Consider the following 57,671-nt stretch of genomic DNA (forward strand, 5'->3'; position numbering starts at 1 on the left):
AGCGGACCTGATGAATGGCCGACCCAGGAAAACACTGGACTGGTGCACACCGCATGAGGTCTACAGTGGTTGGCTGGCCAAGCTCGAAGAGCCAACTCAATCAATCCAATAAACTACCTTCGTGTTGCACTTGGATTTGAGCGCGCCCCTTATGGAATATGCGCGAGAAGCTACTGATTTTGTAGCAGACTTATACCCCAACTACACCGCATCGCAAACGCACTGCCAGTTGGGCAACGGATAGCGCCAAGCCGTAAGGAATCCCTGAAGCCTCTCGTCATTTCCTGACACGAAAACCAGCGCATTCTGATAGGCGTCGCAAGCGCCAACGCCTATGGTTGCGCGTGCAAATGCAGTCAGGCGCGCAGGCGTAAGGCGGTATATATGATCCAAGCAGCATAGCCACAGCAATGCTCTCAGCCATAGGCCACAGACTTCGGTTGCCACGCTCCATACTGGTACTCCTGTGCGGCTTTTTGCTGACCGGTTTGCTGGGGTATGTGGTCATTCGTGATGCCGTGGATCGCACGGTGGAGCACCAGGCGCTGAGCATCGCAGAAATCGTCGCAAGCCAGGCCAAGACGGCGCGCTCCGTATATGCCAAGGAAATCGCGGAAAAATTGCGCAAGGATGGTTTTGGCCCCAGCGTGGATTCCGCCACGCTGCCAGGGCATGTTCCCATTCCCGCCCAATTCCTGAAACTGGTGAGCCAGGCGGCGGCCCAGGATGCGGGCACGCTCTACACCTACAAACCCGTCAGCAAGTGGAATCTGGAGCCCACGCAGGGGCTGTCGGACGACTTTTTGCGCTGGGCCTGGCCACAACTCGAAAAGCAAGATGCGCCCCACCCCGACAGCGCCATCAGCTGGAAGGCGGTGCCGCGATTTGACGTGGTGGACGGCCACAAAGTTTTACGCTATCTGACGGCCGACCCGGCATCGCAGATGACCTGTGTGGCCTGCCACAACACGTACGAGCAAACATCCGGAATCATGGCCATGCGCGCCGTAACTGGCACCCCGTTGGGTAAACAGTGGAAACAGCACCAATTGCTGGGCGGCCTGTCGGTCACCATTCCGCTGGAAACTGCGGAGTTGCGAGCGGACACCCAGGTCACCCAAGCCACGCAGTTTCTGTTCGGCATCCTGCTCGCCAGTTTTGTGTCTTTGGCGTGGTTCAACTGGCGGCTGGCCCAGCAGCAGCGCAACCTGCTGCAAGCCGAGGACGAACTGGCCCGCTCCGAACGGGAAACCGAGGCCGCCCACGCCCTGTTACAAGCCAAGCAGGGCGTTGAGCAGGCATTGGCCGAACTATCGTCCTACACGCAGGCAATTGACCAACATGCCCTGGTGTCGGTCACGGACCGCAAGGGGACGATCCTGCATGTCAACGACCGATTCGTGGCCGTCAGCGGCTACGGCGTCAACGAATTACTGGGACAAGACCACCGCATCCTCAACTCCGGCAACCACGATGCGGCATTCTTCGTCAAGCTGTGGGCCACGATTGACCGCGGCGACATCTGGCGCGGCGTGGTCTGCAACCGCGCCAAGTCCGGCAGCCTTTACTGGGTAGACTCTGCCATCGTGCCCATGCGGGATGCGTCGGGCCAGGTGACACGCTACATCTCTATCCGCATCGACATCAGCGAACGCAAGTTGGTCGAGCATGAGATGCTGCACATGGCCACGCACGACACGCTGACCGGCCTGGCCAACCGCTCCAAGCTGCTGGACCGCATGGACCAAGCGCTGGCCAGCGCGCGGCGAACCGGTGAGAGGGCGGCCGTGTTGTTCATCGATCTGGACCAGTTCAAGAGCATCAACGACACGCTGGGCCACAGTGTGGGTGATCTCTTGCTGGTGGAAGTCGCGGGGCGCCTGAAGGCGTGTATCCGCGCAGAGGACACCGTGGCGCGCCAGGGCGACGATGAGTTCATTGTGTTCATGCCCAGAATCCACGCGCGGCAAGACGCCGCCGCACTGGCCCAGAAACTGCTGCGGCAATTGGCCATGCCGTTCCAGATTGGTGAACACCTGCTTCGCATCGGCTCCAGCATTGGCATCGCCGTATTTCCAGATGATGGCGCGGACGTGGACACCCTGCTCAAGCACAGCGACGCCGCCATGTACCAGGTAAAGGCCGGTGGGCGCAACAACTACCAGTTTCATTCCCGGCCTCCCGCTGCCTAGCCGAGGCGGCTTGGGCGCCGCGTTGATATGCCAAATTGGCCTCTAGCCCCCGTACTACTTGCGCGAGCAGCTATCAAAATAGTAGTGATTTATGTGCGCAGCTTGCGGTACAGCGTCTGCCGGCTGATGCCCAGCTGGCGGGCGGCCAGGGACACATTGCCACGCGCAGCCTCCAGCGCCTGCTGGATGGCGGCATGGCCCAAGGCCTGCAGGCTCTGCGGGGCCTGCGCGACAGCGGGCTCCACGGGTGCGATCTTCACAGCATCACCCACCTGCAGCGCTTCCACCAAGTCGTCGGGCATGTGCGCCCAGTCCAGCGTGTCTTCCCCGTCCATCAGCATGGCGCAGGCGGTGCGCAGCACGCTGGCGTACTGGCGCAGGTTGCCAGGCCAGGCAAAGGCGCTCAGGCGGGCCAGCAGTTCGGGGGCCAGCTGCACCTCTCGCTCCGGGCTCAGGTCGACCAGCAGGCGCTCGGTCAGCGCGCCAAAGTCGCTTCGCTCGCGCAGCGCCGGCAGCTGCACGGTGAGGCCGTTGATGCGGTAGTACAGGTCTTGGCGGAACGTGCCTCGCTCGGCCGCCTCGGCCAGCTTGCTATGGGTGGCGCAGATCAGTGCGAAGTCCACCGCCACCGCCTTGCCCGCACCCACCGGCGTAACCGTGCGCTCCTGCAGCACGCGCAGCAGCCGGGTCTGCATGGGCAATGGCATGTCGCCAATCTCGTCCAGAAACAGCGTGCCGCCCTCGGCCTCGCGCAGGCGGCCCAGGCTGCCCTCTTTGCGCGCGCCCGTAAAGGCGCCGGCCACATAGCCAAACAGTTCGGACTCGATCAGGCTCTCGGGAATCGCACCGCAGTTGATGGCGACAAAGGGCGCCCCACGGCGCGGGCCGCTGGCGTGCAGGGCGCGCGCAAACAGCTCTTTGCCCACGCCGGACTCGCCCTGGATGAGCACGGGGATGGGCTTGGCCACCACGCGGCGCGCCTTGTCGGCGGCGCTGCGCCAGCGGGCGTCGCCCGTGTCCAGCGCAGCCAGTGCATCGCTGACGCTGGCATTCGCCACAGGCAGTGACAGACTGGTCACCGGCAGCGCCGCGGCGTCTACCTGCACTTGGGCAAACAGCACGGCGCCGTTATGCAAGCGCAGCTGCTGCACCTGCTGGGGGCGGCGTTTGTGGCGCGACAGCAAGTCGTCCAGCCGCACATCGAGCACACGCTCCAGCAGCGTGGCGCCAATGTCGCCCGCATTCAGGCGCAGCAACGCCAGCCCCACGCGGTTGGCGCCCACCAACCAGCCGTCGTCTGACAGCGCGACGATGCCTTCGGCCACGCTGCCTATGCCCTCGGGCTGGGTGTGCAGGTGCAGGCGGATGTTGCGTTTGCAGGTGGCCACCATGAGCCGGTTCTCGATCATGCGGGCGGCCGTGCTGGCCAGGCCCAGCGTGTGGCCGTGGCCATGGCGGTGGTCGCCCGAGATGTCGAGCACGCCCATGAGTTCTCCGGTAGCCGACAGGATGGGCGAGGCCGCGCAGGTGAGAAAACCGTTGCGCTCCAGAAAGTGTTCGGAGCCGTGGATCTCCACTGCACTGCATTCGGCCAATGCAGTGCCGATGGCATTGGTGCCGCGGTGCGCTTCGTGCCAAGAGGCACCACTGGTCAGCGCCACGCGCTCGGCCTTGCCCACAAAGCTGACATCGCCCAGGGTGTGCATGAGCATGCCGTGCTGATCGGCCAGCACCACCACGCTCTGGCTGTGACGCACCTGCTCGAACACATATTCCATCACCGGGCGCGAGTGGGCCAGCAGGGCGTGGCTATTGGCCAGCGCCTGACGCAGGTTGCCACTGCCGGCATGGTCCGTGGCCGCACGGCCAGTGGGCGCCAAGCCCGCGGCCAGGCTGCGGTGCCAGGAGCGCACCAGGCGCTCGTCCAACACGCCCACGGGGCATTGGCCGGTTTCCAGCAGTTGCTGGCGGGCCTGTCGCAAGGCCAGCACGGGGGAGGTTTGTCGCACGTTGTCTCCTGCGTAGGGTCATGATCGCCCCGCTTGGCACAGTATGGGCGTGGGCGGTGGGTGAGGCAATGGCGCACACCCCTGCGCACGTCCAACTGTTCCATTTTGTGACACCTGTCACTGTGGCGAATCGTGACAGGCAGGGCTTGCGGACAGTTTGCGCTAGATCAGGGTTCTCAAAAAAACCAATGAAATCAAGGCGATGAGCAAGGCGGCCCAGATGGCACGCCTCTTGAGATAGCTCTGCACCTGCCGGATCGACCGATGCGGGGAACCATAGCAATCACAAGAGGACGACAACCATGGCTATTTACGCAGCACCCGGCGCCGCCGGCGCCAAGATCACTTACAAGACCCAGTACAACAACTTCATCGGCGGCAAGTTCGTGCCTCCGGTCAAGGGCCAGTACTTCGACGTCATCACCCCGGTCAGCGGCAAGGTCTACACCCAGGCCGCCCGATCGACTGCTGAAGACATTGAACTGGCGCTGGACGCCGCCCACGCAGCAAGCGACGCCTGGGGCAAGACCGATGCCGCCACGCGCAGCAACATACTGCTGAAAATTGCCGACCGCATTGAGCAAAACCTGGAGCTTCTGGCCTATGCCGAGACCGTGGACAACGGCAAGGCCATCCGCGAAACGCTGAACGCCGACATCCCGCTCACCGTGGACCACTTCCGCTACTTTGCGGGTTGCGTGCGGGCGCAAGAAGGCGCCCTGTCCAACATCGACGAGAACACCGTGGCGTACCACATCCAGGAACCCCTGGGCGTGGTGGGCCAGATCATTCCGTGGAACTTCCCCATCCTGATGGCGGCGTGGAAACTGGCGCCCGCCATTGGCGCCGGCAACTGCGTGGTGCTCAAACCCGCAGAAAGCACCCCCATCTCCATTTTGATTTTGGCCGAGCTGATTGCCGACCTGCTGCCACCCGGCGTGCTCAACATCGTGAACGGCTTTGGCCGCGAGGCCGGCATGCCGCTGGCCACCAGCAAACGCATCGCCAAGATCGCCTTCACCGGCTCCACCACCACGGGCCGCGTGATTGCGCAGGCAGCCGCCAACAACCTGATTCCCGCCACGCTGGAGCTGGGCGGCAAGAGCCCCAATGTATTCTTTGCCGACATCATGGACAAGGACGATGCGTTCCTGGACAAGGCCATCGAGGGCATGGTGCTGTTTGCGTTCAACCAGGGCGAAGTCTGCACCTGCCCATCGCGCGCATTGATTCAAGAATCGATCTACGACAAGTTCATGGAACGCGTGTTGAAACGCGTGGCCGCGATCCAGCAAAAGAACCCGCTGGACACCGACAGCATGATGGGCGCACAGGCCAGCAAAGAGCAGTTGACCAAGATCCTGAGCTACCTGGACCTGGGCAAGCAGGAAGGTGCCGAAGTACTCATTGGCGGCGGCCAGGCCCACCTGGGCGGTGACCTGGAAGGCGGCTACTACGTGCAGCCCACGCTGTTCAAGGGCCACAACAAAATGCGCATCTTCCAGGAAGAAATCTTCGGCCCCGTGCTGGCCGTGACCACCTTCAAGGACGAAGCCGAAGCGCTAGCGATTGCCAACGACACGCTGTACGGCCTGGGCGCCGGTGTGTGGAGCCGCAACGGCAACGTGGCCTACCGCATGGGCCGCGCCATCAAGGCAGGCCGCGTGTGGACCAACTGCTACCACGCCTACCCTGCACACGCAGCGTTTGGCGGCTACAAGGAATCCGGCATAGGCCGTGAGACGCACAAGATGATGCTGGACCACTACCAGCAGACCAAGAACCTGTTGGTGAGCTACAGCGAGAACAAGCTGGGCTTCTTCTGATGGTCGACAAGGTCGTCGCTACACCGGCCGCATTGGAGCTCGTCGCGTTTCTGCAAAGCAAACACGGCGAGCAGCTGATGTTTCACCAGAGTGGCGGCTGCTGCGACAACAGTGCCGCCAACTGCTACCTGCCGGGTGAGATCACCATGGGTGCGGGCGATGTGTACCTGGGCGATATTGGCGGCTGCCCGTTCTACATCGGCCTGGCGCAGTACCAGTACTGGAAGCACACGCAGCTCATCATCGATGTGATCGAAGGGCATGGCGGCACCTTCTCACTGGAAGGGCCAGAGGGCAAGGCCTTTCACACGCGGTCCCGCGTGTTCACCGACGCGGAACTGGCCGAGCTGGGCATAGCCAAACCTACTGCATGAACCCCAGGTCGGTCGGGTAATCCGGCCGACCTGCTGCGGTACCAAAGTTCACGATCTTGGGCAGCACGCTGGGCATCTCAGCATCGGTCACCCCAAACCATTTGGCCAGCGTGGCCGCGTACTGGTCAGACGACGTGCGGGGCAACAGGCGGCCCTGGCCCACGTGCCAGGCGTTCTCGGGCAGGTAGTTGCCGCCGCCATCTTTCACATCGCTCACGCTCACCGGCGGCGGCACACCATAGAACGCCTTGCCATTCACGGCACCACCCACCACCAGGTGGTGGCTGCCCCAGCCATGGTCAGAGCCATCCCCGTTGGAGGCCAGCGTGCGACCAAAGTCTGACGCGGTGAACGCAGTCACCTTGTCGGCAATGCCCATCTCCACCGTCGCATCGTAAAACGCCGTCATGGCCTTACTCACGCGGTCCATCAACACCGACTGCAGGCTCACCAGGTTGTCGTGCAGATCAAATCCACCCATAGACACAAAAAACACCTGGCGTCGCGCGCCCAGTTGAGCACGACCGTTGATCAGACGCGCCACCATCTTGAGCTGAGGGCCCAGGCCATCGGTGGGGAATGCGGTGCTGGGTGGCGTGAGCGCCAGTGCGGCGGTAACCGACGACTCAGCATTCAGCGCCCGCGTCGTCACCGCGTTGTATTCGTTCTCCATCTTGTGCACACGGCTGTCGCGCAAAAACGCCTCGATGGTGCTGCGTACCGAGGCTGCCCCGTAGACCGTGGCGTCGGTCGCGGGCTTGATCTTGATCGCACCGCCGGTGCTGACCTGGTACTGCAGAGCGGTATCTCCCGACAAGAACACGGCGTTGCCCGACACCGACATGCAGGTGAAGATGGAACTGGTGTTCAAGCTGTTTTGCAGCACTAGGTCGCCCATGTTGCCGCCCCAGCCCACCTTGGAGCCCTCGGGTGAGGAGGACTGCCAGATGGACTGCTGGTCGTTGTGGGAGAACAGTTGGGGGGGGCGCGGGTACAGGGTGTGGTTGCTGTTGTTGTATTCGGCCCGGGCCAAGGGTGCCACCAGCGGCCCCACATTGAGCTGTACCGCAGCATGGCCGTTGTTGAAGAGGTTGGCCAGGCCCGTCATGGAAGGGTGCAGGGCGTACTGGCGGTTTTGGCCTAGCGCATCTTGCGGCACCACGGTGGGGGCCAGCAGAGTGGGCATCAACGCGGACTTGGCCAGGGCAATGCCCCCCGCAGTCTGCCCGGCGCCACCGCCGCGGATCGAGCTGTACTGGTTGTAGCTTGGGTCGTCATAGGTGATGACGGTGTTGGCGTAGTCGTTACCGCCGTATAAAAAAACGCACACCAGCGCCTTGTAGTCCCCACTGGGTGCGTTGAAAGCTGCGGCCTCGCCAATGGCGGCCAAATTAAGTGCGAACGGCAGCGCGGTGCCGGTCAAGGCCAACTGCCCGGAGCGGCGCAAAAACGCGCGACGGGTATGCAGTGAGGCGTCAAACATGGGTGGCCACCTATTTTTGAATCAGGTATTCGGGATGCGCCATCACCATGAGCACAGCCGCGCATACGCGCCTACGCAGGTTGGTGGCCGTAGTGCTGGTGGAGGCCACGACACCCGCCATGCCGCCGACGATGTTGGTGATGGTGGTCACCGTTGCGGAAGACAGTTGCCCCGCGCACAACAGCAGGTTGAGTCGGTCCACCAGCGCCTTGGGATTACCTGAAGAGGGACTGGTCGCCAGGCTGATTTCAGTGCTGTAGGTGGCCTTGATGTCCGACGAGTAATTCACGCCACTTTCAATCGCGACCATCATGAAGTTGAGGTAACCGCCCACGCTGGTCTCCGTCACCAGTTGAAATTCTGGCGCCACCGTCCCCGCGCTCATACCTACGGCGGGCGGTGCAACGGTGGAGGGTGGTGCATACCCTGGGCGAAAGAAATTGAACACCGAAGGCGAGCGCAACGGACTTTGGCCCAACTGAGTGCCCGCATTGCTTAAATCACCAATCTTCCAGGCGCCGCTGGCCGAGCCCACCCCAAAGGTACGCACCCATTGCACGAGGCGAAGCATGGGTTCACGCAGCTTGCCATATTCCGGATCGCTCAACCCTGACGCATTGCGTGCTTCGGGGTCCACCAGGATGGCCGCAAACACATACGCCAAATCACCACGTACACCTTGACCGTTGTCCGCAAAGACGGCTGCCACGCGGCCCACATAAGCCGCGCTGGGGTTACTGGTGACCAGCCGCTGAATCATCTGCTTGCAGAAAAACGGCGCGGTGTTGGGGTGGTTGAACAACGTGTCCAGCGCTGTGTTCAGCGCCGCTGCAGCCGGGGTATTGGCGGGAATGGTCACCCCCAGAAACGTGGCCGCAAGATTGGAGTGGTTGCTGGCCGTCAACAGCATGGGCAGGCGCGCAAAGGCTGTGTTGCCAATGGTGTCGCCGTTGAGTGTGACATTGACGTTTTGCCGCATGTCCAGGTCATAGCCCGTGAACACACGGGCTAGGTTGCTAACGTCACTGGTGGTGTAGGTTTCTTGCGGTTTCCCTGCACCATCAAGCTTCAAACTGCCATCCGCGTTGAGCAGGTACAGCCCCACACTGAAGAGCTGCATGACTTCACGGGCAAAGTTTTCGTCGGGCTGGCGGCCCGAGGCGTTTTCCTTTTTGTTGCCTTTGGTGTTGAGGTAGAAGCCCATCGCCGGATGCAGGGTGATGGCACCCAGCAGATCCCGAAAATTGCCAAACGCATGCGCACACAGGGTGTCCCAGTAGTGGGCCATGGCGTGGCTGACCCAACCAAACTCCAACCCTGAGAGGGAGACTACAAAGAACTCGGACAGCGCCAGACCCATGCGCTTGCGCATGGGGTCGCTAGACGCCATGAGCTGGCTCCAGGCCATGTAATCGGCAGGATAGCTTTGGTTGTAATAATTGTTAGTGCTGTAAACGTCGCCATAGCCTTGGCTGTTGAGCCAATCCCAGCCAGTGGTGCCGTAGTTCAGCGCCACCTGCCGCTCTATCCACGCGGCGTAGCCATTGGCGCGCACGGATGCGATGTCGGCATCGGTAGCTGCAAATTGCGCTTGCATCAAGAAACGTGAAGCCTGCTCAGCCGTGGGGACCACGGCCCGCGTAGCGCTGGCAAAGCCAGCGGATTGCAGTGCTACCACACGCCCGCCAATGGCAGGGGCCGAAGCAGAGCCACCAGACGATGAGTCGCCACCACCGCCACCACAAGCTGACAGCGCCGCGGATGCAAGCGCCGTTGCAGCAATGGAAACGGCGCGCGGATCCGCCTGGACAGGATGCGTGTCTGCAGCGGCAGCGAGGTCTCCAACGATGGAGTGCATAGCGGGGTCACCCAACGGTGCGTAGCTTGTAAGTAGGGCCCGAGGCTAGGGCCATCCCGCCGGATTGCCCAGCGCTCTTACAAACATTTACCGAGGGTGCGCTTGACGACATGGGCCCGCCCCATGCGGTATTCAGCGCGTGGCAGCTTGCAATATTTCGCGGGTGCGCAGCGCTTCCTGGCGGGCCGCAGATGCGAAGTCCGCACCGCTGGCGGCATACAAAATGGCACGCGAAGAGTTCACCACGATGGGCGCAGTGGTCTCACCGTTTGCCGCTTTCCATCCCGCCTTGACGGTGGCCACGGCATCGCCGCCCTGCGCGCCCACACCAGGAATCAGCAGCGGCAAGGTGGGCGCCAATGCACGCACGCGTTCAATTTCTGCAGGGTAGGTGGCACCCACCACCAGGCCCAATTGACCATTCAAATTCCAGGGGCCTTGGGCCAACGCGGCAATGTGTTCGTACAGGCGCGGCTGGCCGGGCACATCCAGCAGGCGCTGGGGTTGCAGGTCATCACCCCCGGGGTTGGACGTGCGGCACAGCAGGAACGCGCCCTTGCCGTGGTACTTCAAATAGGGCTGCACCGAGTCAAAGCCCATGAAGGGCGAGAGCGTGACCGCGTCGGCGCCATAGCGCTCAAAGGCTTCCTTGGCGTACTGTTCGGCCGTACTGCCAATGTCGCCGCGCTTGGCATCCAGAATGATGGGCACCTGCGGCGCCGTGCGGCGCATGTGCTCCATGAGCTTTTCGAGCTGGTCCTCGGCGCGGTGCGCGGCGAAGTAGGCGATTTGCGGTTTGAAGCTGATGACCAAGTCGGCGGTGGCATCGACGATGGCGGCACAGAAGTCGTAGATCTTGCTGGCATCGCCCTTCAGGTGGGCGGGAAATTTGGCGGGTTCGGGGTCCAGGCCCACGCACAACAGGGAGCCGTTTTGGCGCTCGGCGGTGCGCAACTGGTCAAGAAAGGTCATGGGGCTATTTTACGGAGACCATTTGCCGCCGGGCCGCCCCAAGGCAAATGAGCCCCCTCGGGGGGCAGCGACCCGCGCAGCGGCGGAGCGTGGGGGCCCTACCGGTCATCCCGCACGTCCATGGCCAGGCACAGGTCGGCCCAGGCTTTGGCCTTGTCGGCACTGGCGCGCAGCAGCACTTTGGGGTGGTAGGTCACGATGACGGGGATGCCCTGGTACTGGTACACCGTGCCGCGCAGCTTGCCCAGCGGCTGGGTGGCCAGCGCGCCGTGCTCGGCCAGCAAAACCTGGGTGGCAAAGCGGCCCATGGCCAGGATGACTTTGGGTTGCAGCAGCGCTATTTCTCGCTGCAGGTAGTGTGCGCACTGGACCAGATCGACGGCTTGCGGAATCTGCCCGTGTGGGGGGCGGCACTTCACCACATTGGTGGCGTAGGCACCTTGTGCACCCTCGCCCGCGCGACTGGCACCCACGGCCTTCAGCATGTTGTCCAACAGCGCACCGGGGTTGTCCACAAAAGCCTGGGCCGCACGGTCTTCGTCTTCCTCGGGCGGGTCGCCCACCACCATCCAGTCACGCTGGGCTGTGGCGGGTTGCAGGGTCGCGTTTTTGCGGCCCGCGCACAGGCCGCAGGCCTGGCAGCTGGCAGCTGCATCGGCCAGGGCCTCCCAGCCCAGATCAGCCAGGTCCATGCCCAAGCCATCGCCCGCCACCAAGGGCTGCACCCTAGGCACGGCGCGCACGGGCACCGCCGTGGGCGGGGGCACTTCGGAGCGGCCCGGAGCGGGACGCACGGCAGGCGTGGGTGCAGCGGTGACTACAGGGGCGGCCACACTAGGCGGCTCGGTCTCAAAGGCCGTGCCTGGCAGCCAGACGCGCACGCCCATCTCCAGCAGCATGGCACGTTGGCGGTCGTCAAGGTTCAGGACCATGGTGGACTAGTTCTCATCAAATTCAGAGGGGCAAGCTCATGACCACCGCGTCTTCGCGCTGGCCACCGTCTGCCGGGTAATAGGCCTTGCGCTGGCCCACGCGGCGGTAGCCGTAGCGCTCGTACACATGCAGGGCCCGCAGGTTGCTGACCCGGGCCTCCAGCCACAGCCACTGGGCGCCCTGGCCACGGGCCCAGACCGCCAGACCGTCCAGCATCACCTTGGCCCAGCCCTGGCCCTGAAATTCGGGGGCCACGGTGATGTTGAGCAGGTGCACCTCGTCCACTCCCTTCATCGCGACAAAGTAACCCAGCACATAGCCATCGGCCATGAGCATCTGGGCCTGGTAGCCGCTGTGCAGTGCGTCCAGAAAATTGGTGCGATTCCAGGGGTGGGCGTAGGCGCGCACTTCCACGCGCAGCACTTCGTCGAGGCGATCAGCCAGCAGGGGCTCAAAGGCGGCTTCGGGTGCGCGCGGGAGGGAGGACATGGTGCGTGGGACTCAGACAGCCGCGGCAGCGGCTTTTTCAGCCAAGCGCTCGGCGGTGGTTTTGGCCACCTTGTCGCGGATATAGCTGGGCATGGCGTGGGCCGCATCTACCGCCTGACCTGCCGCCAACAAGGCAGGCGCCAGACGCAACATGGCCGTGGCAGTGGGCAGGGCGTTCACCACGGTTGCGGCCTGCAGCACGGCCGCAGGCAGGCGGTCGGCGTACACGGCAAACACATTGCCTGCCAGCAGCAAGGGGCCCAGCGCTGCGTCCTGCGCGGGCAGCGCCAGGTGCTCGGGGCGCAGCAGTTGCTGGGGCTGCAGCACACGCCAATGGCCATGGGCATAGGCGTAATGGGCGGCATACATCTCGTCCATGCGGGCGTCCAGCAGGGCCAGCACCTGCAGGGCAGGTGCGTCGGGAACAGCGGCCAGACGGGCATCTTCGGCCACGGCCAATAGCGAATCCACCGGCAGCACCGGCAGCTTGGCGCCAAAGGCCAGGCCCTGCACCACCGAACAGGCCGTGCGCAGCCCGGTGAACGAGCCCGGCCCCGCACCAAAGGCGATCGCGTCCAGCGCCTGTAGCGCCAGGCCCGCCTGGGCAAGCAGGTCCAACACGCCAGCAATCAGGTCGGTGGACGCGCGCGCGCCGCCTGGGCCTTGGTACTGCCACACACGGACACCGTCCACCCCATCATTGCGTAAAGCAATTGATAGGAACTCGGTTCCAGTGTCCATGGCGAGCAGGTTCATGGGGTGATTTTACAAAAGGAAAATTGACCTCTAGCGCTTATTTATCAAGCGCCAGCAGCTATGTTTTTTGTAGCAAACAATGATTCGATTGACGCGCCAGTCGTTCAGTGCAATCATTGTGAGTAAACTTACTCAGTATTTTATGAACTTCCAAAGAGCCCAAGTCCAGACGCTACGCAACCGGCTGCAAGAAGTGCCACGCTTCATCACCATTGTGGCGGGCCCTCGACAGGTGGGAAAGACCACGCTGGTTAGGCAAGCCATTGACGACGTGGGGAATCTGTTTGTGTCGGTAGACCCGTCTGGGGAGCCACGGCTGCGGGGTTTTGACTTGGCGGCGGCCTATGACACGATGGAGGTGGACGGTGCGCCCCGCAATGCGGCGTGGTTGATTCGCACTTGGCAATCGGCCCGCGCAGCGTGTGAGGCATTCAAACAAAAGTACCCAGACCAGCCTTTTGTTTTTGTACTGGATGAAATCCAGAAAATCACCCACTGGCCCGACACCGTCAAAGGCCTGTGGGATGCTGACCGGGCCCAAGGCCTGCCGATGCATGTGGTGTTGCTGGGCAGCTCTCCGTTGCTGATTCAAAAAGGCCTGACCGAAAGTTTGACCGGTCGCTATGAGTTGATCCGCGCTACACATTGGTCTTTTGTGGAAATGCACCACGCGTTTGACTTCACGCTCAACGAGTACATCTACTTTGGTGGCTATCCCGGTAGCGCTCCCCTCATCCGGGACGAAGAACGCTGGCGCAACTACGTGCTGGCTAGCCTGGTGCAGCCCAGCATTGAGACCGACGTATTGCAAATGGCGCGGGTCGACAAGCCTGCGTTGCTCAAACAACTGTTCACCCTGGGCGCCATCTACTCCGGTCAAATTCTGGCCTTGGGCAAGGTCAAGGAACAACTGCAAGACGCGGGCAATGAAACTACGCTCGCCGGTTATCTGGATTTGCTGGGCAATGCAGGTCTACTCACCGGCTTGCAGAAATACCACGTGGGTGCGGCACGCAAGCGTGCATCGGCCCCCAAGTTCAACGTGCTCAACACCGCCCTCATGTCTAGCGCCACACCCTATACCTTTGCCCAAGCGCAGGCCGACCGCAGCTATTGGGGCCGCTTGGTGGAGAGCTGCGTGGGCGCCCACCTGTGCAACAGCGCCCGCCCCAATGAGGACATCAGCTACTGGCGCGAAAGCCCGCACGAGGTGGACTTCGTCATCAACGACGCACTGCGCCGCACTGCCATCGAAGTGAAAAGCGGCCCCAGCGTGGGCGCACTGGGCGGCATGGCCGAATTCGCCAGACAACACACAGGGAGCAACACGCTACTGGTGGGCACGGGTGGCGTGAACCTGACGGAGTTTTTTTCATATCCACTCACGCACTGGCTGGAGGCGGCATGAGACTTGCCATTGAGCGGACGGTGCGCGCAAGAAAGCCGGATGGCTCGCTCACCGAGTCCCGGTCCTTGGCGGACTATCAAAGCATGCGCGCCTGGGTGCTGCTGGGCGACCCCGGCGCGGGAAAGACCACGACCTTTAAGCTCCTGGCCGAACAAGAACGTGGTGAATATCTCCAAGCCAGCGACTTTCTAGAGATTACGCCCCGCGACGGCTACCGACACCCGATCTTCATTGACGGCCTAGACGAAGCTGCCGCCCTCGAAGGCCAATCCCCCCTAGGGCGCATCCGCAGCAAACTCAGCGCGCTGGGCACTCCGCCTTTTCGCCTCTCGTGCCGCGAAGCCGACTGGCGCGGCAGCACCGACAGCGATGCCTTGCAAAGACTGATGGGTGAAGGTGAATTTGCCGAGCTGCATCTGACGGAACTCAACGACGAACAGATTCTGCAGTTCGCAGCCCACTGGCTCAAAGCAAGCAAAGCTGACGCCCAAGCCTTTGTGGACCAAGCCCATCAGCACGATATGGACGGCCTACTCACCAACCCACAAACCCTGCGCATGCTGGTGGAAGCAGTAGGCAACTCCGCAGAGGGCTGGCCCAACAGCAAGGCAGAGGTGTACGAAAAAGCCTGCGCCAAACTGGTTCAAGAGCAAAACAAAGTTCACCTTGACGCGCAGCGCCGCAACACCATCCCCGACGCACAACTCTTGAACGCAGCCGGCTACCTGTGCGCAGTGATGCTGCTATCGGGTAGCTCGGTCATAGCATTGCAGCGCCTAAAACAAGAAGCACCGCATGCCATGGTGCTGACCACGCTGCTCACCGGCAGCGCGAACACGCCGGGCACGGATGCCTGCAACAAGGTACCGGAAACCCATCTCTTTTCTAGCGACGACAAAGGGAACTTCACCCCCGTACACCGCACCGTCGCGGAGTATTTGGGCGCCAAGTATTTAGCCGACCGCATCCGCAATCACTTACCAGCCAACCGCGTGCTCGCACTCATCCAAGGCCAAGACGGTGGCGTAGTGCCCGAACTGCGGGGACTGCACGCCTGGCTGGCTGTAGTGACAGACGCAAGCGTGCGGAGCACCTTGATAGACCATGACGCACTTGGGCTGGTGCTACATGGCGATGTGCTTCGATTCAGCGTTTACGAGAAGGTACGCATCCTTCAAGCCTTGCAGCGGGAAGCCCGACGCTACGCACACTTTCGCAACCAGAACTGGGCCAGCAGACCTTTTGGCGCGCTTGCCACGACCGACATGGAAGCCGTGTTCCGGGAATGGCTCGAATCCCCCGACCGCAGCCCCGCACACCAAGCGGTGCTGGACTGCGTGTTGGATGCCATGGAACATGGGCAGGCCATGTCGGCTTTGGCCAAAGATTTGTTAAGAGTCGTCAGCGATGCAACCTACCGCACCGAGATACGACAGAGTGCATTGGGAGTGCTATGCATCACAGACGAAAAGAACCACGATTGGACGATCACAAAAGGACTTCTGAAGCAAGTATGGGACAAGAACATTGAGGACATTGGGGACGTTTTGTTGGGCGCGCTGTTAAAGCACCTTTATCCAAACAACATCTCTACGCAAGAAATTTGGGGTTACTACAAACCCAGCTCACTCAAGCTCGACAACAGCCAATGGGAGTTTTGGAGCTATCTGTCGCGTTACACACCGCGCGACACACTTCCCGAACTAATGGACTCCTTGGTCACAAGCAACATCCGGTTGACATCAGATAGTGAGGAGTATGAGCTATCTGAAATGGTGGGGAACCTGCTTGTAGAGACCATCACTCATTTTGGCGAGACAAGTGATACCGCAAAGGTCTACAACTGGCTGTCTCTTGGCTTGGGCAAGTACGGTGAAAACGGCTTGCAACAGGACAATCGCAAAGCACTGGGCCAATGGTTTGCGAAGCACCCCGCGCATTACAAGGCGCTTTTCGAATTTGGACTTTCAAATTTTGATGGCCCCCCTGGCTCAGCAAGAATGTACGCGGGAACCTTGCGAAACATGTTGTGCAATGCCCCCCAACCCAGCGACGCGCCAAGCTGGTATCTGCTTCTTGCCGAAAGCCGTAATAACGAGATGAGGCAGGTTTTAATCAGCGCGTCTTTTCAAATTGCCATACGAATTGATGGGGAAGACGAGGCAATAGAACACTTGTCGTCATGGGCACAAAACCACCCGAATGATCTCGACTGGATCAATACCACCATCTTGTCGTCGCCCTACCCGCCTGATGAGGTCCAGCAATCCATCAATGAGCAAAACAACACATACAAGACCAAAACAAGCCAACGCCAACAAGAAAGGCGGCTGTTTCTAGCCGCAGAACTCCCCAAGCTCTCCACCAAAGAAGCTCACTTCGGTTTACTCATAGAGATCGGACAGACCTATCTGGGTGCCTTGCGTAATAGCAACCTGAAATCCCCGGAGGAAAGGTTGCTCAAACTTTGTCAAGAAAATACCTACTGGGTGGACTTGGCTCTGGCGGGGCTGCGCCATTGTTTGCATCGAACCGACCTTCCGGACGCAAAGAAAATTCTTGATTTGCATGTAGAGAGTCGGCTTCTTCGTATCTCATCTGCATGCTTGGCAGCGATGCATCTGAGGTTTCAAGAGTCACCGTCAAATGCACTGAACCTACCCCAGAAACTACTTCAAACAATGATTGCATTCTGGCTCACCAGCCCCGACAGGATGCCGCCGACTTGGTTTGCCAAGTTAACCGACGAGCAGCCAGAATTGGTGACTCCCGTTTTGAAAACACTGGTCCAAAAAGAACTTTCCAAAAAGACTGCGCATTTATCCGGGCTGAATGCCTTTATTCACGAAGATGTCCTAAACGCGATTCGGCCCCACCTCGCACCCAGCATCATCGAATCACTGCCAACCAAACTTACGGCAACTCAACGGCCGTATGTGCGATCGCTGATCAAGCGCGTGCTACCCAAACTATCGAATTCAGAGCAACTCACCCTGGTCGCGAAACGTCTTGCCATATCCAACATGGACGTTGCGCAGCGCGTGTATTGGCTAACCGCTGGAGTTCAGGTAGCACCAGCGCTCTACTTGAGCGATCTGAAACAGTACCTTGGAACCAACCAATCTCGTGCTGCATATGCATCCGACCTGCTGAGGGGAGGTTTTCTAGAATCTGATGACACCACAACGCTGAGCCTAGATGCGGCGGCACTTTTTATTGAACATTTGGGTCCAAAATTCACACCACCCGAAGATCCGGAAACCGGAGAAGTTCACACAGTGACCCCTGCCAGGGAAACTATGCGCTATGTGCAGCAACTCATCAATGCCATCGCATCAAGTCCTTCAGACGAAGCACAAGGCTTACTCGAAAACTTGATAGTGCTGCGTGCCCTCAAGCCATGGGAAGAAAGACTCCAACAGGCGCTCTACGAACAAAACATCCTACGCCGTAAAGCCCTCTTCCGTCCCGCATCTGTCACCGAGGTGTGCCATACCCTGGCCAACCTGCAACCTGCCAACGCAGCAGATTTGCATGCGCTTGTGGTGGATCAGTTAAACCTGCTGGCCAAAGAAATCCGCCACGGGAACACCAACGACTACACGCAGTATTGGAACGGCGATAAGCCTCGAATTGAAAACGATTGCCGAGATGCTTTACTTTCAGACCTGAAAAGACTCTTAAAGCCGCTGAACGTCATTGCCGAACCTGAACGCACGCACGCAGACCAAAAGCGCGCGGATATCGAAGTGTTCTTCGGCTCCACTCTTCATATCCCCATCGAGATCAAGCGAGACTCACACAAAGACGCGTGGAAAGCCATTCACGAGCAGCTCATCGCCAAATACAGCCGCGAGCAAGGTAGTGACGGTTATGGGGTTTACATTGTGTTTTGGTTCAATGCAGGAAACCTGCATGTCGCCGGTGACGGCGGCAGCAAACCCAAAACGCCACACGAACTCCAGCAACGGCTTGCAGCCACAGTACCCAGCGACTTGAAGCGCAAGATCACCGTCTTGGTGATCGACTGCGCCAAACCCTAACTTCCCATGATTTACGGAATGCACATCGCCTACCCAACACCCATTCGCCTTGGCGCCATGCTGCTCGCTGTCGCCATCTGTGCAACCACCCACGCCCAAACCCTCCCCCCCGAAGTGGACGCAGCCCTAGCCCGCGCCAAGGTGCCACGCGAGGCGGTGTCCTTTCTGGTGGTGGACGCCCAAAACCCCAGCGCCGCGGCGCGGCTGGCCTACCGTGCCAGCACGCCCATGAACCCGGCCTCGGTCATGAAGCTGGTGACCACCTATGCCGCGCTGGATATGCTGGGCCCCGCCTACAGCTGGGCGACCCCGGTGTACACCGAAGGCACGGTGCAAAACGGCATCCTCAACGGCAACCTCTACGTCAAAGGCCAGGGCGACCCCAAGCTGGTGCTGGAGCGGCTGTGGTTGCTGCTGCGCCGCGTGCAGGGCCTGGGCATCAAGACGATTGCGGGCGACATCGTGCTGGACCGCAGTGCGCTGGAGGTGCCTGAGACCGACCCGGCCAAGTTCGACGGCGAACCCCTGCGCCCTTACAACGCCGCGCCCGATGCGCTGCTGATCAACTTCAAATCGGTGGTGATGACCTTCACGCCGGACCGCACCGGCAATGTGGCCCAGGTGCAGTACGACCCACCCCTGGCCGGCGTGGCGCTGGCCGCCACCGTGCCGATGGGCATGGGCGACTGCGGTGACTACCGCGGCACGCTGAAGGCCGACTTTGCCGACCCCGCGCGCATCCGCTTTCTGGGCAGCTACCCGGCCAGCTGCGGCGAAAAGGTTTGGCCCGTGGCCTATGCCGACGCCAAGAGCTATAGCCCACGCGCCGTGCAAGGCCTGTGGGAAAGCATGGGCGGCAAGGTCATGGGCGCCGTGCGCTTTGGCCTGGTGCCCCCAGCCCTGGCGGCCGGCAAGCCCGCCTTTGTGAGCAACTCGGCCCCGCTGGCCGAGGTGATCCGGGACATCAACAAGTACAGCAACAACGTGATGGCGCAGCAGGTGTTCCTGACCTTGGGCCGCGTAGGCAGCGCTCCCGCTTCCGCATCCACAGAGAGCCAATCCGACCCCACGCTACCCCAAGGCAGTTTTACGGCCAGTCGCGCCGTGGTACAGCGCTGGTGGCGTGAGCGCATCAGTGCGGACGATGTACCGGTGCTAGACAACGGCTCGGGCCTGTCGCGCCAGGAGCGCATCAGCGCCCAAGCACTGGGCCGCATGCTGCAAACCGCGTATGTCTCGCCGGTGATGCCAGAACTGATGTCCTCCCTGCCCATCTCGGGCGTGGACGGTACGCTGCGCAAGGTGAAAGGCGGCGTCAGCGCCCACCTGAAGACCGGCAGCCTAAGCAATGTGGTGGCGCGCGCAGGCTATGTGCTGGCCACCAGCGGCAAACGCTACGTGGTGGTGGCATTTATCAACCACCCTAATGCGGGCGAGGCACGGCCAGCTATCGATGCGTTGGTCAACTTTGTGGCCAACGACCAGTAGGCCACCAAGCCGGCGAACACTCCATGGCCCCCCATTCTTCACCGCGAACCCTGGATGTGCGTGCCGGTCTGGAGACCGCCCTGCACGGGCTGTCAACTTCCATTGGGCCCATCCTGATTCTGGTCGGCCTGCTGGGCAGTGCGGCGTTGCCCGCGGGCTATTGGGCCGCACTGGTGGCGGCCAGCGCAGTGCCCTTGGTGCGCCTGGCACTGGGCGGGCATACCGCCCTGCTACCGGCACCACGCGCCGCATCACTCACCACCTACGCCACCTTGGTCTACCAGCTGTGTGTGGCGTCCGCCGGTGCTGCAGCGCCGGGCACGGCACAAGGCCTCACGCCCGTGCAACTGGCCGCAGGGCTGGCCAGCGGCGCCCTGTTGTACTTCGCGGCGAGTGCCCTCGTGCTGCTGGCCGGTGTGTTGCGGCTGGGTCCGGTGTTCAAGATGATTCCCTCGCCAGTGTCTGCTGGCATTGGCAATGGCACGGCCATGCTGCTGGCCTGGCTGGCGCTGCAGCAGCTCTGGAAGGAGCACGCCTTTGCCTGCGTCACCGCTCTGGGCATGCTGGGCACCTACGTGCTTTGGCTGCGGCTACAAGGCCGCACCGCCTGGGCGCAGGCCCTGCCTGCGGTCGTGGTGGCCGCGGGGGTGGGCATCGCCTTGGCACTGGCGCTGGAGCCGCAGCAAGTACCCACCATGGCCGCGCTGCCCACCGATGCGCATCATCTGATCGCGCTGTGGCAAGGGTTGGAAGGTGGCCTGGCGAATCTGCCCCACCTGTTGCGTATTGCCCTGCCCGGCACTTTGACGCTGGCCTTGGTCATGATTCTGGAGACCTTCACGGCGGCGGCACTCATGGAGGGCCGCTTCCACCTGCGCACCGATGGCAACCGCGAGCTGATGGCTCTGGGCTGTGCCAACATGGTGAGCGCACTGCTGGGCGGCGTGCCTTGTACCACCAGCCCGGTCTTTAGCCTGTCCAACCGCCGTGCCGGTGGGCGGGGCAAGCTGGCGGTGTTCGTCACCTTTCTCGTCGTATTGGCCGCCCTGTGTCTGGCGGCCCCCTGGCTTATCGCGTTGCCCATCGGCTTGGGCGCTGGCCTGTTGCTGCTGCAATGCGGCCCCTTGATCGACCCGGTATTCCGCGGGCAACTGGCCAAGCTGCTAGGCGACCGCACGACACGCGCAGCCCAGGCATCGGATCTGGGTTTCCAAATCACCGCGGTGATTTCGCTCATCGGGTTTTGGGGCGACCTGATCTGGGCCTGTCTGGTGGGCATAGGCCTGTCTAGCCTGGCTGTGCTCAAACGTGTATCCAGCGACCTGACGGCCCAGTGGGTGTACCTGGACAGCCGACGCTCACGCCGCGTGCGTGAGACAGACGCGCTGGCGCAGCTCAGCCAACAGGCCCACGCAGTGGGGATATTGCAGCTCACTGGTCACCTGTTTTTTGGCAACAGCACACGCCTGCAGCAGCTTGCCAGTGAGCTGAATGCGCAGGCCACCTCGGTCGCGCTGGACCTAAGCCAGGTGCATGCCGTGGACCCCAGTGGCGTAGCTGCGGTGCGCAGTTTGGTCCACACCCTGCTGGCCGACCAACGCCACGTTTTCATCTGTGGCCTGCCCAACACCCTGGCGCAGGACCTGCGCACAGGCCTGGAGGCAATCCAGGGCGTGGAATACCACACCGACCTGGACCGCTGCCTGGAGGTCTGCGAGAACCGCGTGCTCGACCAAGCCGGCATCGCCTACGGCAGGCAAACCCAGCCCGTGGCCCACAACCACCTGCTGCAGGAGCTGACGGAGCAGGAAATGCAAGGCATTCTGGCGCTGGGTCAGCGCTGCGAAGTGGCCCAGGGCCACGCCCTGTTCGAACGCGGGTCCACCGCAAACGGCATCTGGCTGATCGTCAGCGGCCAGGTCAGCATCCTGTCGGACCTCCACCACGATGCAGCGCGACTGGCCACCTTGGGGCCGGGCCAGTTCGTGGGTGAGATGGGGCTGATCGATGGCCAAGCGCGCTCCGCCAGTGCTCGGGCTGACAGCGCAGTGAGTGCATGGCTACTGGACCGCGATGCCATTGCTACACTGATGGTGCAGCATCCGGCTGCGGCCCTGAAAATCACGCGCAATATCGCCAGGGAACTGTCCCTGCGGCTGCGCAGCGTTGCACATTAAGGCAAGCCCCGAGCCCACCATGAACTCTCACTACGCTGCACCCGGCAAACGGCATCTGCCCGAGGACGATGCGCTGCGCGCCGTGCTGCACAACGAGGTTCTGCTGCGCCCTCCACCCCGCATGGGCCTGCCGGTGCACTTGCTATGTGTGGTCGTGCGCAATGCGGACGTGGACCTGCAGGCCGAATGCGCCCACCTGGCCTTGTTGCCGGGCCAGAAGGACCTGGATGTCTCCATGCTGCAGGCGCAACAGTTGCGCGTGCAAGTGGGCCCCTGCACGCTGCGTTGGGAACGTCATACCGAGTTCACGCGCTACACGCTGATGCGCGCCTTACCACCGGCCACGCTGATCAACGACGTGCCGCAGCAGTATGTGACGCAGCTGTTTCCTGACGATGCCTGGCTGGAGAACATCCCCGGCACCACACTGGCCGCCATGCACCTGGTCATGCTGTGGGGCGAGCCCCCCCATGCCGTCACGCGGGCCACGGCCTATGGCCACTGGTTTGCCGAAGGCGCTGCCGTGGCTGCCCTGATGGGCACCCCACCCCACTCCTGCGCAGTCACCGACCTGGCGCTGCAGCCCGATGGGTTTGAGCGCCTGCTGGTGGTGGCCACACCGGGCATGAGCGAACCGCGCGCGGGCCGCATTGCCCAGCGCCTGCTAGACATCGAGACCTACCGGATCATGGCGCTACGTGGCTTGCCCGCTGCGCAGCAGCTTCAGCCCCGAATTACCGAGATGGAGCACGAACTGGTCAATCTCAGCGGGCAGTTGCGCTGCATTTTGACCAACAACCAGGAGTTGCTGGACCAGATCACGCCGCTGGCAGCGCGTATAGAGCGCAGCATTGCTGAGCACCGCGCGCTGTTCGATGCCAGCCGGGCCTACGCAGCCATCGTTACCCAGCGGCTGAGCGAGTTGCGTGAGAAACCGGCACCAGAAACCCGCACACTCAGTGAGCTGCTGGACCGCCGACTGGCACCGGCCATCGCCACCATCACGGCCACTGAAAAGCGCTTGGTTGATTTGTCGGTGCGCATCAGCCACACCACGGCCCTGTTACAGACGCGCATTCAGGCCATCGGGGAGGCGCAAAACCGGCATGCCATCGCCACACTGCACAGCACCCAGTTGCTGGTGCAGCGCCTGCAGCGGACGGTGGCTGGGTTGACCATTGCGGCTACGACCTATTTCATCGTCAGTTTGCTCTGGCAAGCAGCCCAGGCTCTCAAGAGTGGCGGGCTGGCATTTGATCCCCAACTCTGGGTAGGGGCACTGATCCCGGTCGCACTGGGCGGCGTCTGGTGGATGGTGCGGCGCGTGAACCAGGCACTGGACACCGACTAGAACCCGCCGGCCCTAGCCCGGTGGAGGCGCAGTTTTCGCCAAGGCATCCAGCCACTGCTGCGCACTGGCGACATCGCTGAATTCGGGCATGGTGGTACCCGGGGGCAGGGCAAAGCCCTCTGGCAAGGTCAGACCAGGCGGCAAGTTCAACCCCGCAACCGGTAGCTCGGGCACCTTGAGCGCGGACAAATCGGGCACCGCCATTTGTGTAGCCAGCTCGGGAAGTTTCACCTCCGGCAGCGCGATGTCTTTTGGCAAGGTCAGTCCATCCACGGCAGGCATGTCCAGCGGTGGAATCTCTGGCATTGCCGGGATTTCGGGCAGGGATGGCACCTCGGGCATGGCCACGCCTGCCACCGCGGGTTCCGCGGCAGCTTGCGGGACGGCGCCGGCCGGGGCTGCGGCACCTGCAGGCACGCCGGTGGCGGCGGTGGCAGGAGACGCGGTGGATGGCGCAGCTGCAGTGCTGGCGGGAGCGCTCGCAGCGCCGGGTGACGCTGCTGCACTTTCTGGCGCCTGCGCGGCGGCGGCTTGGGGTGCTTGACCTGTGGCAGCCGGTGGTGCGGCGGCAGCTGGGGGCGCAGCGGTAGCGGGTGTGGCGGCAGGCGCCGCCGCTGGCGCCGCCGGTGCAGCAGTCTTGGCCGCCTCTTGGGGTGCAGCACCGGCGCCCGCAGGGGCCCCGGCACCAGCGGCAGGAGCCGCGGCCGTGGCACCACCCGCAGCCGGCGCACCGGCTGCCGCCCCAGAACTTCCCGCTGCGGCTGCGGCAGGCGCAGCGCCCGCGGGCGGAGCTGCTGCAGCGGCCGCCGCTGCAGCTTTGGCAGCCTGCGACTGCCCGCCCTGTGCCACTACTGCCGCATCCATCGTGGCCTCCGCCTTCACCGCATCGGCCCGTGCGACCTGCGCTTCTTGCTTGGCGCTCTCCACCTTCTTTTTGGCATCGTCGATCAGCGCCTGCCCCTGGTCGCGCAGCTTCTGTACTTGCGCCTGCGCTGCTTGCGTTTTCTCAGCCATTTGCGTGGACGCTTCCTTGACCTTGTCCTTCAATGCATCCACCGGCGCCGCCACCGAGGCCAGGCTCTCCTGCATCTTGGCCTGCACCGACTCGGCCGCATCGGCCGCCGGCTGCAGCGCAGTCAAGGTGTCATCCTTCATGGTCTTGACCGCCTCCAGCGCCTGGTTCATCTGTGAACAGGGCCCCTCGGTGGCAGCGTTGACCTTGTCGCCCGCAGAGGCAGCCTCGTCCTGGGCCCGTTGCAATGCGTCCTGTACCGGCTGGCCGGACGACCGCAGAGAGTCTGCCTCGGACGTGGCAGAGTCTGCCGCTTCTTTCGCACTGCCGCCGGCGGTCTTCATACCTTCTTGCGCTCCCGACACGGCCTGGCCGGCCTCCTTGAGCTTGCTGCTGACCGAATCCATTGCGGCGGTGGCTTGGGTCTTGACGTCGTCGATGCGCGCCTGCACCCCATCCACCTGGCCTTTGGCGGCGTCCAGCGCGGCCTGGCCCTGTTCGGTGAGCCGGTCTACCGTGCTCTGCGCCTGCGCCCACTGGGTCTCCAACTGTGCCGACATGCGCACTGCATCACCACTGAGTCCTGCAGCGCGGTCGACTGCCACCTTGGCCTGGCGCACCACATTGCGAGCCTGCGCAAACAGCCCGTCCATGACGCCTAGTGCCTTTTGCAACTGCACATGGAACTGCTGGCGCAGGTCCTCCGCCATGTCCATCAACTTGGCAGGCGGCTCATGCACCTTGACCTTGAGCATGTCGATTTGCTGGTGGACCACGCGCATTTGCTGCTTGACCAGGTCCATGGGCGGCTGCATCTGCGCCTGCACCTTGGAGACCGCGTCCAGCAACGGCGTGCGCATCGCATCGATTTTGTCGTGCACCGGCACCACGGCGGTCGCCTTGATCTCCACCACCTTGTCGTGCAGCAGCTGGATCTTCTCCAGAGGCTGCGCCGCGGCCAAAAAGTCGTCACGTGCCTGGCGCACTTGGGTCAACAGGGGATCGGGCTGCAGTTTGACCTGCTCCACCACGGTGTGCATTTGCTCGGAGACCGCATCCATCTGGGTACTGGCTTCCTGCACCGCCGCCTTGACCTGGTCGAGTACGAGGATGACCTGCGCAATGCTTTGACGCACCAGCTCCACCACCTGAGCCAACACCGGCCGCAGCCCTTCCACCTGCACAATGGCCTCGTCCATCAAACCAATGGAGGTATCCCCTGCCGTTTTGACCGTGGTGCGCGCTGTGGCGATGGTGGCCTTGATACCCGGGATCATGCCCTTGACGCCCATGAACAGGGCGCGCGCCGCCACCATGGCCATGGAGCGGCTGATGTACTTGGTGCACACCTCGATGGCCTGGTCGCACAAGCCATTGGCCTGGTCCATCTCCCGTGCAGCCTGGGCCAGGCTGCGGTCTGCCACCACCATGAACTGGCGAATGGTGTCCTGCACCTGGGCAATGGACACTTTGGAGAGGTCAATCTGCTGCTCCACGATGTCAAACTCTTCCGGCAGGTGGTTCAGCAGCACCTCCAGATTGTCGATCTCGCGCACCACATCTTGCAGCGCGTCCTGCAGACCATGGATGGCGTGGTCGACGGCGTCCACCACCTCATCCAGGCTGCGCTTGAGCTTCTCGACGATGTGCTCCAGGCGCTGCAACGCGGACTCGACGGCGTCCAGAATGGCGTCCACCGTTTGCGCCACCGTGTCGATCTGCTCGACCACGGTGTCGATGGCGGACTCCACCTCGCGCACGGGGTGCAACACACCCTCGATGAGTTCATTCACCTTGTCCTTGAGGGTATCGCCCATGCCGCGCAGCAGCTGGAGTTCGGCCTCAATATCGCTCACGGCGGTGTCCACCCGCTCGACGATAGGGTCCAGTGCCCCGCTGACCTCGTCGATCAGGGCATCCACCTTGCCGCGCACGTCCTGCACCATGTCAGCCACCAGTTGCTCGGTCGCATCCGCCTCGGTACGGATGTCGGTGGCCGTGCTGGCAAGGTCGGCATCGGTGATGTCAATCTCCGTCTGCACACTGCCAACCAGCTTCTGTACCTCCACGGCGATCTGGGCCTGAGTGGCCACCAGATCGGCAGGGCGGGTGCTACGCAGTTGCTGTGCGCGCTGCTGCAACGGAGCCAGCTGATCGGCAAAAGCTTTCATGCGTGGCCCCAGCGCACGTGCCTTGTCCATCAGGCCCTTGCCTTCTGCAATCACCGACTCCACGCGCGGTGGCACCGCTGTGACGTCAGGACGGATGTCGGCCACGCGCTGCGGCAGGCCCTGGGCCATGGCTACGATGTCTTGCACATCGGTGGTGACACCCGCCAGGTTTTCTCCGACGGCGAGCAGGCGTTCGCCCATGCCTTTCAACTGGTCCGCCATGTCCTGCGCTTGTGGAGGCAGTGACTGCAAGGCAGTGAGCAGCGGCCCGGACAGGGCTTGAGGATTCAGGGTGTCTTGCAGGCCCTGGATGGCCTGGGCGATACCGGTGACCTTTTCCACCACCAGGTTCACGGTGTTGGTGGCATCTTCAATGCCCCCGACCACTTCTTCTTCGACGGTGGCCTTTGCTTTGAGAACCGCAGCCACCACCTGGTTGGCGCCCTCGGAGATGGCGTCGGTCGCCTTGGTAACAAGCTGCATGGCGGGGTGCCGTCAGAGCGCGTCCAGTGTCTTCTTGACGTTGCCGCCTGCCTCAGTCATGGCTTCCTCGATCTTGGGAATCTGCAGCGGGGCGGGCTCCAGCGATACCCCGGCCTGGTCAACGCCCCCGATGGAGACATCGATTTGCTCCAGCGTCTGGTCGATCTCGGGCAGCACCTGGGCATTCCCCAGTTGCACCTCTTCGAGAATGGGCAACAGAGGCGGCACAGGCGGCTTGTCGGGCAGCGTATTTAGATTCACCGGTGCAGCATCACTGACAGGCGCCGCGGCTTCTTCGGGGGCCTCAGGCCATCCCATCAGCATGTGAGACGGCGCCCCCAAGCCCCCATTCCCCTGCAATGGCGCTTGGGCCGCCAGGAACTCGCGCATGCGTTGAATGACTTCGGCGTCCGAGAGCATGGTCACACCCTATCGCTCAACCCTTGGGCCCTTTGATGCCCAAAAGAGAAAAATAGCGTCCGATGTCGCCTTCCTCGCGCACGATCTCCTGCATCAAATCGCCCAGCGACATGCGGCCCCAGGTGACTGCACGTTTGACCAAATACGGCGTCGGGCTGTGCGGCTCCGTTTTTTGCAAATACTCCGCCACGGCATCGAGCATGCGATAGGCATCTTCACGGCTGTTGATGGGACCCATGGCGTTGTCACTTTCAGGTAAAGGTGGGGATACCGGCAATGGCGCCGCAGGAGCCACTGTTGCCAGCGGCTCCGTCGCCCGTAGCGGCACAACCGGAGCGGCGGGAGCAGGGGCCGGTGTGACCACCGTTGGCGTTTTGGGCTGGGGCTCGCGCCCGGCAATCAGGGTGTCGCACATGCGCAGCATGCGCTGCAACACATCCGGCACCTTGGCGACACTGGGCGCCTGCATGCCCATTTTTTTATTCAGTGCCTGCGTGAAAGCCTCCCATGCGGCCACACTCGCAAGCAGAAGACGGCGGTTGTCAATGAGCAACTGCAATTGGGTACCACTGGCCCCTGCCACGATTTCCGAACGCGTAGGAATGGGGCTATCCACCACGGCAGCGTTCTTGGCCGGCGTGGGCTTCTTGCCTTCGGGCTTGCGGTTTTCCAGCGCCAGCGCCTGGTCCCAATCAAACACATTTACGGCACTGGGCATACGCTCTGGCAGATGCATCAGGGGCACGCGCAGCATCAGCACCCGCGGCAGGTTTTCATTCATCCAGTACAGCGGTGCAATACGGGCTTCGTCATCCTCCGCTTCAATTTGGGGATGCGCCGTATCCCAGTACCCGTCGACAAGCCCTGTGATCAGGGTCACCGCCGCATGGAAGCCCTTGAGCTGATGTTGCTGTATCCAAGCCTCACACAGCCAGGCAGCGACCTGAAAATCCTTGGACCGGCTGCGCAAAATGGCACAAGCGTTGTCCGCCACCGCACTCCAGTCGGCCTTCTTCAGGGGGCGCTCCCATTCGCGCATGGGCAACCGTGGATCCTCTTCCTCGCGTGCGACCCGGATCGCCATGTACTGCGGGTCATACCGCATGGAGGGACCAGCCGGCAATTCGCCCGCGACAGGCACGAGCAAGCCCTCTACGTCGGGCTGAAACTCATCAGAGTCATCCATGTGCAGGCGCTCACTGGCCATTGAATTCAGGAGCCCGGATCGGGAAGGAAACAGGCCAGACCATGGGTGTGCGTTTGCCCACCGGGAACAAGGTCAACCGCAGATAGACCTTGGCACGGGTGTCGGGCTGTGCGCCCTTGCCCGGTTCGGTGCCCGTTCCAATCGGGAACTCCATGCGCAGCAGCTGGGTACGCAGATCGCCCCGGCCGCTTGGGTCCGCCTCGCGCTGGCGCTGCACCATGCGCACCAGCGACCAGGTATCGGTGAAGCGATAGGTCACCGTTTTGCCATCGACGGCCATCGCCGTTTGTTGAGGATCGGGCAGGGCATTGCCAGGAATGTCTTTGGCGAGCCGCAAGTTCAGCGTCACCGGCATACCAGGCTCCCAGCGCATCAAACGGGGGGTATCGCGCAGCTTGATTGTTTGCGGCCCCACATCCAATGACCAGTCAATAACCTTGTTGCCTTCGATCTCTGCAGCCTGGTTGGCCCGGAACTCCACCATCACATCGTAGCCAGGCACCATGCCATCTTCCGGTGGGTACAGGGGTGCCAAGAAGGCGCGCACGCGCTCAAACTGATCCGAAAATTTGCGCACAGACTGGGAATACGGCGCCGTGCGGCTCGCAGTCTGAGGGTCTTTCAACACGCGGGAGAGCTTCTCGGAGGTCTTCAACAACTGGTTGACATCCTCGTAGTCCGCATCGATCGTGTCTTTGACCCCTGGCACCGCAAACGGAGCGCGACCAGCGACCTGCCCATTGAAGGTATTCGCAAACGCGGACCATTGCTCCAACTGCTCGGTGTAGCGCAATTCGTTGCAGCGCTTAAGCAGAGCACCGTAGACCTGGACATAGCGTTCCGCAAAGTAATCTGCAGGCCTGCTACCCGGAGATTTTCCGGCCAGTTTTTCGGTACATGTATTGCGATCAGTTTCTGCACCGACCGTAAGCAGAAATTGCTCGTACACACCGAGGCTGCTGTTGGGGTTTTTGCTGCGGTAGCGCTCCAGCTCGCGATTGATGGCTTGCCAGCGGTTGGCCAATTGGCCATCGGTCGATATCTTGTCCAGTGAAGGCAGATAAATTTCAGCTTGGCGCCCCAAGGTCTCGGCTCGGCTGAATTGCAGCGCCAAGTACTGCTGCAGGGCTTGGGTGTCGGGCACTCCGAAGGCTTGCAGCAAAGGCCCGCGATCGCCGGTCCAGTAGCTGAAGTCACGTCCCCGAATGGCGTACAGATCGGATTGGTTGAGGCTCTTGTCGATCTGGCGCAAGCGGATGCTCGCATCGGCAGACACCAAACGCTGCAAGGTGTCTGCGGTGGTGTTGGCGCCAAGATCGGACAGCAAGGCCTCTACCTTGGTCAGTCGGGCGCGCGCCGCGTCAAACGCATTGGCATCGGTCGCATTGGCAGGGTCCACCCGACCACTCACCGACAGGGCGTCGACGATGCGGTCGTTGATCAACCGTGCAAACTGCGCATTCAGGAATGCCACCACCCCAGGACGATTGGACGGCGGAAACTTCAGCAGGCCTTCGGCCATGAAGCGCTTGTGCATGTCACCCAATGCCAGCGCTTGGTCCAGCTTGGTGACGTCCCACAGCAGAACGCCCTGCGCGGGAATCTCGGGGATGTCACGGTCCCCAGGCTGGGTCATGAAGGGTTGGCCTAACAGACCCGTAATCGCATCACGCAAACCGAGCCGCTGCGCGGAGAGGCCATAGCGCGCATCCTTTTCCTGCCAAACGATGTCGCTTTGCTGCTCCGGATTGGAGCGTGCCGAGAACTCGCTGGAAAACTTCAGAAACTCGTTGACCGAGCGCTGGCGAACCTGCTCAGCCGCCTCGAGCCCCAGAAGCCGTGTGGCCTGTGCAATGCGGTCCAACGCCGCGGCATAGGCCTTGCCCAAATCGAAATTCAATTCGTGCATCCAGCCACCTCGGCCAGTCGCCAGCATATTTTCCTGCTCGCGGACGATGTTCAGAATTTCCTTGTAACCTGCCACCGTCTGGGTGAAGCCAGTGACACGAAAATCGGTCGACAAGAGCCGGTAACTCAAGGCCGCCAACTGCCGCTCCATCACTAGCAGGTCATTGTTGACAAACACGCGCTGGTCCAGTGCGTTCATGCCTTTGACCAGCGAACAGCGCACGGCCTGCTGCATGTGCATCACACTGACGCCGTTGGAACCGCTAGAACCTGAATCACTGCCGCGCAGCAAACGCAGGCTTTGCGACAGGTTGCTAGGCAGCTCAGCACCCAGCGTAAATTTAACCAACAGTCGCAGGTCGTTGGCTTCGTTGGCACCGCCCTTTTGCAGTCGCTTCATCGCCTCCACGGCCTGCTCCAGCCGCTCTACGGACGAGATGTATTGCAACATGGCCGGGAATTCGGCGGTGTCCTCCACCGCCAATACGGCCTTGTGGGTTGGGCCAGCCACAGGCACGGGATTCACACATTCGCCACCAATAATCAGTTCTGCCGTGCTTTCATCCTGGGGCACCCCGGTGAGCTCAGAGGCGCGTGCATAGAGCTCGCGCCGCAAAGTACCGATGGCGATGTCACCAAACTCGCGCTCCACCCGTTCCACCACGCGGCTGTCAAGGTTGTCCCAGAGGGGCCAGGACCCCGGCATAAACACCGAGAACATTTTCTGTGACCCCAGCTCTTCAATGACGCTCAGGAGCGTCAGTGTTCGCGCCTTGTACCAGTCTGGGGCAATGGACTCCCCACTGCGCATCTTCTGAGTCCGGTAGCTTGCATCCGCTTCGATCTGCTGAAGGGTTGTACTGAGGTGGTGGCTGCGACGGTCCAGGTGCAACGTGGCGACAACCAACCCTACGCTCCACCCGCCCAGCACCACAATGGCGGTGAACTGGCCAACACGGGTAAGCATGGGCCGAGCCAGCGGTTGGCGCGAGGGACGCGCCAACCCGTACTCCATGAATATTTTCTTTTCGAACAGATCCCGCAAGAATGCGGGCTCTTGCATGAGCTGGGACACCAGATCTGCAGTGTCCAAAGATTCCAGCACGGGCTCTGCATCCGCCTCCACAAACTGCGCCTCGGCCGTCTGCGCGGATTGACTGCTATCTCCAGTGAAGTAGATGCCCCGAAAGAAGAAGGGCTCATGGTAGGCACTCGGGCGCATGAGCTCATCGGTATAGACCTGCAACTGGTCGCGCAAAGCCTCGATACGGCTGGGTAGCAAGAAGAAGCCACGGGTGTCGGCCAGGGTTTGCTTGCTCGCGAACAGCTCCGCAGACGTATCTGAAATGGTGCGTACCACACCATCGAGTGCTTCGCCCACCCAGGTGTCTTGGTAGGTAGTCGACAGGTCATACGGCGAGGACCAGCCCAGCATGCCCGCACGCATGGGTTCGGGCAAGGTCCGTGCAAAGCTTGAAAAGCCTTCAATCTTTTCACAGCCCGAGATCGCGACATACACGGCAAAGCGCATGGCGAAACGGTTTTGTGCCAGCCACAACCTGCGATGGGCCAGCCGCGCCATCTTGCCCAGTTCCAGTGCTGCGTCAGGACTCGTATCCATCAGCATGGCAGCAGGCACCGTGATCACGACCGAATCAAACGGGCGCTGGGGTCGGTATTTGTGGCACAGGCTGAGAAATTCGTCCCAGGGTTTTTCGGCCGCATTTTCGTCGTCTGGGGATCCCAGGTAGGCCCCCTGCATTTCCACAACAACACCTTTGTCGAAGAAATGCCAAGAAATGCCTTGTGAGGTGGCCGCAGATGCAGCCTCCGAGCTCAGCGCACTGGGCACGCCAGATTGTTCAATCGGCAACCCGCGCTGCTCCAATCCTTCGTTCAGTACCAATACCCAGGGGATCGCGTAGCGCTCCGAGCGTGCCGCTATATTTCCTTCGATCAACTCGACTGCTTGGCGAAACGAATTGCGCAAAGAGTCAAAGCGCAGCTTGGCCAGCTTGGGATCGCTGCCAGGCTTGGCAGAGGCGCTGCGCATTGCAAAGTAAAGCACCAGGCCGAGAACGGCCAAGACGATCAGGGTTAACAGGGCCAGCGAGGCGAGAAACAGGTTGTCCCGCAAGATACTCATTTGGCACCTTCCTGGCTTGTGCTGACGCCGCTTTGCAGCACATCGCGCACTGGCCACGATTGCCAGAGCCACAGCATTTCAGACACCGCCAAAAGCCCAAGCACGCCGACCAAAAAGATGACCGACCAACGGCTCAAGGTTGGCATCTTGCGCGGAGAGAGGTGCGACAAGGTGCTGGCGTAGGCGCGCTCAGACAACACGCGGTCGCGGCCCGACAAATCGGCTTGGCGTTGGTATACAAACTGGAACAGTTCAGCACGGTAACCCGCGAAACGCTCGGTCGCGGCCGAGCCGCGGAACTTGCCCTGAAACCCCAAAGCCAGCGCGAACAGATAGAGTGCCGCGATAGGCCTCAGCGAGGGCTCGCGATTGGACAACAACTCCTCGATCTTTTCAAAGATACGGTCCCCCGCGAAACTCGTCCGGAACAGCGAGGCCTCTAACAAATGGTCGGTCCAGCGATCACGCCCTACCCATTCGGTATTCAGCAAGATCTCGTCTGCCAGAGCCGCCTTGAGATAGCGCGCATCGGCAATGCTCTGCAACTCAGAGCGACTGCCTTCGCGCTTCGATTCCAGGGTCTGAAGTTCGATCAACTGCTCCAGATCCTTGCTCACAGCCGCTGCGGCAGCATCCGGATTGATCTCTCGCATCTCCATCGCGCGGGTTTGCGCTTTAGAAACCTCGGCAAAGAACGCGCGAAATTGCGCGATCAAATGGTCGTCTTCGTGTTTTTCTCGGATCTGACGGGCCATGCGCAAATTGCTCCTGTTTTAGTCTCAGCCTTTGACGAACAGCACCATCTCTTGAGGACGCTGCGCCGTAGCACTTTCGGCAGAGTTGCTAATCACTAATGGCTCTCCGGCCAATATCAACGCCTCGTCGAGTTTGATAGAGAACAAGGTGTAGCCGGCACTGGCACGTACACCCAACTCTTTGGAAGACTCAATGAACAGCCGCTCAGCCCCCAAGACCCGACGTTCGCGCAAGGAGCCATACGTGGACTGTGACCCGACAATGGCGCCCTCCATCCAGGCGATCAATTCGCGCTCTGGCTGACCGCGCAGACCCACAATGAGCTGCGGCGCGATCCATTCACTCTGCAACACGATCTCAAATGCGGCGTGGCGAAATTCAAACTTGAACTCGCGGTAGTCTTGGCTGATTTCGTCCAGCGCCCCCTGCAGGGCCGCCAAAACCGGGGTCAGCGTGGTCAGCGGATCTGCGTGGTCGTATTCTGGCGGCACTGGCGGAAGGCCACCGGGACGCAACAGGCTCAAGGGACCCAAAAGGCTACACAGAGACAGGAACAATTGGTAGGGATGCAAGGCCGGTGTGCGCATCACAGCCTCCACCAGAGGCAAACCTGTCATCAGGTTGCGCAGGCGCTCGCGTTGTTCCAGGTAGGCCAAACGATCCTCGGTCCGCGAGGAAGGCACTGCGGTCTGCTTGGCCACAAAGGCTGCCTTGCCGCGCAATTGCGCCACAAACGTGGAAAGGCGCTCCCAAAGCTCTCCCTCTTTGGGAACCTCCAACAGGGGTGGCAATGCCGTGCCCAATTTGATGACCTCGTTGTCCTTGAAGACGGAGGCCAACCTGAAGCTGGTGTAAAGGCCCGACGGAGTAGCGCCCGCGAGAAGCGATAAATTGGGAAGCAGACGCGGCACGTCGGCTGGCAACGCCTCGGAGACCTCATCCTCAACGGCCACAGTCGATACGGAACGAAAGCGCGAAGGCGAGCCATTGGATCGCATGCTGGGCGAAACGGGCAAAGCAAGATAGACATCCACCGCCGCATTCGACATGGCCGTCGCATGTGGGCTTAAATCCAGCTCCAGAACGCCGTGCTGTACGTCTTGCGCAGAATGCACCACTGCTGTGCCATCTGGCATCACCGCTTCCAACTGAACCACCCTCAAAATACCGGCAGCCAACAAGGCCGTGTCTATTTTGAGTCGTCGTACGCCCCAGGCAAAGGGCACTGCGACTTGCATTTGCCACGCCAGCAGGGCATCTACACGGCCGGACTCTTGCTGAAAGTGCTGCGGCGAGAGCAGCATGCCCTCGTGCCACTGAATCCGCGCGCGCGGCGAACCTGGGTTATTCATCGCCCGCCTCCTGTTGCTGGTCCATGGGATAGGTTTTTATGTCAATCAACATGGCGGCTCCGGGGTTCATTTGGGCGACTGCGCGGTAACTGTGAAATCGCGGGCACCCAGCTGAACCAGCACGGTACCTTGTAGCTGATCTACCCGGATCCGGTGCTCGCCAGGTGTCAAATAGTCGGCGTACATCATGACGCCGGCCACCCGAGCAGATCCGAAGTCGGATGCAGCGATACGCAATGTCTGGCCGGGTGCAACCTCGAAGCTTTTGTAATTGATCGCCTGAGGGAACGTCTTTTCCATCTCGCCTCGCGTCGCAAACCATTTCGCAGCAGGCAGTGTAGCCAACATATTCAAAGAGACATCATCCTTGAGCACAACGATGTCAAGCGCCACAGGACTATTGAGATTAGCGTCATTGGCCGCCGAGATAGTGACACTGTCCCACCCCAACTTGGTCCCTTTTGGCGACGCGAAGTCCATCATCCCTTTGGGAATGATGTAGTCCAACACTCCGCAGGCTGTGAGATGGAGCAATGCAAAAGCTAGGAGGGCGTGCTTCAGGTAGGTAATCATTTTGTGTTCGAAGGATTATCCACTAGCAATTCCCCAGAAAGAACAGCGCCAGACCGTCCAACGGCCGGGCTGCTGGCCCTTTGTCCAACGCCGATCCCAACCACCACAATCAAACTGGCCAGCACTACGCAGCAGATGACCGCAAAGGTGGCACTGATCCGTGTGAACGAGAACTGAACCGGAGCAGCCACCGCCGCATCGTCGCCTTGTTTGGCATCGGTACGCTCAGAGGGAAGCCCTTTGCACACCAAGACAATCAATACGCAACAGCACAGCGTGGAGAGCAGATTGCGTGGCGCCTCACAAATCAGGTCAATCGCCAAAAAAAGCGCCAGCGCAGCCTCGACAGGTAAGTTCAGCAACGACAACACCACACTCCCCGAAGCGACCACCGCAAAGCTGCTGGTCCCGGCCGATGCAAAAGCCGACATCGTGGCCCCCAGACAAATCAGCATCAACCCGGTGCCATCCAACGCGTGTCCATAAATATTGGCGACGAAGACCGCCAGCAGTGCGAAATAGACGGCGGAGCCCGCACGTACAAAAATAGAAGCTGCAGGCACCACCAACTCAACAATGCCTCGGCTATAGCCCAGTTTGGCACTCATGGCACGAATGGTGTCCGGTACGCCAGCGGTAGAGCTGGCCGACGTCAAGCTGATCAAGGCCGGCGTTTTGAGGCAAGACAGCACGGTCAACAAAGGCGCTGCTGAGTTTCGCCATACCAGCACCGTGGCGAAGATGGCAAGTAGCAACGACAGTGCGACAAACGTTGCGATGAAGGAGCTCATGGAACGCAAAACCTGGCCATCCGCACTGGCCGCAAAGTGCGCTGCCAAGCCAAACACCAGAACCGGGATAAGCAGGTTCACCCGGGAAATAATCGTTTCAAAAGTGCGGTAGATTGCTTCAAAAATCCCCATCAGTGCATTGCTCCGGGCTTTGCCCATGGACGCAAAAGCCAATCCGAAAAGAATGGCGCAGATGAGAATTCCAAGCGGCTGGCCCTGTGCCAATGCTCTGAAAAAATTGTCCGGCAGGAAAGCGCCCCACGCATGGACAGCAGAGGTCGCATTCTGAGCATCTGCATCAAACAGCGAGAGTTCGGCGTTGCCTGCAGCCGAACTCAGCACGACAGACCCCAGATAAGCACGGTTTGCCACACTCAGGTTGCCTCCAGGATCAGTCACATAGCCAAAAATCGTTCCGAGCAGTGCCGATGCAAACACCAAGCCCACTGCCAGCACGACAATCATCAAACTTCTGCGCGCAGGTTGCGGCAATGCCAGAGTCTGGCGCAGGCCAAAGAAAGTAGCCACCACCATAAGAGGGATAGCCACCATGTTGATCAAGGCAAGGTAGACCTGTCCCAAAACAAACGCGGGCTCCGCCACGCCCGGCGCGGCACTCCCTGCTGCCGCACCCGCCAACAGGCACAGCAGCAGTATCAGAGGATTGGACGCCAGCGTTTTCAGGAGTCCCATCCCGGCCTGTTCCACCCACGTTCAAGGGCATATGCGACGCTGGCACGCGCCAACTCCAACGAGCTGTCGATCAACGTCAATCCGGCGGTGTCGGCATGCCGACTAGCAATGGGAATCTCGGTGCAGCCCATGATCAGGGTGGTAGCTCCAGCGGCAGCGGCAGCGGCACAGGCCTGCGCCAACGAGGTGCCCGCTACGTCAAAGAGACCTGCCTTGACTTCTCGAATACACACATCAATATCGTGCTGCACGCTCTCGGGGTCGGGCAGAAAATAGTCCAGCCCCTGCGCCTGCAGTGAGCGTTGGTAAAAGCCAGACAGCAACGCCCCCCGCGTCGCGAAGATCGCAACGCGTGTCGCATGCGATCGGGGCACGGCCGCCACGCTGGCCTCGGCAATGTGCAGCAAGGGTGCCTGACTCCGTTCGCGCAACTGCGCAAACCAATGGTGCGAAGAATTGCAAGGGATAGCGATAACACCAACACCCGCATGGTTGAGCAGGTCTATGCCTTCCAGCAACTGTGGAAGCGGGTCACGGCCGCGGCCCAAGATGGCACTGGAACGGTCATGTGTGTGGGGCAAACTGGCAACCAACAAGGGAATGTGGTCTTGGTCACGCGTGGCAGGCGTCAGTCGAACCAATTTCTCCATGAAATCGACCGTAGCCAAAGGGCCCATTCCGCCAAACACACCAATTCGTGACATCCAGCGTGCCCTCTATATCTTTAAGGGTTTCGCACAGACCACGGAAACCGCAGCACTGTTACCGATGACTAAGACGAGCGTTCGGAGCATGTCGCAAATCGGGTCGACGGCTAGAAAGAGGATGAATGCCGCCTCAAAGGGGAGGCCAAGATAGCTGCAAGTCAGGCCGACAAGCGACACCGTCAATAAACCCGTCATGCCTGCGGACGCAAACCCCGCCAGAATGGACGCCGCCATGACAATGGCCAGCTCGGTCGGACCCAGTACGCGGCCATAAAGCTGTGCGATGAAAAGCGTGGCCGCTACATAGTAAATAACAGGCCCCACACGCAGCAACGACACACTCAATGGCACCAGCAATTCGACACGGGAACGGGCAAACCCCAAACGATCCACAAGTCCCTCAATCATGATGGGCATGCAAGTGGCGCTGCTGCGCGTAGCCAATGCCAAAGCAAAAGGACCTCGTAACGCACCCAAGGTCTGGCCGAGGCTGGCATTCGATCGCTTCCAGATGATGAGGGTCGCCAAGGCGAGGGCCAACAGCGAAGCGACCGTGAATGCCAATACGAACTGAGCCATCGCCTGCAGTGGCCCCAACCCGGTCTTGGCCATCTGCGACGCGCTCATGCACAGCAGGATGATGGGCAGGGGGTAGTTCAACCAGCGCATGAGCGTCTGGCATGCGTGATAAATGGTTTCCAGAGAGTAGGTCAGTCCATCCGCAATACGCGACGGTACTTGCCCGACCGCAAAACCAAACATCAAGGCAAACACCAGCGCTTTGAGTGTTTCTCCCCCAGCCAATGCCGCAAAGATGTTAGAGGGGACAATGCTCACCAGCACATCGGCAAAGTTGACAGATTTGGCTGGTGCATCAATGCCCTGCAGACTCATCACGGTGTCACTGGAGTTGAGATCATTGCCAACAATCTTGCCGAAGGTCTGGCGAGTCTGGACAGATAGGTCCTCGCCCGGACGGATCACCAACAGGGTTGCGGCGCCCAAGGCCGCAACCACTATGGAAAACACGACAAACACCGCACCAACGCGCGCCAACAAGCTTCCGGCGCCACCTTCGCGAAACAGCCTTTGCAAACTGAATATCACGGCAGACACCATGAAGGGCAAGGCAATCATTTTGAGCATGTCGACATAAATGTCGCCAACAATGCCCAGGTTACGCGCGACGTCGGGCTGGTAAAGCCCCAACGCGAATCCCGCAGCCAACATGGAAACCACGACCCAGGGGTTGAGTGCGAGTGCGTATAGTTTTTTGGAATCAATCATGGAGAAATTTCCGAGAGCCTTTATTGCGACACTGCCTTGAGAACCTTGTCGATCGTCAATTTCTCCGTTCCCTCAGCGAGGAACTGATTGACGAACGCCAGCAAGGTCGGGTCCTGAATGCCCACAGCAATTCCCAGGCTGTCTTCCAGGTCCTTGAATGTTACGGTGCGCAGCGTCAGCGATACAGTGGGGTCAATCTTCAGAAGGCGTTTGATCTCGAATTCATCGCGATAGGCCGCCATGATTTGACCTTTTTCAAGTGCCTTGAGTACGTCTCCCCAACTTGGGAATTCACGTATCTCGGCATTGGGGAAATTCTTGACGGCATAGTCGGCAAAGGATGATTTGGCGATCACACCAATCGAACCTTTGAAACCGCGGATGACCGTGGGCAATGGCCGATCCCGGGCCAACTCTGCAAACTTGACCCGGTTCAGAATAAACGCATGGTTCAGGCGCAGATACGGATCGGTGAAGCTAATGGTCTGGGCGCGCGCCAAGGTGCGCGAGAGTTTGCTAACCCCCAGATCCGCTTCTTGGCGTGCCACCACGGCCACGACTTCGTTGAAAGTCTGGGCACTGCGATCAAAGCGCACGGTCACCTTGAGTTCTTTGGCGATGGCCTTGGCCAGGTCGACCTCCAGCCCCACCAGCTCGCCGTTGCGCGTATAGAAGAACGGCGGTGAATCCACGCCCAACATCGCCACGATAAGCTCGCCACGGTTAACGATGCGCGCGATGTCCGGCGCTAGCAAGCGACCATCCGCCACCTTGACCAGTGTTGTGGTGGGAAGCACCGGTGCGGATGCAGGCGCCTCCACCACGGCAGCCGGCTTCACAAGCACGGGAGCCGGAGTTGCGCTATGTGCCCCTGCGGTCAGCCATGCACCCGCAAGTATTGCCAAACACTGCACAGCATGGCGCGTTATGGATCGTGGCCCGTGTTGCATGGATACGCTCTTGTCTTTCTTGATCATGTTCATGGTTTTGTTGTGGGGGCCAAGGGTGCCGCCAATTCCGCAACACCCGGAAGTTTTGGTGGTGCTGGCAAGGCTTTAGAAACGTCTGGAACTTGCACGTTGATCGTCTGACCTGCCATCTTCTGCCCGATCTCCATACCAACCAGGAAGAGTAAAACGCAGAGCAGGATGACACACACCACGGCTAGGGTCACCATTCGCGGTGTCATTGAAAATGTGTATTGCATGCGCTAGTAGCCTCGCTTTAGGGAACCATGACGGTCGTCTGTCCTGGCACCAGGATCTGGATCACACCACCCCAATTGCACATTAATTTGGAAGAGTTTTGCAAGCTTGGCATGCCTCCCACCAGTACGGTAGGCGCTCCCGGCGCCCAGGGCGCAGCGGTGACCGGAATACATGGCATGGGTGTCAACACACCGAGCGCCGCTGCCGTCGCAGCGGCCACCATGGGGTTAGCCGGGCAGTTGCACATGCCAAACGGCAGGATGTTGACCATGGGCTTGTTGTCCATGATGTTGGCCGCCGGGGTGCCCGTCAGGACTTTGTTGGCGGGCAGCACCGTCAGCGTACCCGGTGCTGCGCCAAAGCTGCACTGAAGATTGGCGCCCATGGCTACTTGAATCCCCATGTTCAGCCTTTCACCAGTTGTTCGAGCCGCTGCATTATGCCGGGCTTGGCATTGGCACTCTGCATTTCGTCACCGTTCTGATCGAAACTGCGCAGCGCAGATACCGGCTTCCCAGCTTTGTAGTCCTGCATCTCCAGAATCTTTCCATCGGGCCAAAAGCGCGCCATGGTTCCGTCCAGCAAGTTGTCTTTGTAGACAGCCTTCTGCACGGGCTTGCCATCGCGGCTGAAATCCACCGCCTCTCCGTTTTGCACACCACCTCGATAGGCGACCTTGCGCACGACACGCCCCTCACTGAGATAAACCGCCTCGCCTTCGAGCAGCCCCTGCACATACATCTGCCTGGCGGAAACATCCCCCGCCTCGGCGTACATCACGCAGGGGCCATGGAGTGTTCCACGCTGGTAGTTCTGCTCCATGCATAGTCGACCCGCTTGGTAAACACGCGTCAGACCATGCTGCACACCGGCTGAATAACTGGCCTCTTGCAACAGGCGACCCTGCTCATCCCGCGTCGTCAGCCCTCCATCCAGAACCCCCTCGACGTAAGTGGCCTTGACCAGCGTGACTCCGTTGGTACCAAACGCACTGAAGTCACCATGCAAGATACCCGCCCGCAGACCGGATCGCTGCGTCAGTCGCCCCTCAGCGTCGAACTGCTCAATGGTCTCCGTCGTGGCGGTGGAGGAGGTTGCGTCCATATCAGTTGATCTTCACCATGCCACCTTTGAGGGTCAGCATGCCGCCACCATCGACCGTTTGTGTCGCAGACGCTTTGTTGTTGACCATAGCACCTTCGTTGTCCAGCGTGGTACCGGCTTTATTCTTAAGTCCGGTGCCGGCCTGGTTGGTCAGTTCGGTCCCTGCCTTGTTGGTCAGGGCAGTGCCCGCCTCATTGGTGAACGTGGTGCCGGCCTTGCTCGACACACTGCTGGCTGACTTGATGGTGATGGAGCCGGTCACATCAATCAGCAAGTCTCCCGTCACCTTGAGCTCGTATTTACCACTGACCACCTGCTTGAAATCCGCCTTGTTGGTATGTGTTTCGTTGCCGGTGATGGTCAATTCCCGGGTGCCCTTGACGTTGTGGGTCTCCTTGCCGGTCTGAACGTCCACCGTGCGGTCGCCTTTTTCCAGGGTGTGAACTTCGGCGCCCTTGTGCAGCGTGGTGGTCAGGTCGTTTTCGATCTCCACCTTCATGTCTTTCTGGGCGTGGAAATAAAACTCCTCGGAATCCTTTTTGTCTTCCATGCGCATCTCATTGCCGGCAGCGCCTTCTTTCGAGGAGCGCGACTTGATGGTGCTTTGGGTCTGCATAGAAGGCAGGGCCACCGGTGGCGCGTTCTCGGCGTTGTAGACGCTGCCCGTCACCAGCGGGCGGTCCGGGTCACCGTCCACAAAGCTGATCACGACTTCCTGTCCTATCCGAGGCAAGAACAGGCTGCCCCAGCCCTTGCCGGCCCATGACTGCGCAACCCGCACCCAACAAGAACTCTTGTCATCCTTGGCGCCCAACCGGTCCCAGTGGAACTGCACCTTGATACGCCCATGTTCATCCGTCCAGATTTCCTCTCCCGACGGTCCGACCACAAAGGCCGTCTGGCTGCCTGACACCCGTGGCAAGGCGGTGTGCCGCGGAGTGCGGTACGGCACCGTGGCGTCAAACGCTTCAAACGCATTGCAATACTGCGCCGCACTGGCCCAGTGCGTCACCGAACGCAATACCAGTGCCGTGTTCAGCGCGGTACGGGGGTGCTCCGTCAGGTTGAATTTGGTGCCCGCCGTCAGCGGATAGCTGTAGCTGGTGCCACGACAGATCACGCCCTGGTTCTGGCTCGCCTGCGAACGCACCGTAGCGCGCTGAGTGCCGTCCGCAGCGACGGCATGGTTGCCAGGGTAGACAAACTGTTTGCCTTTGCCGAGGGTGCCGTCCACTTCGGCTTTCAGCGCCGTGGTGGGTGTGAGGTAATTGAAATCACCGAACTCGAACTTCTGGGACACCAGCCGGCTCTCCAGCTCTAGCTGGTTAACGATGGTCATGCGCCGGCGGCCATCCTGGTCCGGAAAATACTTCAGGTCGGTGGCATCAGTACACGCCTTGTGCGCGCTAGCGGCATCCGCCAGCACCATGGTGTGCACGCCATCGGCAAATGTGAAGAAGTAGAAGATGCCTTCTTCCTCCATCAACCGTGCGATGAAATCGAAGGCGGTCTCGTCGTACTGGACGCAGTATTCCCGAATGCCGTAGGTGCCGGTGAGCTTGGCGTCAAACACCACAGTGAAGTCCCCCAGCACTTCCTTAATGATGTCGGCCGCTGTCTTCTTCTGGTAGATCTTGCGGTCGCGGCTGAGCGTCAACAGCCACAGGGTGGGCACCATCTCTGCAGTGTAGAAGGAGAATGCATCGTCCCCTCCAGCATGCAGAAAGCGCGAGGCGATGCCGCTGAAGTAGCGTTTCGGCCCTTTGGGCACCTGGAGTTTGACCGTCATGGTCGCGCCGAGGATAGTGGCCGGGTCCAGCGTCGCCTTGGCCGCGCGCATCGTCAGCGAAAATTTGAACGGCTGCGAGACCGCCTCCACGCCATGAAAGGTATCCAGAATCAAGGCATCCGCTCCGAATGGCGTGGTCACGCTCATCACGGAGTTCTGTTGGGTAAAGCCTTCACGCATTGCCTGTCAGTCCTCGGATGTCAGCGCAAAGTCGAACTGAAACTGGTCCGTGCCATCCAGTCGCACAACCACGGCATTGAAATCATCCGCCGTGGCAATGCACTCCAGCACGCGCCGCGACAACTCCGGCAGCAAGGCATGCGACAGGATGTGATCCACATTGCGGGCACCACTGTCAACCTCGGTACAGCGGGCGACGATGGCATCTTCCACCTCTGCCCCCCAGGCCAGCACGGCCTTGTGGTTGCTGGCAAAACGCAGCGCCAGTTTGTCCAGTTTGAGCCGCACGATGGCGCGTATCTGCGCATCCCCCAGCGGGTAATACGGCACCAGGGTCAAGCGGCCCAAAAAGGCCGGCGAGAACTGCCGTAGCAATTCGGGGCGCAGCGCGTCCACCAATGCACTGGCAGACGGCCGCGCGTTGCCCGCGCAGGCCTGGGTAATAACGTCCTGTGCCGCGTTGGATGTCAACAGAATAAGCGTGTTCTTGAAATCAATCTGCACGCCTTCGCCGTCTTCCATCGTACCTTTGTCAAACACCTGGAAGAACAACTCCAGCACATCCGGGTGGGCTTTCTCCATTTCGTCCAGCAACACCACGCTGTACGGCCGGCGCCGCACCGCCTCGGTCAGCACACCGCCCTTCCCATAGCCGACGTAGCCGGGCGGCGCACCCTTGAGGTTGGAGACCGAATGTGCCTCCTGGAACTCCGACATGTTCACGGTCACCATGTTGCGGTCACCGCCGTACATCAGATCAGCAAGCGCATAGGCCGTTTCCGTCTTGCCCACCCCGCTCGGACCTACCAGCATAAAGACGCCTACTGGCTTACCCGGGTCATCCAGGTCCGCGCGAGACGTGCGCACCCGCCGCGCAATGGCATCCAGCGCGGCATCCTGCCCCACCACCCGCTCGGCCAAACGCTCCTTGAGGTGCAGCACGGTGTGCAATTCGTCCGCCAGCACCTTGCCAATCGGGATGCCGGTCCAACCCGACACCACCGCCGCCACCGCCGCAGAATCCACGTAGACGGGGACGAGGGGTTCATCACTGCGGATGGCTTCCAGCCCCTTCTCAAGCCGTACCAGATTGGCGGAGGTCCATCCCGCATCTTCACCACTATCGACTGTGGTGTTCGCATCCGCCTGCTGGGCAAGACGACGACGCAGCACAATGATCTCCGCAACAGCCCTTTTTTCTTCAGCCAACTTCTCGTCTAGCCGTTCCTTGTCCTGCTTGTACCGGGCGATCTCGGCCGTCAGACTCTGAATCGCACTGGCATGGTCTCTGCCCGCAGCGCTCTCGCGCCGGTAGATGCGCAACTGAACTTCGGCATTTGCAATCTCACGTTCCAGATTTTCCAGCTCCGGCGGCAAGCCGCTCTGCCCGACCGCTACGCGGGCGCACGCCGTGTCAAGCACGCTGATGGCCTTGTCCGGCAACTGGCGGCCGGTGATATAGCGATGGGAAAGCTTGACAGCATCACGAACGGCATCGTCCACGATCTCCACGTTATGGTGCTTCTCCAACGTGGCCACCATGCCGCGCAGCATCTCGATCGCGACCTCTTCCGTGGGCTCATCGACTTTGACCACCTGAAACCGCCGCGCCAAGGCTGGGTCACGCTCCACATACTTCTTGTATTCAGCCCAGGTAGTCGCAGCGATGGTGCGCAATTCTCCCCGTGCCAGCGCAGGTTTCAGCAGGTTGGCGGCATCGCCCTGACCTTCCGCTCCACCCGCACCAATCAGCTGGTGGGCTTCGTCAATGAACAGGATGATGGGTTGCGCCGACGCCTTGACTTCGTGGATGACAGACTTCAAGCGATTCTCGAACTCACCCTTGATGCCAGCCCCGGCCTGGAGCAGCGCCAAGTCGAGTGAGCGCACCGACACATTTTGCAGCGCAGCGGGCACCAGCCCTTGCACCACACGCTGCGCAAAACCTTCCACTACGGCGGTTTTGCCAACGCCAGCTTCGCCCGTGAGAATCGGGTTGTTCTGGCGTCGCCGCAGCAACACATCGATGAGCTGGCGAATTTCGGCATCACGGCCACGGATGGGATCAATCTGCCCTTGCCGCGCCCATTCGGTCAGGTCCACGGTGTATTGATCCAGCGAAGGTGTGCTTCCCTGGGCACCCGAGCGACTCGGCATCTGCGCTGGTGCCGCAGAACCAGCCGCGGCCGGCATCGCGCTGCCAGCAGTATTGCCCTGCTGGCTACGGCTGTCCTCGCTGGAGCCACGCAACCATTCGGACAGGCCATTGCGCAAAGATTCACGCGGGATTTGCAATAGTCCAGGCGCCGACTCCAACAACACGCCGCGCAGGGCGTCCACCTCCAAAGCGGCCAGTAGAACTGTTCCGGAGCGGATCCGTTGTTCGCCCAGAAGCATGGAGCTCAACAACCAGGCTTCCTGCAACAAAGGAGCCAAGTGGGGCGAGAGGGCCGGGGTTCGTGCATTGCCGCGCTTGAAATGGTCCATCGCCTGCTGCAACTGCTGCGCAATGGCATCGGGTTGGATCGCGAAGTGGGCCAGTAGCACCTTCCAGTCGGGCGCATTGCTGTCCATCAGCATGAAGAAAAAGTGCTCGACTTCGACGTTGTAATGGGTTTGTTGAACGCAAAGCTCGGCTGCACGCTCCAAAGCGCGCTTGCATTCCAGATTCAATTTGCCAAGAAGGGTGCGGGTGTCTATTTCCACGGTCAGGCGCCCTTCTTCATTGTGGTGCTGCCGCAGACTCAGCGAGCTTGAAGCGCACTGGTGGCAGATCCACCAAAGAGGCCGGCCGAGAAACCAACCAAGAAGTCCACCCCAGGCGCAAGGGCTGCTGGGCACTTAGCGCAGCACGCGGCAAGTCATCAGGTCGAACCTGCAACACGATTTCAACGTCGAGGTCTTGTGACAGGTAGCGGCGCACCATCCAACCCAGCAATGCGTGCTCGCTTCCTCCCTTTAGCAGTTGCTGCAAACGAGCCAGCCGCAGCCCATGGAATGTGATGCAAACACCGGCACTTTGATCCCAGACCCGTTGACCCAAAGCGGCCGAGCGACCAAGCCTGGGCGATCTCCCACGCCCACCAAGACGCATAACATCGGTGGGCTCCAGCAAACGCCAGCCACCGCAAAATTGCCTGGCCGAAGCACGCACGTCCAGGCGATGGGACAACATCGCCAGCAAGCCAGCGATCGACCGGGGTGCACCACCCAACAAGCCTGCGTGCTCAAGCCATCCAGCATCACCATCTGGCGCACGCACTCCAGCCTTCAGTCCCAGTGCGCTAAGTGCATCCAGACAGGATGCCAGTGGTGAAGCAGCTGGAGCTAGGCCATTGAGCCCCATGTTGTGCTTCTTGCGGCTACGGTACAGAAAGGCCAGAAAGCGGTGATTGAAGATATCGAGAAAGTCTGCTGTGGCGTAGTCACGTGCGGCATTGCGCTCTAACACCATCTCGGTAAATGGCAGTGGCAGCGGACCATGCGCTCCTGCAAGCGACAACACGGGTGTGCGCAAGACAAACGGCTCACTCTCCGAACCGTCCCCGCTCACTTTGCTGACGTCGCTAGCCTGAAAACCCAGGGAGACCACTGCACGCAAACGCACAGGCAGCTGCATCGCATCGCGCTGCAGCGTTGGCTCATCCGCACGGACTTCACGCTCCAGCAGGCTGATGGCCTGAAAGAGGTTATAGCCTTGCGGCTTAGCCATCAGTCCTTGGACTAGAGAACCAGTTGGCGGCCGCTCATCGGTTCCCATTGTTTCCATATCTCATCACCGCGGTATACCCGCAATTGCACAAATGAATTGACCGACGTGTACAAGGCAAAAAAGCGTGCCAGCGCCGCTGACATGAGCAGGCGCGACCCGCCTACGAAGGCCTCTTCATCAAACTCAAGAGAGATCTCCGTGCCCCTGCAGTACCCGCGCCAAGCCTCGGTCCCAATATGGCCCGTAACACTGCGCGCCTTCAAACTGCGGATGCCACGGATCTGCTCATGGTCACGCGTGCTATCGGAGGCAAAGAGCCCCAGCATCTCACGCAGCTGGTCTTTGCCAGTGGAACCATCCACCAACGATTGGTGACTCAAGGTCAAGAGCGAGACCAACCGCCAGAGCGTTTCGCTTCCCAGCGGCGGGTTGCGCTGCGAGGTGGGCTCATACAGGCAGCGTACGGCGGCGGTGTCAGAGATACCTTCCGCCACCATGCGCGCGTTGCGCGGAACCTGCTCAGCCAACCGCCGGTTGGTGCACAACACATTCGCATAAACCACCGGTTGCGGCGGTGTCGTCAGCGACTTGCTTTGATCGACAAATGAAAGGAACACGTCGGTACCGGAGATATCACGACGCAAACTTTGCTCTCGTCGGGCAGACCAATAGCAGGCCGGGGCACCCGTTCGCGCGTGGCTCAGCGCTGCGAAACTCGGCACAACAACAGGGCGTTGCGCGTTCGGATCGGATGCCGTGACCGACACAATGGAATGCACTTCTGTACTGGCTTCGCGCTGGCGGTCTGCCACCAGGCGGTATTCATAGTGCTTCTGATCGATCAACAACGGTTCACTGGTTCGCGGAAACAGGTTGATGATGGGCGTGCATCCCAGTTGAAATTGGTCCGCATCAATGGCGGCAATTCCTCGCGCAGGCTGCCCCATCACCAGACGAACCTCAAAGCGCCGTCCCTTGCCCAATCTGCCGCGCAGATTGCAAAGATCGAAGAAGTGAAATTTATTCGGAAACGCAAAATATTCCTGCATCAACCCATACGCGGGCTGTGCGTTGGGCGGTAGCGGCAACACATTCTCATCCTCGCCATAGCCCACTTCGCGCCATGAGTTCGCAGGAAGGAATCTAGTCGGTTCGCCCTCCGGCGTGAGGCTCGCGGCTGCCACCTCGGCCACCAAGAACTCGTACAACGGAATCGTCGTCATCCAGTCGCCGTGCAGGTGGATGCGCAGAGAGTCGATTTCCAGTTCAGAAAAATCTGAATCCGCACCGCACTCAAAGGTCAGTCGCACCGCATTGCTACCGCCTTCCAGAACTGCCGCTGTCACACTAACGGGCCACAATACCGAATGCCAAGCCGTGCGGAAACGGCATTGCTGACCATCCGATGCATTGGCATAGAGCGCCGAATGCTGGGGCACTTGAAAACCGGAGGTGACCTTGCCCTGTGTCGGGTCCAGCTGGAATTGCGCGACGGACATGGAAGGCACCGGCTGCACCAGTGATGGACACAGGTTGTCCAGTAATGCAGCAGCGACTTGGGGAAACTCGCGGTCCAGGTCCTGGTGCACGCGCGCGGCCAAAAAGGCGACGGACTCAATGAGCCGCTCGGTGTGCGGATCCAATGACTCGGAGCCATGCAAGGCCAGACTGGACGCCACCTTGGGGTAGCGCGCCGCAAAGTCGGAGCCTTGCTCGCGCAAATATGTCAGTTCACGCTTGTAGTACTGGAGCAGATCGCTGTGTATGACTTCAGCCACCGTCAATTCGCCTTTGCCAAGCCACCATGGCGTGGATCAATTTGAAGTTCAAAGTTCAGGGGACGCAACTTCATGTCGATGGTGACCGCTCCGCTGATTGCCACCCGAGTCGTCGCATCCGTTGCAGACGCGGTAGCTCGTACCATTACATTTTTCAAACGAGGTTCGTACAGGGCAATCGCTTTGGCAATTGCCGACTGCAGCAAGTCCAGGTCGGACTGCGAACGCGATGACAGGGCAGACATATCCGGTATGCCGTAGTCCAGCGTGGTGCCTCTGCTCTCCAGAAACTCGCGCACCGCCAATCTGGACCGGGTGTTCAACAAGCGCGAAAGCTCCCGCCCAATCGAAAGCTCAAGCTGCGCCGGCGACATGACCTGCCCGAATTGGCCGGAGTCACCGCCTTGCAAGCGTTCGAAAAGCGGGATGCTGGCACCGCGGATGAGTTCTGCCATTCAAGAAATCCCTCATCCGAATAGTGGGTGCTAGACGTCCCGCAAGACGCTCGCCTTTGCTTAGCCGCCTGCTGCGGATTTGTTCTCGCGTGTCTTCATGTCCCACGAGAAGTTGGCCGTACCTTCGGCAGTACCTTCGGGCTTCTGCTTCGTGTACGTTGCATCGATCGCAGTGAAATTGATACTGAAACTTTCATGGGGCAGGTCGCCGTGACCAGAGCCGGATGTCGAGATGCTCGAAATCATTGCGTCACTCAAGGTGTAGTTCACCAACTCCAATTGCTCGTCGCCATCCGTACGAGTCACGGTCAGAATGACTTCCCCAAGATTCTTGTTGCCAGCACACGCCTCCGCAAGCAACAAAGAAGCAACGTCCATGGTTTTTGAACAGTTCATTTCGGAAATCTGTACACCACCGCTTGTGCGTTCGCTATTACCAGCATTGGACGTCAATGAGTTTGCCACCCCCAAACTAAAGGAGTCGAGCATGATCCAGTCTTCATACCCTTTTTCTGTGCAATTGCCGCTAATGGTGTCAATACTTAGGTACAACATAAATGATCCAAACAGGTTGAGTTAATCAAAAAGGCTTCAGACAGCAGGTGCTGGCAAATCCGCCACCAGACGGATGGATGCAGTCAACTCTTCCATTTGGAAATGCGGACGCAGGAACACTACTGCACGGAAAGCGCCTGGCTTGCCGGGCACTTCCGATACATCGATGCGCGCTTGGTTAAGTGGGAAGCGTGCCTTCATGGCTTGCGGCGCCCCCTCGTTGATCAACACATACGCCGAGATCCAGTTGTTCAGGTAGATCTCTACCTCGCCACGCGTCTGGAAGCTGCCGACCTTGTCGCGCATGATGACTTTGAGATAGTGCGCGAAGCGGGAGGCCGCCAGCACATAGGGCAGACGGGCCGACAACTGGGAATTGGAATTCGCAGCGTCCTTGTCATACAGCTTGGGCTTGTTGACGGTTTGGCCACCAAAGAACGCTGCAAAGTTGGAGCCTTTGGAATTGACGATGGCAATGAAACCCAGATCGTTGAGTTCCTTTTCGCGGCGATCGGTAATCAGCACTTCGGTCGGGCACTTCAGCACTACATCGCCTTCATCGGTCTTGAAGGCGTGGGCAGTCATGCCCTCGACTTTGCCACCTCCCTCTACACCGCGAATGGCGGTAGACCATCCGTACTGGGCATAGGCATCGGTAATTCGCAAACCCAGCTGGTACGCAGAGTTGGCCCACAGGTACTTGGAGTGGTCTTTGCCATCCACGTCTTCTTCAAAATTGAAGTTGTCCACCGGGATAGTCTTGGCACCATAAGGCAGGCGCGCGGCATAGCTTGGCAGCACCAGAGAGACATAACGCGAATCTTCCGAGTCGCGGAAACCACGCCACGTGGCCAGTTCTGCACTTTCGAAAATCTTGGAGAGGTCGCGCGGAACACCCAGCTCGGTGAACGACTTCATGTCGAACAAGGCGGGGGCTGCGGCTGCAATGAAGGGCGCATGGGCCGCTGCAGCCACTTTGGAGATGCGCTCCAACAAAGCCAAATCTTGCGGATGGCGGCCGAATTGGTAGTCACCGATCAGCAGCGAGTAGGGATGGCCGCCGAAGGTGCCATATTCTTCCTCGTAGACCTTCTTGAAGAGCACGCTCATGTCGTGGTCCACCGCAGACTCCAGATCCTTGAGCAGTTCCTTTTTGGTCACATTCAGCAGGCGCAGCTTCAGGCGCGTGCTGGTTTCCGTGCCGAACACCATATCGTGCAGGCCGCGCCACGAAGCTTCCAGTTTCTGGAACGCGCTGTCGTGCATGATGGCGTTGAGCTGGTCAGAGAGCAGCGTGTCGATCTCTGCAATCCGCTCGTTGATCATCGCAACGACGCCCTTGTCCGGACTGGTTTTCATACCTTCGTCCAGGATCTGCGAGGCAAACTGGCCGATCAATTTCTTTGCATAGGGGTTTTGCGAAGGCTCCACCGCCATATTGCCCTCCACCACGATGCGGTCCAGAAGACCCAGTTCGCTGGTGGTGCCGGCGGCGCCTGCGCCACCCGTTTCTTGTGTAGTTGCCATGTCAATCACCGTTCCAAATGTTGAAGTACGTGCGCTTGCACGAACCTAAAAGCTGTTAAGACGAAGAGGCGTCCGACGCGGGCGCATCGGCATTGGCCTGGGACTGGATCGTTTTGAGCTCTTCCGTGCTTTGGACGATGTTTTCAAGGAGACTGTCGAGCTCGTCGTTACCGTCGAGCTTGGCCAGCAAGTCGCGCAATTGCTGGCGCGCTTCCAGCAATTTAGCCAGACGGGGGACCTGACGAACAATGGCTTCAGGATGGAAATCGTCGTACTCTTTGAAATTGAGCTCGACCTTGATATTGCCTTCACCCTTCATCGCATCGGGGACGGAGAGATCCAGACGGGGAGCGATTTTGGCCATGATGCCATTGAAGTTGTCGCGGTCGATTTCGACAAACCGGCGATCTTTCATTTTGGGCAGTGCAATGGCTGGCTGACCGGACAGGTCGGCCAACAAGCCCACCACCATGGGCAGCTCTTTCTTTTCTACCGCGTCGCCAATTTCAACGTCATATGTGATTTGAACCCGTGGTGGACGGTTGCGACCCACCCAATTTTGCAAACTATCAGACATAAATTCCCCTCAAAAAGGTTAAAAAACGTAGTCACAAGGGACCGCAATCGTCACCACAACAATATGAAGCGCAAAAACGCAGCATCCAAGGAGGGGCTTTGTACACCACTATTCCTTGCTATGCAACTAATAGTAACTATTAAAACATCGTGCGGCATTTGTAACAAGGCCGAATGCTGCGAATTCGATAGCAAAACCGCGGAATACTCCGCCTATTTCCTATTTCAATAGCGTATATCCAATGCTAAAGTGGCCCGCTGACGCACTTGGAGGGCGGAATGCCAACCCCAGCAGACGAAATACGTTTCACAACACTTACACATGGTGTGGAAGAGAAGGTAAAAGCAGGCCAGTCCATCACCATTGGACGGAACGACACCGCCAGGCGCATTGGGCGTTACCTTGACACGCAAAAGCGGTTCATGGCCATGAACGCCACCACGTTCATACTGACCGCCACCATTGCAGTACTCGGTGGTCCGATTGCGGCGGCCGTGGCTTTGGCAGGTAGCGTGGTCGGACTGGGACTCAGTACCGCCTGGGACCGATGGTCCAGGAGTCGATCCAAGGGCAAGTACGAAAAGAAAAAGAAGGCCGGGCTGACCCTGATGACGACCGAGACCATCCAGGGTACCAAGAGCGATGGAACGCCGGACCCGTTTGAATCCAAAAAGCTCAACGAAGGGTATTCCGAGGTCGTGGACGACGTCAAAAACATGCTCTCCAAGCAGGGCCTGACCGATGTTTACAACGCCTTGGCGAATCTGGACGTCGACTTCTTGCGGCTCAAGAAATTCATCTCCTCCCCCAAGATCGAAGGCGCCTGGACACAGGGTACGTTTGGCGCCACACGTGCCGGAAACCAGGGCCCTGCTGGCAATGTCCGACTGCTGCACTGCAACGATGCGGTGGAACTGTGGGAAACCATGAAACTGGTCGACAACCGCTTTGAGACCCTGCGCGAAACGGCCGCGATGATCGACGAGTTCATCATGTACACCGCGTTGGTGACGAGTCAGTATGAAGCGGATGAGCGCAAACTCTTGAAGCAAGCTTGGCAAATCATTCAGCGCAACCATACGTCAAGAAATACCGTCAATTGCAAGGGAATCTACGACACGTTCAACAACGCGATCAAGCGCGAGGGTATCCAACACTACGCAGGACGGCACCTGGGGCGCACCAAGGACTACGCTGAATGGATCTACCAAATGATCCCGGACTACATCAAGGACGCGTGGCCCCAAAGCCTGCAAACCGACATGGCGCTGGAACTTCTACGACGCACCAACAAAGACAAATTTGAGAAGGTGAAGAATGACATCGTCGTGAAGTACATCGCCGAGCAGAAAAAAGCCTATCTGCAAGCTGGCTATCAAATCACCAAGGACATGTCCAAGGAATACCTGGCCGCCGTCGTGGCTATTCCCGACGTTCCAAGCTCGTGGGGCGACGCTGCGGTTACCGCGGGATCAACCGTCAAAGGCGTGGGCATCACCGTGGGCAGCGCGTTTCTGACGAGCTTTCTGAATGGCACCCAGTCAGAAGCATGGCAGATTAAATATGCGGGTGCTGACGCCGAAGACCTTGCCGAGGCTGCCACTCAAACCAATGCCCAGGGCAACCAGGATACGGCGAAGAGCTTGCTGGATCCAGTCACTTTTTCCAAAGGATTTACGGCGCAGCATGGCATGGCGATTGCCACCGCGGTTGTAAAGGTTGCCGTGGAAGTGGCGAATGCTGCCTGGAACGAGCATAAATTGGCGACCGGCAAAACATTGGGGCTTACCGGCATGCGCCAGCAATCCGTAGGCGAACGCATTGGCACACTCCGCACTTTCGCCAAGCAGGAGATCGACGACTACATCTCCAACCTGGAAGAGTGGGAAAAGGCGCACACGATATTGGAACAAGCCTCTTTTCCGGACAAGTTGTATGGCGCATTCCTGATGCACATGAAGTGCGTGACCGCAAAATACAGCAACCGTACCGGGCAGTTTTTTGAGGAGTTCGTTTCGATCGCCAACGAAATGTCCATGACCGCAGAAAACTACACCGGATTGGCAGAGGAAGCTGTCAAGAAATTCGTGGCAACTACCAACCATTCCCGTACTTGCCGAGGCAACAAGTATTGCTATGGACCCGCGTCAGATGCCCTCAAGGGCTGGCTCAACGAACTGGGTGCACTGGATGCCGGATTGGCCCAGGACTTGAGCAGCATACGCATTCCCGCCGGGTGGGAGAAGACACCTGCGCGGTCCATAGAAGGTGATGCGTTGGAACTCTACCGGGATGGATTCATCAGCACCCTGAAGTCGAAGGACTTGCGGCGGCGCGTCTGGGAAGCGCAGTATGGCGACGATTGAGCCGCACTCTTGGTCGAGGATTTCCTAGGGTATCGCCATGGACACTGTCTCCCAACTCCGGACGGACCTCACCAGCCTGCGCATGACGGTTGCCATTGACTCTGCCATGTTGCTGTCCGTGCTGCGGCGCATGCGCCCGGAACAATTGGCGCAGGCCTCGACCGACTTTCTGGAAGTGTGTGAGGGTCTGAGCATCAAGACCTTGTTTTCCGAGATGGATGACCATGCCATCCAAGCAGCTCAAAAACGCCGCGACTGGTGGGTGGGTTTGGTGGCGGAGCTATTGACCGATGAGGCTTTGGGCCAAAGCGCCACCCTTCCCACCAATCCACCACCAAACGAATAAGCGCGACGACTCAGGTGACAACAGCCCGTTTGGTCACATCCAGCATGCGGGAAGCCACTGCAGCCCCCAAAGCCATCACCAGGGACAGCGCCACATCAATATTCTGTTTGCGCAGATCGTCAAAGCGCGCGGGGGTCAGACTCCATACCCGGCATATGGTCATGGCCTGAACCGTGGCGTTGCGTTCCAACTGGGAAAAAAATGCGCCTTCGCCCACCACACTGCCAGCGCGAAGGGTGGCGACCACCACCTGTCCCGGATCTTTACTGTAGTGAATGCGCAAGGTGCCTGACTCCAGAAAATACACAGTACGATCCAAGGCGCCCATGGCGGTCAGGATATGGCCGCGCTGGATTGTCTCCACATCCAGATACCCAGCCAACACCTGCCAGGCGGGCACTGGCATGAACCGCGCCATCGAATCATCTGCGGGATTCGCTTGAATGGCCTTCAGCAACTCTGTAACGTCGGGGCTATCGGTCTTGAACAAAGATTTCAGTGTCGATTTCATGGATACGCGCAATGTGACGTAAATCATGCGCTATGGCAAGCTGGAGCGGCATGCCGACTGTTGCACGCGAACCTCAGTGCGCCGCAGCCCGCGTCAACCGGTCCCGCACCCCGTCCCATTCCGAAGCCTCCGGCGGCGCCTCCACCCAGATCAGCTTGACGCCCTGGGCATCCATCTCGCGCAGTTTGGCGAACAGCTCATGCGCTGCAGGCTGGGCGTGGTTGGGCATGCGGTGCGTGCTGACCAAGGGCGAGTGCACCTTGAGCGAGCTACGGTGGTACAGCGCGATGGTGGGGCGGGCGTCAGGCGCCTGGGCGCTGGCCAGCAGGTCCAGCGCGGCCTGCAGCGCCTTGGCATCCATCAGGCGCACGGTGGCGCTGGGGGCGTAATGCGATTCCAGGGTCCCAGAGGCCCGTGGCCCTAGTTGGTTCTGCGCATCCAGCTCCTCTTTTGATAGCAACTGACGGCCGCAGGCGGCCTCCACCTGCGCTGCCGTAATGGAACCCGGGCGCAACAACACCGGTGCGCCGCGCGTGCAGTCGATGATGGTGGACTCGATGCCTACCTCGCACGGGCCGCCATCCAAAATCAGTAAATCGTCACCAAACTCGCCGTGCACATGCTCGGCCGTGGTCGGGCTGACGCGGCCAAACTTGTTGGCGCTGGGGGCGGCAATGCCCCAGACCTCGGTCTCGCCCTCTGCGGGCTTGCGCAGCGCAGCCAACAGCGCCTGCGCCACCGGGTGCGCCGGGCAGCGCAGGCCGATACTGTTTTGCCCGCCCGCGGCAGCCTCGCCCATGCCGTCGCGGCGCGGCAGGATCAGCGTGAGCGGGCCCGGCCAGAAGGCCGACATGAGCTGTTGGGCAAAGGCCGGCACCTTGGTGCAGTAGTGCGCCACGCCGCCCATGCCACCGTCAAACGCCGCCACATGCACAATGAGAGGATGGTCGGCCGGGCGGCCCTTGGCGGTGAAGATCTTCCCGACGGCAATGGGGTCGGACGCATCGGCGCCCAGGCCATACACCGTCTCGGTTGGCAAGCCAATCAGGCCTCCAGCCCGCACCGTCTCTGCGGCAGCAGCTATGGAATCAGGAGCAAGCTCCACACCATCCGCGAACAGGTAGGCCGAAACAATCATGGTGCTGCGGCTCAGAACGCGGCGATGCCGAGGATGCGCGCCGCCTCCAGCGCCGTGGCACGCACCTGCGCCACCGTGGTACCGGTGATGTTCAGGTGACCCATCTTGCGGCCCTTCTTGGCGTGCAGCTTGCCGTACAGGTGCAGGTGGGTGCCGGGCAGGGCCAGTACGGCCGCCCAGTCGGGCACACCGCCATCGCGTCCTTCGTCCGGCCAAATGTCGCCCAGCAGGTTCAGCATGATGGCCGGGCTGTGCTGGCGTGGCTGCACCAGTGGCAAGCCCGCCAATGTGCGCACCTGCAGGTCAAACTGCGAGACATCGCAGGCATCCATGCTGTAGTGGCCGCTGTTGTGCGGGCGCGGCGCCATCTCGTTCACCACCAGGCCGCCCAGGCCGGTAGATGCGGGGTGGCTTTCGTCCAGCACAAAGAACTCCACGCACAACACGCCGACGTACTGCACGCCTTCTGCTATCGATTTTGCAGCAGCCACCGCACGTTCCACGAGGGCTAGCGGCATATTTCCTTCATACACCTCAGTCACGGCCAGAATACCGTCGCGGTGCAGGTTGCGCTGCACGGGCAGGTTCACACAGCTGCCGTCGGATGCGCGAGCCACGATGACCGAGCACTCCAGCGCCAGGGGCAGCATCTGCTCCAGCACACAGGACACGCCGCCCAGATCGGCCCAGGCGGCGGCCAGCTCGGCCGGCGTCTTCACACGGACCTGGCCCTTGCCGTCGTAGCCCATGCGCGCGGTTTTCAGGATGCCGGGCAAGAGCTTGGCGTCCGCGGCGGCGAGTTGCTCTGCCGTTTCAATCACTACATAGGGCGCGCAGGGCACGCCGCACTTCACAAAGTGCGCCTTCTCGGCCGCGCGGTCCTGGGCAATGGCCACGGCCGCACCACTGGGAGCGACGGAGCGGGTGTGCGCCAGTTGCTGCAGTGCCTGGGCCGGAACGTTCTCAAATTCGGTGGTGATAGCGGCCGACACCTCAGCCAGCCGGGCCAAGCCCGCGGGGTCGGTGTATTCAGTCTGGATGTGGTGGTGGCTGATGCGGCCCGCCGGACTGTTGGTGTCTGGGTCCAGCACTGCGGTGAAAAAACCCATCTGCTGCGCGGCGTGGGCAAACATGCGACCCAGCTGGCCACCGCCCATGACGCCCAATGTCACCTCTTTGGGCCCGCCCAGTGCCAAGATGTCGGACTTCCCCATCATTGCTCGCTTCCAGTAATCGGCAAAGTCATGCTTTGGGCTTTTTCGGTCTGGTCGCGGCGAAAGGCCTCCAGCTTCATGCGCATGTCCGCGTTATTCACAGCCAGCATGGCCACGGCAAACAGCGCCGCGTTGGCCGCCCCGGCGGCGCCAATGGCAAAGGTGGCCACGGGAATGCCCTTGGGCATTTGCACGATGCTGTGCAGCGAGTCCACACCCGACAACGCTTTACTCTGCACCGGCACGCCCAGCACGGGCACCGTGGTTTTGGCCGCCAGCATGCCCGGCAGGTGGGCTGCCCCGCCAGCACCAGCGATGATGGCCTGCAGACCACGCTCGGCCGCCA

At 60.5% G+C, this 57,671-nt stretch carries 43 protein-coding genes and 1 pseudogene (1 of these 44 running past the window's edge); 11 read left to right on the plus strand and 33 right to left on the minus strand.

Annotation, left to right across the window (positions count from 1 at the left end; translation table 11 throughout):
- Positions 1-112 (plus strand): annotated as a pseudogene (locus AC1DZ5_RS02710) (IS30 family transposase); the annotation flags it as partial.
- Between the two features lie 328 nt (positions 113-440).
- The gene (locus tag AC1DZ5_RS02715) at positions 441-2,192 is read left to right on the plus strand and encodes a diguanylate cyclase domain-containing protein (protein ID WP_477885813.1); all 1,752 of its coding nucleotides are present in this window, start codon (positions 441-443) and stop codon (positions 2,190-2,192) included.
- An 89-nt stretch (positions 2,193-2,281) separates the two neighbouring features.
- Here the strand turns inward: AC1DZ5_RS02715 and AC1DZ5_RS02720 are convergent, their stop codons facing one another.
- The gene (locus AC1DZ5_RS02720) at positions 2,282-4,201 is read right to left on the minus strand and encodes a sigma-54-dependent Fis family transcriptional regulator (RefSeq protein ID WP_477885815.1); all 1,920 of its coding nucleotides are present in this window, start codon (positions 4,199-4,201) and stop codon (positions 2,282-2,284) included.
- Between the two features lie 302 nt (positions 4,202-4,503).
- Here AC1DZ5_RS02720 and exaC point away from each other — a divergent pair, with 302 nt between their 5' ends.
- Positions 4,504-6,027, plus strand: a complete 1,524-nt coding sequence (gene exaC / locus AC1DZ5_RS02725; RefSeq protein WP_477885817.1) for an acetaldehyde dehydrogenase ExaC — start codon at positions 4,504-4,506, stop codon at positions 6,025-6,027.
- Entirely contained in the window at positions 6,027-6,401 is a 375-nt protein-coding gene (locus tag AC1DZ5_RS02730) for a DUF779 domain-containing protein (protein ID WP_477885819.1), read from the plus strand. The genes exaC and AC1DZ5_RS02730 overlap by 1 nt, the downstream gene beginning before the upstream one ends.
- On the opposite strand, the gene AC1DZ5_RS02735 is transcribed toward AC1DZ5_RS02730, so the two are convergent.
- The 6 genes from AC1DZ5_RS02735 to tsaB form a co-directional block, all read right to left on the minus strand.
- On the minus strand, positions 6,391-7,884 hold the full coding sequence (locus AC1DZ5_RS02735; protein WP_477885821.1) for a DUF1501 domain-containing protein: 1,494 nt from the start codon (positions 7,882-7,884) through the stop codon (positions 6,391-6,393). The genes AC1DZ5_RS02730 and AC1DZ5_RS02735 overlap by 11 nt on opposite strands.
- A 10-nt stretch (positions 7,885-7,894) precedes the next feature.
- Positions 7,895-9,742, minus strand: coding sequence for a DUF1800 domain-containing protein (locus AC1DZ5_RS02740; protein WP_477885823.1), 1,848 nt, complete (start codon positions 9,740-9,742; stop codon positions 7,895-7,897).
- 132 nt (positions 9,743-9,874) lie between these two features.
- Entirely contained in the window at positions 9,875-10,714 is an 840-nt protein-coding gene (gene pyrF / locus AC1DZ5_RS02745; RefSeq protein WP_477885825.1) for an orotidine-5'-phosphate decarboxylase, read from the minus strand.
- 98 nt (positions 10,715-10,812) lie between these two features.
- A complete protein-coding gene (locus AC1DZ5_RS02750) occupies positions 10,813-11,646 on the minus strand; it encodes a uracil-DNA glycosylase (protein ID WP_477885827.1) in 834 nt (277 codons plus the stop codon).
- A 22-nt stretch (positions 11,647-11,668) separates the two neighbouring features.
- The gene (gene rimI / locus AC1DZ5_RS02755; protein ID WP_477885829.1) at positions 11,669-12,136 is read right to left on the minus strand and encodes a ribosomal protein S18-alanine N-acetyltransferase; all 468 of its coding nucleotides are present in this window, start codon (positions 12,134-12,136) and stop codon (positions 11,669-11,671) included.
- Positions 12,137-12,148: 12 nt separating this feature from the next.
- Positions 12,149-12,892, minus strand: a complete 744-nt coding sequence (gene tsaB / locus AC1DZ5_RS02760; protein WP_477885831.1) for a tRNA (adenosine(37)-N6)-threonylcarbamoyltransferase complex dimerization subunit type 1 TsaB — start codon at positions 12,890-12,892, stop codon at positions 12,149-12,151.
- Between the two features lie 142 nt (positions 12,893-13,034).
- On the opposite strand from tsaB, the gene AC1DZ5_RS02765 reads away from it, so the two are divergent.
- Genes AC1DZ5_RS02765 through AC1DZ5_RS02785 form a run of 5 tightly spaced genes read left to right on the plus strand, consistent with a single transcriptional unit; the run spans position 13,035 to position 23,359 of the window.
- On the plus strand, positions 13,035-14,300 hold the full coding sequence (locus AC1DZ5_RS02765; RefSeq protein WP_477885834.1) for an ATP-binding protein: 1,266 nt from the start codon (positions 13,035-13,037) through the stop codon (positions 14,298-14,300).
- Complete coding sequence (locus AC1DZ5_RS02770) at positions 14,297-18,343, plus strand: NACHT domain-containing protein (protein ID WP_477885836.1); 4,047 nt, start codon at positions 14,297-14,299, stop codon at positions 18,341-18,343. Before AC1DZ5_RS02765 ends, AC1DZ5_RS02770 begins: the two co-directional genes overlap by 4 nt.
- Positions 18,344-18,349: 6 nt before the next feature.
- On the plus strand, positions 18,350-19,831 hold the full coding sequence (gene dacB / locus AC1DZ5_RS02775) for a D-alanyl-D-alanine carboxypeptidase/D-alanyl-D-alanine endopeptidase (RefSeq protein ID WP_477885838.1): 1,482 nt from the start codon (positions 18,350-18,352) through the stop codon (positions 19,829-19,831).
- Positions 19,832-19,854: 23 nt separating this feature from the next.
- Positions 19,855-22,008 carry a SulP family inorganic anion transporter gene (locus AC1DZ5_RS02780; RefSeq protein ID WP_477885840.1) on the plus strand — a complete coding sequence of 718 codons (2,154 nt, stop codon included), beginning with the start codon at positions 19,855-19,857 and terminating at the stop codon, positions 22,006-22,008.
- Between the two features lie 19 nt (positions 22,009-22,027).
- Positions 22,028-23,359 (plus strand): DUF3422 family protein, encoded by a 1,332-nt coding sequence (locus tag AC1DZ5_RS02785; protein ID WP_477885842.1) that lies wholly within the window; start codon positions 22,028-22,030, stop codon positions 23,357-23,359.
- A 12-nt stretch (positions 23,360-23,371) separates the two neighbouring features.
- On the opposite strand, the gene AC1DZ5_RS02790 is transcribed toward AC1DZ5_RS02785, so the two are convergent.
- The 22 genes from AC1DZ5_RS02790 to tssB all read right to left on the minus strand — a co-directional run bounded on the left by AC1DZ5_RS02790 (position 23,372) and on the right by tssB (position 51,750).
- A complete protein-coding gene (locus tag AC1DZ5_RS02790; RefSeq protein WP_477885844.1) occupies positions 23,372-27,025 on the minus strand; it encodes a hypothetical protein in 3,654 nt (1,217 codons plus the stop codon).
- Positions 27,026-27,037: 12 nt separating this feature from the next.
- Positions 27,038-27,445, minus strand: coding sequence for a hypothetical protein (locus AC1DZ5_RS02795; RefSeq protein WP_477885846.1), 408 nt, complete (start codon positions 27,443-27,445; stop codon positions 27,038-27,040).
- A 16-nt stretch (positions 27,446-27,461) separates the two neighbouring features.
- Positions 27,462-28,631 (minus strand): type VI secretion system protein TssA, encoded by a 1,170-nt coding sequence (gene tssA / locus AC1DZ5_RS02800; RefSeq protein ID WP_477885848.1) that lies wholly within the window; start codon positions 28,629-28,631, stop codon positions 27,462-27,464.
- 10 nt (positions 28,632-28,641) lie between these two features.
- On the minus strand, positions 28,642-32,706 hold the full coding sequence (locus tag AC1DZ5_RS02805) for a type VI secretion system protein (protein WP_477885850.1): 4,065 nt from the start codon (positions 32,704-32,706) through the stop codon (positions 28,642-28,644).
- Positions 32,703-33,461, minus strand: coding sequence for a DotU/TssL family secretion system protein (locus AC1DZ5_RS02810; protein ID WP_477885852.1), 759 nt, complete (start codon positions 33,459-33,461; stop codon positions 32,703-32,705). Before AC1DZ5_RS02810 ends, AC1DZ5_RS02805 begins: the two co-directional genes overlap by 4 nt.
- A gap of 24 nt (positions 33,462-33,485) precedes the next feature.
- The gene (tssK, locus tag AC1DZ5_RS02815) at positions 33,486-34,814 is read right to left on the minus strand and encodes a type VI secretion system baseplate subunit TssK (protein ID WP_477885854.1); all 1,329 of its coding nucleotides are present in this window, start codon (positions 34,812-34,814) and stop codon (positions 33,486-33,488) included.
- Positions 34,815-34,880: 66 nt separating this feature from the next.
- Entirely contained in the window at positions 34,881-35,387 is a 507-nt protein-coding gene (locus tag AC1DZ5_RS02820; protein WP_477885856.1) for a hypothetical protein, read from the minus strand.
- Positions 35,384-36,871 (minus strand): dicarboxylate/amino acid:cation symporter, encoded by a 1,488-nt coding sequence (locus AC1DZ5_RS02825; RefSeq protein ID WP_477885858.1) that lies wholly within the window; start codon positions 36,869-36,871, stop codon positions 35,384-35,386. The genes AC1DZ5_RS02820 and AC1DZ5_RS02825 overlap by 4 nt, the downstream gene beginning before the upstream one ends.
- Positions 36,859-37,575 carry a cysteate racemase gene (gene cuyB / locus AC1DZ5_RS02830; protein WP_477885860.1) on the minus strand — a complete coding sequence of 239 codons (717 nt, stop codon included), beginning with the start codon at positions 37,573-37,575 and terminating at the stop codon, positions 36,859-36,861. Before cuyB ends, AC1DZ5_RS02825 begins: the two co-directional genes overlap by 13 nt.
- A 12-nt stretch (positions 37,576-37,587) precedes the next feature.
- On the minus strand, positions 37,588-38,862 hold the full coding sequence (locus tag AC1DZ5_RS02835) for a dicarboxylate/amino acid:cation symporter (protein ID WP_477887026.1): 1,275 nt from the start codon (positions 38,860-38,862) through the stop codon (positions 37,588-37,590).
- Between the two features lie 23 nt (positions 38,863-38,885).
- Positions 38,886-39,848 carry an ABC transporter substrate-binding protein gene (locus AC1DZ5_RS02840; RefSeq protein WP_477885862.1) on the minus strand — a complete coding sequence of 321 codons (963 nt, stop codon included), beginning with the start codon at positions 39,846-39,848 and terminating at the stop codon, positions 38,886-38,888.
- The gene (locus AC1DZ5_RS02845) at positions 39,845-40,072 is read right to left on the minus strand and encodes a hypothetical protein (RefSeq protein ID WP_477885864.1); all 228 of its coding nucleotides are present in this window, start codon (positions 40,070-40,072) and stop codon (positions 39,845-39,847) included. Before AC1DZ5_RS02845 ends, AC1DZ5_RS02840 begins: the two co-directional genes overlap by 4 nt.
- A 17-nt stretch (positions 40,073-40,089) precedes the next feature.
- Complete coding sequence (locus tag AC1DZ5_RS02850; protein WP_477885866.1) at positions 40,090-40,476, minus strand: DUF4280 domain-containing protein; 387 nt, start codon at positions 40,474-40,476, stop codon at positions 40,090-40,092.
- Between the two features lie 2 nt (positions 40,477-40,478).
- The gene (locus tag AC1DZ5_RS02855; protein ID WP_477885868.1) at positions 40,479-41,177 is read right to left on the minus strand and encodes a toxin-antitoxin system YwqK family antitoxin; all 699 of its coding nucleotides are present in this window, start codon (positions 41,175-41,177) and stop codon (positions 40,479-40,481) included.
- 1 nt (position 41,178) lies between these two features.
- A complete protein-coding gene (locus AC1DZ5_RS02860) occupies positions 41,179-43,146 on the minus strand; it encodes a type VI secretion system Vgr family protein (protein WP_477885870.1) in 1,968 nt (655 codons plus the stop codon).
- 6 nt (positions 43,147-43,152) lie between these two features.
- Positions 43,153-45,852, minus strand: a complete 2,700-nt coding sequence (gene tssH, locus AC1DZ5_RS02865) for a type VI secretion system ATPase TssH (protein WP_477885872.1) — start codon at positions 45,850-45,852, stop codon at positions 43,153-43,155.
- 16 nt (positions 45,853-45,868) lie between these two features.
- Positions 45,869-46,915 (minus strand): type VI secretion system baseplate subunit TssG, encoded by a 1,047-nt coding sequence (gene tssG, locus AC1DZ5_RS02870; protein WP_477885874.1) that lies wholly within the window; start codon positions 46,913-46,915, stop codon positions 45,869-45,871.
- Entirely contained in the window at positions 46,870-48,636 is a 1,767-nt protein-coding gene (gene tssF / locus AC1DZ5_RS02875) for a type VI secretion system baseplate subunit TssF (protein WP_477885876.1), read from the minus strand. The genes tssG and tssF overlap by 46 nt, the downstream gene beginning before the upstream one ends.
- Before the next feature lie 2 nt (positions 48,637-48,638).
- Positions 48,639-49,091, minus strand: a complete 453-nt coding sequence (gene tssE / locus AC1DZ5_RS02880) for a type VI secretion system baseplate subunit TssE (RefSeq protein ID WP_477885878.1) — start codon at positions 49,089-49,091, stop codon at positions 48,639-48,641.
- A gap of 60 nt (positions 49,092-49,151) precedes the next feature.
- The gene (locus AC1DZ5_RS02885; protein ID WP_310343135.1) at positions 49,152-49,646 is read right to left on the minus strand and encodes an Hcp family type VI secretion system effector; all 495 of its coding nucleotides are present in this window, start codon (positions 49,644-49,646) and stop codon (positions 49,152-49,154) included.
- A 36-nt stretch (positions 49,647-49,682) separates the two neighbouring features.
- A complete protein-coding gene (gene tssC / locus AC1DZ5_RS02890; protein ID WP_310343137.1) occupies positions 49,683-51,173 on the minus strand; it encodes a type VI secretion system contractile sheath large subunit in 1,491 nt (496 codons plus the stop codon).
- A gap of 55 nt (positions 51,174-51,228) precedes the next feature.
- The gene (tssB, locus tag AC1DZ5_RS02895) at positions 51,229-51,750 is read right to left on the minus strand and encodes a type VI secretion system contractile sheath small subunit (RefSeq protein WP_310343140.1); all 522 of its coding nucleotides are present in this window, start codon (positions 51,748-51,750) and stop codon (positions 51,229-51,231) included.
- A 278-nt stretch (positions 51,751-52,028) separates the two neighbouring features.
- Between tssB and AC1DZ5_RS02900 the strand changes: the two genes are divergently transcribed.
- Together AC1DZ5_RS02900 and AC1DZ5_RS02905 are read left to right on the plus strand one after the other, a co-directional pair.
- Positions 52,029-54,116 (plus strand): hypothetical protein, encoded by a 2,088-nt coding sequence (locus AC1DZ5_RS02900; protein ID WP_477885882.1) that lies wholly within the window; start codon positions 52,029-52,031, stop codon positions 54,114-54,116.
- A gap of 37 nt (positions 54,117-54,153) precedes the next feature.
- Positions 54,154-54,462, plus strand: a complete 309-nt coding sequence (locus AC1DZ5_RS02905) for a hypothetical protein (protein WP_477885884.1) — start codon at positions 54,154-54,156, stop codon at positions 54,460-54,462.
- 10 nt (positions 54,463-54,472) lie between these two features.
- Here AC1DZ5_RS02905 and AC1DZ5_RS02910 read toward each other — a convergent pair whose 3' ends face one another.
- From AC1DZ5_RS02910 to purE, 4 genes are all read right to left on the minus strand, one after another.
- Positions 54,473-54,973, minus strand: coding sequence for a Crp/Fnr family transcriptional regulator (locus AC1DZ5_RS02910; RefSeq protein WP_477885886.1), 501 nt, complete (start codon positions 54,971-54,973; stop codon positions 54,473-54,475).
- Positions 54,974-55,046: 73 nt separating this feature from the next.
- Positions 55,047-56,111 carry an L-threonylcarbamoyladenylate synthase gene (locus AC1DZ5_RS02915; protein ID WP_477885888.1) on the minus strand — a complete coding sequence of 355 codons (1,065 nt, stop codon included), beginning with the start codon at positions 56,109-56,111 and terminating at the stop codon, positions 55,047-55,049.
- A gap of 11 nt (positions 56,112-56,122) precedes the next feature.
- Positions 56,123-57,325, minus strand: a complete 1,203-nt coding sequence (locus tag AC1DZ5_RS02920; protein WP_477885890.1) for a 5-(carboxyamino)imidazole ribonucleotide synthase — start codon at positions 57,323-57,325, stop codon at positions 56,123-56,125.
- Positions 57,325-57,671, minus strand: partial view of a 5-(carboxyamino)imidazole ribonucleotide mutase gene (gene purE / locus AC1DZ5_RS02925; RefSeq protein WP_477885892.1) — the 3' portion only. It continues 157 nt past the right edge of the window; 347 of the gene's 504 nt are visible here — the last part of the coding sequence; its start codon lies beyond the right edge, outside the window; it ends in the stop codon at positions 57,325-57,327. Before purE ends, AC1DZ5_RS02920 begins: the two co-directional genes overlap by 1 nt.

Source organism: Rhodoferax sp. P1_F3, assembly GCF_056405715.1.

Bases quoted from the DNA above. Each gene is read 5' to 3' on its own strand.
- AC1DZ5_RS02740 (WP_477885823.1), bottom strand. From the start codon at position 9,742: ATGCACTCCATCGTTGGAGACCTCGCTGCCGCTGCAGACACGCATCCT.
- pyrF (WP_477885825.1), bottom strand. From the start codon at position 10,714: ATGACCTTTCTTGACCAGTTGCGCACCGCCGAGCGCCAAAACGGCTCC.
- AC1DZ5_RS02910 (WP_477885886.1), bottom strand. From the start codon at position 54,973: ATGAAATCGACACTGAAATCTTTGTTCAAGACCGATAGCCCCGACGTT.
- cuyB (WP_477885860.1), bottom strand. From the start codon at position 37,575: ATGTCACGAATTGGTGTGTTTGGCGGAATGGGCCCTTTGGCTACGGTC.
- tsaB (WP_477885831.1), bottom strand. From the start codon at position 12,892: ATGAACCTGCTCGCCATGGACACTGGAACCGAGTTCCTATCAATTGCT.
- AC1DZ5_RS02905 (WP_477885884.1), top strand. From the start codon at position 54,154: ATGGACACTGTCTCCCAACTCCGGACGGACCTCACCAGCCTGCGCATG.
- tssB (WP_310343140.1), bottom strand. From the start codon at position 51,750: ATGTCTGATAGTTTGCAAAATTGGGTGGGTCGCAACCGTCCACCACGG.
- AC1DZ5_RS02840 (WP_477885862.1), bottom strand. From the start codon at position 39,848: ATGAACATGATCAAGAAAGACAAGAGCGTATCCATGCAACACGGGCCA.
- AC1DZ5_RS02795 (WP_477885846.1), bottom strand. From the start codon at position 27,445: ATGCTCTCGGACGCCGAAGTCATTCAACGCATGCGCGAGTTCCTGGCG.
- AC1DZ5_RS02920 (WP_477885890.1), bottom strand. From the start codon at position 57,325: ATGGGGAAGTCCGACATCTTGGCACTGGGCGGGCCCAAAGAGGTGACA.
- AC1DZ5_RS02900 (WP_477885882.1), top strand. From the start codon at position 52,029: ATGCCAACCCCAGCAGACGAAATACGTTTCACAACACTTACACATGGT.
- tssE (WP_477885878.1), bottom strand. From the start codon at position 49,091: ATGGCAGAACTCATCCGCGGTGCCAGCATCCCGCTTTTCGAACGCTTG.
- AC1DZ5_RS02790 (WP_477885844.1), bottom strand. From the start codon at position 27,025: ATGCAGCTTGTTACCAAGGCGACCGACGCCATCTCCGAGGGCGCCAAC.
- tssK (WP_477885854.1), bottom strand. From the start codon at position 34,814: ATGAATAACCCAGGTTCGCCGCGCGCGCGGATTCAGTGGCACGAGGGC.
- tssC (WP_310343137.1), bottom strand. From the start codon at position 51,173: ATGGCAACTACACAAGAAACGGGTGGCGCAGGCGCCGCCGGCACCACC.
- AC1DZ5_RS02810 (WP_477885852.1), bottom strand. From the start codon at position 33,461: ATGGCCCGTCAGATCCGAGAAAAACACGAAGACGACCATTTGATCGCG.
- AC1DZ5_RS02750 (WP_477885827.1), bottom strand. From the start codon at position 11,646: ATGGTCCTGAACCTTGACGACCGCCAACGTGCCATGCTGCTGGAGATG.
- AC1DZ5_RS02820 (WP_477885856.1), bottom strand. From the start codon at position 35,387: ATGATTACCTACCTGAAGCACGCCCTCCTAGCTTTTGCATTGCTCCAT.
- AC1DZ5_RS02885 (WP_310343135.1), bottom strand. From the start codon at position 49,646: ATGTTGTACCTAAGTATTGACACCATTAGCGGCAATTGCACAGAAAAA.
- AC1DZ5_RS02915 (WP_477885888.1), bottom strand. From the start codon at position 56,111: ATGATTGTTTCGGCCTACCTGTTCGCGGATGGTGTGGAGCTTGCTCCT.
- AC1DZ5_RS02850 (WP_477885866.1), bottom strand. From the start codon at position 40,476: ATGGGGATTCAAGTAGCCATGGGCGCCAATCTTCAGTGCAGCTTTGGC.
- AC1DZ5_RS02825 (WP_477885858.1), bottom strand. From the start codon at position 36,871: ATGGGACTCCTGAAAACGCTGGCGTCCAATCCTCTGATACTGCTGCTG.
- AC1DZ5_RS02780 (WP_477885840.1), top strand. From the start codon at position 19,855: ATGGCCCCCCATTCTTCACCGCGAACCCTGGATGTGCGTGCCGGTCTG.
- tssG (WP_477885874.1), bottom strand. From the start codon at position 46,915: ATGGAAACAATGGGAACCGATGAGCGGCCGCCAACTGGTTCTCTAGTC.
- rimI (WP_477885829.1), bottom strand. From the start codon at position 12,136: ATGTCCTCCCTCCCGCGCGCACCCGAAGCCGCCTTTGAGCCCCTGCTG.
- AC1DZ5_RS02785 (WP_477885842.1), top strand. From the start codon at position 22,028: ATGAACTCTCACTACGCTGCACCCGGCAAACGGCATCTGCCCGAGGAC.
- AC1DZ5_RS02735 (WP_477885821.1), bottom strand. From the start codon at position 7,884: ATGTTTGACGCCTCACTGCATACCCGTCGCGCGTTTTTGCGCCGCTCC.
- exaC (WP_477885817.1), top strand. From the start codon at position 4,504: ATGGCTATTTACGCAGCACCCGGCGCCGCCGGCGCCAAGATCACTTAC.
- AC1DZ5_RS02730 (WP_477885819.1), top strand. From the start codon at position 6,027: ATGGTCGACAAGGTCGTCGCTACACCGGCCGCATTGGAGCTCGTCGCG.
- dacB (WP_477885838.1), top strand. From the start codon at position 18,350: ATGATTTACGGAATGCACATCGCCTACCCAACACCCATTCGCCTTGGC.
- AC1DZ5_RS02860 (WP_477885870.1), bottom strand. From the start codon at position 43,146: ATGCGTGAAGGCTTTACCCAACAGAACTCCGTGATGAGCGTGACCACG.
- AC1DZ5_RS02805 (WP_477885850.1), bottom strand. From the start codon at position 32,706: ATGAGTATCTTGCGGGACAACCTGTTTCTCGCCTCGCTGGCCCTGTTA.
- AC1DZ5_RS02855 (WP_477885868.1), bottom strand. From the start codon at position 41,177: ATGGACGCAACCTCCTCCACCGCCACGACGGAGACCATTGAGCAGTTC.
- tssA (WP_477885848.1), bottom strand. From the start codon at position 28,631: ATGGATGACTCTGATGAGTTTCAGCCCGACGTAGAGGGCTTGCTCGTG.
- AC1DZ5_RS02765 (WP_477885834.1), top strand. From the start codon at position 13,035: ATGAACTTCCAAAGAGCCCAAGTCCAGACGCTACGCAACCGGCTGCAA.
- AC1DZ5_RS02845 (WP_477885864.1), bottom strand. From the start codon at position 40,072: ATGCAATACACATTTTCAATGACACCGCGAATGGTGACCCTAGCCGTG.
- AC1DZ5_RS02770 (WP_477885836.1), top strand. From the start codon at position 14,297: ATGAGACTTGCCATTGAGCGGACGGTGCGCGCAAGAAAGCCGGATGGC.